58 protein-coding genes and 1 tRNA gene (2 of these 59 running past the window's edge) are annotated in these 56,165 nt (G+C 58.6%); 27 read left to right on the top strand and 32 right to left on the bottom strand.

All coding sequences use genetic code 11. The annotated features are described in order from the left end of the window. From ABTW55_RS18240 to ABTW55_RS18215, 6 genes are all read left to right on the top strand, one after another. Positions 1-851, top strand: partial view of a hypothetical protein gene (locus ABTW55_RS18240; protein ID WP_060421707.1) — the 3' portion only. It extends 55 nt beyond the left edge of the window; 851 of the gene's 906 nt are visible here — the last part of the coding sequence; its start codon lies off the left edge, out of view; it ends in the stop codon at positions 849-851. Then, complete coding sequence (locus tag ABTW55_RS18235; protein WP_072265015.1) at positions 841-1,689, top strand: hypothetical protein; 849 nt, start codon at positions 841-843, stop codon at positions 1,687-1,689. Before ABTW55_RS18240 ends, ABTW55_RS18235 begins: the two co-directional genes overlap by 11 nt. An 8-nt stretch (positions 1,690-1,697) precedes the next feature. Further along, complete coding sequence (locus ABTW55_RS18230) at positions 1,698-2,081, top strand: hypothetical protein (RefSeq protein ID WP_072265016.1); 384 nt, start codon at positions 1,698-1,700, stop codon at positions 2,079-2,081. 104 nt (positions 2,082-2,185) lie between these two features. Continuing rightward, a complete protein-coding gene (locus tag ABTW55_RS18225) occupies positions 2,186-3,379 on the top strand; it encodes an SIR2 family protein (protein ID WP_060421709.1) in 1,194 nt (397 codons plus the stop codon). 4 nt (positions 3,380-3,383) lie between these two features. Next, on the top strand, positions 3,384-5,255 hold the full coding sequence (locus ABTW55_RS18220; RefSeq protein ID WP_060421711.1) for an ATP-binding protein: 1,872 nt from the start codon (positions 3,384-3,386) through the stop codon (positions 5,253-5,255). Between the two features lie 8 nt (positions 5,256-5,263). Beyond that, a complete protein-coding gene (locus ABTW55_RS18215; protein WP_060421714.1) occupies positions 5,264-5,473 on the top strand; it encodes a KTSC domain-containing protein in 210 nt (69 codons plus the stop codon). A 301-nt stretch (positions 5,474-5,774) separates the two neighbouring features. Here the strand turns inward: ABTW55_RS18215 and ABTW55_RS18205 are convergent, their stop codons facing one another. Beyond that, complete coding sequence (locus tag ABTW55_RS18205) at positions 5,775-6,215, bottom strand: DMT family transporter (protein WP_060421716.1); 441 nt, start codon at positions 6,213-6,215, stop codon at positions 5,775-5,777. 17 nt (positions 6,216-6,232) lie between these two features. Further along, positions 6,233-6,751: a GNAT family N-acetyltransferase gene (locus ABTW55_RS18200; protein WP_060421721.1), complete on the bottom strand. Its 519-nt coding sequence runs from the start codon at positions 6,749-6,751 to the stop codon at positions 6,233-6,235. A gap of 38 nt (positions 6,752-6,789) precedes the next feature. Between ABTW55_RS18200 and ABTW55_RS18195 the strand changes: the two genes are divergently transcribed. Beyond that, positions 6,790-7,359 (top strand): XRE family transcriptional regulator, encoded by a 570-nt coding sequence (locus ABTW55_RS18195; protein ID WP_041035812.1) that lies wholly within the window; start codon positions 6,790-6,792, stop codon positions 7,357-7,359. Between the two features lie 13 nt (positions 7,360-7,372). Here ABTW55_RS18195 and ABTW55_RS18190 read toward each other — a convergent pair whose 3' ends face one another. The 3 genes from ABTW55_RS18190 to ABTW55_RS18180 form a co-directional block, all read right to left on the bottom strand. Then, the gene (locus ABTW55_RS18190; RefSeq protein ID WP_033654910.1) at positions 7,373-7,666 is read right to left on the bottom strand and encodes a DUF2623 family protein; all 294 of its coding nucleotides are present in this window, start codon (positions 7,664-7,666) and stop codon (positions 7,373-7,375) included. A gap of 130 nt (positions 7,667-7,796) precedes the next feature. Then, positions 7,797-8,384: a nitroreductase family protein gene (locus ABTW55_RS18185; RefSeq protein ID WP_033635168.1), complete on the bottom strand. Its 588-nt coding sequence runs from the start codon at positions 8,382-8,384 to the stop codon at positions 7,797-7,799. Positions 8,385-8,453: 69 nt separating this feature from the next. Continuing rightward, a complete protein-coding gene (locus tag ABTW55_RS18180; RefSeq protein WP_060421723.1) occupies positions 8,454-9,350 on the bottom strand; it encodes a LysR substrate-binding domain-containing protein in 897 nt (298 codons plus the stop codon). Positions 9,351-9,465: 115 nt separating this feature from the next. On the opposite strand from ABTW55_RS18180, the gene ABTW55_RS18175 reads away from it, so the two are divergent. Together ABTW55_RS18175 and ABTW55_RS18170 are read left to right on the top strand one after the other, a co-directional pair. Further along, entirely contained in the window at positions 9,466-10,101 is a 636-nt protein-coding gene (locus tag ABTW55_RS18175; protein ID WP_060421726.1) for a flavodoxin family protein, read from the top strand. Positions 10,102-10,244: 143 nt separating this feature from the next. Continuing rightward, positions 10,245-11,354 carry a glycosyltransferase family 9 protein gene (locus ABTW55_RS18170; RefSeq protein WP_060421730.1) on the top strand — a complete coding sequence of 370 codons (1,110 nt, stop codon included), beginning with the start codon at positions 10,245-10,247 and terminating at the stop codon, positions 11,352-11,354. Here the strand turns inward: ABTW55_RS18170 and ABTW55_RS18165 are convergent. Beyond that, entirely contained in the window at positions 11,284-12,501 is a 1,218-nt protein-coding gene (locus tag ABTW55_RS18165; RefSeq protein ID WP_060421732.1) for an O-antigen ligase, read from the bottom strand. The two genes, ABTW55_RS18170 and ABTW55_RS18165, sit on opposite strands and share 71 nt — an antisense overlap. After that, the gene (locus ABTW55_RS18160) at positions 12,479-13,387 is read right to left on the bottom strand and encodes a hypothetical protein (RefSeq protein ID WP_060421735.1); all 909 of its coding nucleotides are present in this window, start codon (positions 13,385-13,387) and stop codon (positions 12,479-12,481) included. The genes ABTW55_RS18165 and ABTW55_RS18160 overlap by 23 nt, the downstream gene beginning before the upstream one ends. Before the next feature lie 304 nt (positions 13,388-13,691). Between ABTW55_RS18160 and ABTW55_RS18155 the strand changes: the two genes are divergently transcribed. Beyond that, on the top strand, positions 13,692-13,934 hold the full coding sequence (locus ABTW55_RS18155) for a hypothetical protein (RefSeq protein ID WP_033635174.1): 243 nt from the start codon (positions 13,692-13,694) through the stop codon (positions 13,932-13,934). Between the two features lie 19 nt (positions 13,935-13,953). Here ABTW55_RS18155 and ABTW55_RS18150 read toward each other — a convergent pair whose 3' ends face one another. Beyond that, entirely contained in the window at positions 13,954-14,583 is a 630-nt protein-coding gene (locus ABTW55_RS18150; RefSeq protein WP_060421738.1) for a hypothetical protein, read from the bottom strand. Positions 14,584-14,668: 85 nt separating this feature from the next. Here ABTW55_RS18150 and ABTW55_RS18145 point away from each other — a divergent pair, with 85 nt between their 5' ends. After that, positions 14,669-15,604: a LysR family transcriptional regulator gene (locus ABTW55_RS18145; protein ID WP_060421741.1), complete on the top strand. Its 936-nt coding sequence runs from the start codon at positions 14,669-14,671 to the stop codon at positions 15,602-15,604. On the opposite strand, the gene alkB is transcribed toward ABTW55_RS18145, so the two are convergent. Beyond that, complete coding sequence (alkB, locus tag ABTW55_RS18140; protein WP_060388008.1) at positions 15,587-16,234, bottom strand: DNA oxidative demethylase AlkB; 648 nt, start codon at positions 16,232-16,234, stop codon at positions 15,587-15,589. The genes ABTW55_RS18145 and alkB overlap by 18 nt on opposite strands. A 139-nt stretch (positions 16,235-16,373) precedes the next feature. On the opposite strand from alkB, the gene rarD reads away from it, so the two are divergent. Further along, the gene (gene rarD, locus ABTW55_RS18135) at positions 16,374-17,252 is read left to right on the top strand and encodes an EamA family transporter RarD (RefSeq protein WP_060421744.1); all 879 of its coding nucleotides are present in this window, start codon (positions 16,374-16,376) and stop codon (positions 17,250-17,252) included. Between the two features lies 1 nt (position 17,253). Here the strand turns inward: rarD and dhbA are convergent, their stop codons facing one another. The 13 genes from dhbA to citC all read right to left on the bottom strand — a co-directional run bounded on the left by dhbA (position 17,254) and on the right by citC (position 29,068). Beyond that, entirely contained in the window at positions 17,254-18,012 is a 759-nt protein-coding gene (dhbA, locus tag ABTW55_RS18130; RefSeq protein ID WP_060421746.1) for a 2,3-dihydro-2,3-dihydroxybenzoate dehydrogenase, read from the bottom strand. A 100-nt stretch (positions 18,013-18,112) separates the two neighbouring features. Further along, complete coding sequence (locus ABTW55_RS18125; protein ID WP_041035836.1) at positions 18,113-19,303, bottom strand: isochorismate synthase MenF; 1,191 nt, start codon at positions 19,301-19,303, stop codon at positions 18,113-18,115. 189 nt (positions 19,304-19,492) lie between these two features. Further along, positions 19,493-20,185 (bottom strand): 4'-phosphopantetheinyl transferase, encoded by a 693-nt coding sequence (locus ABTW55_RS18120; RefSeq protein WP_080431158.1) that lies wholly within the window; start codon positions 20,183-20,185, stop codon positions 19,493-19,495. Between the two features lie 34 nt (positions 20,186-20,219). Further along, complete coding sequence (locus ABTW55_RS18115; protein ID WP_033654917.1) at positions 20,220-20,591, bottom strand: DUF86 domain-containing protein; 372 nt, start codon at positions 20,589-20,591, stop codon at positions 20,220-20,222. Next, complete coding sequence (locus ABTW55_RS18110) at positions 20,588-20,878, bottom strand: nucleotidyltransferase family protein (protein ID WP_033654918.1); 291 nt, start codon at positions 20,876-20,878, stop codon at positions 20,588-20,590. The genes ABTW55_RS18115 and ABTW55_RS18110 overlap by 4 nt, the downstream gene beginning before the upstream one ends. 120 nt (positions 20,879-20,998) lie before the next feature. After that, positions 20,999-22,228 carry a bifunctional glucose-1-phosphatase/inositol phosphatase gene (gene agp, locus ABTW55_RS18105; protein WP_060421753.1) on the bottom strand — a complete coding sequence of 410 codons (1,230 nt, stop codon included), beginning with the start codon at positions 22,226-22,228 and terminating at the stop codon, positions 20,999-21,001. Positions 22,229-22,374: 146 nt separating this feature from the next. Then, positions 22,375-23,838 carry an anion permease gene (locus tag ABTW55_RS18100; RefSeq protein WP_033647927.1) on the bottom strand — a complete coding sequence of 488 codons (1,464 nt, stop codon included), beginning with the start codon at positions 23,836-23,838 and terminating at the stop codon, positions 22,375-22,377. A 25-nt stretch (positions 23,839-23,863) separates the two neighbouring features. After that, complete coding sequence (gene citG, locus ABTW55_RS18095; RefSeq protein WP_060421755.1) at positions 23,864-24,748, bottom strand: triphosphoribosyl-dephospho-CoA synthase CitG; 885 nt, start codon at positions 24,746-24,748, stop codon at positions 23,864-23,866. Then, the gene (gene citX / locus ABTW55_RS18090) at positions 24,729-25,277 is read right to left on the bottom strand and encodes a citrate lyase holo-[acyl-carrier protein] synthase (RefSeq protein ID WP_033654921.1); all 549 of its coding nucleotides are present in this window, start codon (positions 25,275-25,277) and stop codon (positions 24,729-24,731) included. Before citX ends, citG begins: the two co-directional genes overlap by 20 nt. A gap of 3 nt (positions 25,278-25,280) precedes the next feature. Then, positions 25,281-26,786, bottom strand: a complete 1,506-nt coding sequence (citF, locus tag ABTW55_RS18085) for a citrate lyase subunit alpha (protein WP_033643714.1) — start codon at positions 26,784-26,786, stop codon at positions 25,281-25,283. Continuing rightward, entirely contained in the window at positions 26,786-27,706 is a 921-nt protein-coding gene (gene citE, locus ABTW55_RS18080; protein WP_016927085.1) for a citrate (pro-3S)-lyase subunit beta, read from the bottom strand. Before citE ends, citF begins: the two co-directional genes overlap by 1 nt. Further along, complete coding sequence (gene citD / locus ABTW55_RS18075) at positions 27,690-27,998, bottom strand: citrate lyase acyl carrier protein (protein ID WP_019452464.1); 309 nt, start codon at positions 27,996-27,998, stop codon at positions 27,690-27,692. Before citD ends, citE begins: the two co-directional genes overlap by 17 nt. Next, positions 27,998-29,068, bottom strand: coding sequence for a [citrate (pro-3S)-lyase] ligase (gene citC, locus ABTW55_RS18070; RefSeq protein ID WP_004940809.1), 1,071 nt, complete (start codon positions 29,066-29,068; stop codon positions 27,998-28,000). The genes citD and citC overlap by 1 nt, the downstream gene beginning before the upstream one ends. A gap of 313 nt (positions 29,069-29,381) precedes the next feature. Here citC and dpiA point away from each other — a divergent pair, with 313 nt between their 5' ends. The 3 genes from dpiA to ABTW55_RS18055 all read left to right on the top strand — a co-directional run bounded on the left by dpiA (position 29,382) and on the right by ABTW55_RS18055 (position 33,450). Further along, the gene (gene dpiA, locus ABTW55_RS18065; protein WP_021505854.1) at positions 29,382-30,068 is read left to right on the top strand and encodes a two-component response regulator DpiA; all 687 of its coding nucleotides are present in this window, start codon (positions 29,382-29,384) and stop codon (positions 30,066-30,068) included. Between the two features lie 102 nt (positions 30,069-30,170). Then, entirely contained in the window at positions 30,171-33,260 is a 3,090-nt protein-coding gene (locus ABTW55_RS18060; protein ID WP_060421761.1) for a beta-galactosidase, read from the top strand. Positions 33,261-33,374: 114 nt separating this feature from the next. Further along, a tRNA-Asn gene (locus ABTW55_RS18055) sits at positions 33,375-33,450 on the top strand. Positions 33,451-33,547: 97 nt separating this feature from the next. Here the strand turns inward: ABTW55_RS18055 and ABTW55_RS18050 are convergent. Beyond that, complete coding sequence (locus ABTW55_RS18050) at positions 33,548-34,381, bottom strand: oxidoreductase (protein WP_060422341.1); 834 nt, start codon at positions 34,379-34,381, stop codon at positions 33,548-33,550. A 105-nt stretch (positions 34,382-34,486) separates the two neighbouring features. Between ABTW55_RS18050 and ABTW55_RS18045 the strand changes: the two genes are divergently transcribed. Next, on the top strand, positions 34,487-35,407 hold the full coding sequence (locus ABTW55_RS18045; RefSeq protein ID WP_060421764.1) for an AraC family transcriptional regulator: 921 nt from the start codon (positions 34,487-34,489) through the stop codon (positions 35,405-35,407). A gap of 149 nt (positions 35,408-35,556) precedes the next feature. Here ABTW55_RS18045 and ABTW55_RS18040 read toward each other — a convergent pair whose 3' ends face one another. Beyond that, the gene (locus ABTW55_RS18040) at positions 35,557-36,126 is read right to left on the bottom strand and encodes a hypothetical protein (RefSeq protein ID WP_033647933.1); all 570 of its coding nucleotides are present in this window, start codon (positions 36,124-36,126) and stop codon (positions 35,557-35,559) included. 129 nt (positions 36,127-36,255) lie between these two features. Between ABTW55_RS18040 and ABTW55_RS18035 the strand changes: the two genes are divergently transcribed. Then, on the top strand, positions 36,256-37,146 hold the full coding sequence (locus ABTW55_RS18035) for a LysR substrate-binding domain-containing protein (protein ID WP_060421766.1): 891 nt from the start codon (positions 36,256-36,258) through the stop codon (positions 37,144-37,146). On the opposite strand, the gene ABTW55_RS18030 is transcribed toward ABTW55_RS18035, so the two are convergent. From ABTW55_RS18030 to ABTW55_RS18000, 7 genes are all read right to left on the bottom strand, one after another. After that, positions 37,143-37,871 carry a PA1136 family autoinducer-binding transcriptional regulator gene (locus ABTW55_RS18030; protein ID WP_060421768.1) on the bottom strand — a complete coding sequence of 243 codons (729 nt, stop codon included), beginning with the start codon at positions 37,869-37,871 and terminating at the stop codon, positions 37,143-37,145. The two genes, ABTW55_RS18035 and ABTW55_RS18030, sit on opposite strands and share 4 nt — an antisense overlap. After that, positions 37,868-38,743, bottom strand: coding sequence for a glyoxalase III HchA (hchA, locus tag ABTW55_RS18025; protein WP_319864437.1), 876 nt, complete (start codon positions 38,741-38,743; stop codon positions 37,868-37,870). The genes ABTW55_RS18030 and hchA overlap by 4 nt, the downstream gene beginning before the upstream one ends. 101 nt (positions 38,744-38,844) lie before the next feature. Further along, entirely contained in the window at positions 38,845-39,612 is a 768-nt protein-coding gene (locus ABTW55_RS18020; protein ID WP_060421773.1) for an ABC transporter ATP-binding protein, read from the bottom strand. After that, complete coding sequence (locus ABTW55_RS18015; RefSeq protein WP_230199927.1) at positions 39,599-40,588, bottom strand: iron ABC transporter permease; 990 nt, start codon at positions 40,586-40,588, stop codon at positions 39,599-39,601. The genes ABTW55_RS18020 and ABTW55_RS18015 overlap by 14 nt, the downstream gene beginning before the upstream one ends. 63 nt (positions 40,589-40,651) lie before the next feature. After that, positions 40,652-41,728: an ABC transporter substrate-binding protein gene (locus ABTW55_RS18010; RefSeq protein WP_208496078.1), complete on the bottom strand. Its 1,077-nt coding sequence runs from the start codon at positions 41,726-41,728 to the stop codon at positions 40,652-40,654. 46 nt (positions 41,729-41,774) lie between these two features. Then, on the bottom strand, positions 41,775-42,173 hold the full coding sequence (locus ABTW55_RS18005; RefSeq protein ID WP_223182167.1) for a hypothetical protein: 399 nt from the start codon (positions 42,171-42,173) through the stop codon (positions 41,775-41,777). Between the two features lie 16 nt (positions 42,174-42,189). Next, positions 42,190-43,560 carry an MFS transporter gene (locus ABTW55_RS18000; protein ID WP_033654931.1) on the bottom strand — a complete coding sequence of 457 codons (1,371 nt, stop codon included), beginning with the start codon at positions 43,558-43,560 and terminating at the stop codon, positions 42,190-42,192. A 334-nt stretch (positions 43,561-43,894) separates the two neighbouring features. On the opposite strand from ABTW55_RS18000, the gene amiA reads away from it, so the two are divergent. Both amiA and ABTW55_RS17990 read left to right on the top strand, forming a co-directional pair. Then, positions 43,895-44,725 (top strand): N-acetylmuramoyl-L-alanine amidase AmiA, encoded by an 831-nt coding sequence (amiA, locus tag ABTW55_RS17995; protein ID WP_319864462.1) that lies wholly within the window; start codon positions 43,895-43,897, stop codon positions 44,723-44,725. Between the two features lie 54 nt (positions 44,726-44,779). Then, on the top strand, positions 44,780-45,832 hold the full coding sequence (locus tag ABTW55_RS17990; protein WP_041035869.1) for a porin: 1,053 nt from the start codon (positions 44,780-44,782) through the stop codon (positions 45,830-45,832). Positions 45,833-45,899: 67 nt separating this feature from the next. Here the strand turns inward: ABTW55_RS17990 and ABTW55_RS17985 are convergent, their stop codons facing one another. Continuing rightward, positions 45,900-46,730 carry an alpha/beta fold hydrolase gene (locus ABTW55_RS17985; protein WP_060421778.1) on the bottom strand — a complete coding sequence of 277 codons (831 nt, stop codon included), beginning with the start codon at positions 46,728-46,730 and terminating at the stop codon, positions 45,900-45,902. Positions 46,731-46,950: 220 nt separating this feature from the next. Here ABTW55_RS17985 and ABTW55_RS17980 point away from each other — a divergent pair, with 220 nt between their 5' ends. The 8 genes from ABTW55_RS17980 to ABTW55_RS17945 all read left to right on the top strand — a co-directional run. Further along, on the top strand, positions 46,951-48,354 hold the full coding sequence (locus ABTW55_RS17980; protein WP_060388020.1) for a coniferyl aldehyde dehydrogenase: 1,404 nt from the start codon (positions 46,951-46,953) through the stop codon (positions 48,352-48,354). A gap of 259 nt (positions 48,355-48,613) precedes the next feature. Beyond that, a complete protein-coding gene (gene katG / locus ABTW55_RS17975) occupies positions 48,614-50,809 on the top strand; it encodes a catalase/peroxidase HPI (protein ID WP_039565197.1) in 2,196 nt (731 codons plus the stop codon). A gap of 191 nt (positions 50,810-51,000) precedes the next feature. Continuing rightward, positions 51,001-51,582, top strand: a complete 582-nt coding sequence (locus ABTW55_RS17970) for a hypothetical protein (RefSeq protein ID WP_060421782.1) — start codon at positions 51,001-51,003, stop codon at positions 51,580-51,582. Then, complete coding sequence (locus ABTW55_RS17965; RefSeq protein ID WP_060421785.1) at positions 51,579-52,028, top strand: hypothetical protein; 450 nt, start codon at positions 51,579-51,581, stop codon at positions 52,026-52,028. Before ABTW55_RS17970 ends, ABTW55_RS17965 begins: the two co-directional genes overlap by 4 nt. Beyond that, positions 52,021-52,380, top strand: coding sequence for a DUF805 domain-containing protein (locus ABTW55_RS17960; RefSeq protein WP_060421788.1), 360 nt, complete (start codon positions 52,021-52,023; stop codon positions 52,378-52,380). The genes ABTW55_RS17965 and ABTW55_RS17960 overlap by 8 nt, the downstream gene beginning before the upstream one ends. A 586-nt stretch (positions 52,381-52,966) precedes the next feature. Then, positions 52,967-53,764, top strand: coding sequence for a glyoxalase (locus tag ABTW55_RS17955; protein WP_080431157.1), 798 nt, complete (start codon positions 52,967-52,969; stop codon positions 53,762-53,764). Between the two features lie 44 nt (positions 53,765-53,808). Continuing rightward, positions 53,809-55,095 carry an alginate export family protein gene (locus ABTW55_RS17950; protein WP_230199926.1) on the top strand — a complete coding sequence of 429 codons (1,287 nt, stop codon included), beginning with the start codon at positions 53,809-53,811 and terminating at the stop codon, positions 55,093-55,095. A gap of 502 nt (positions 55,096-55,597) precedes the next feature. Next, on the top strand, positions 55,598-56,165 hold the beginning of the coding sequence (locus ABTW55_RS17945) for a serralysin family metalloprotease (RefSeq protein WP_043147680.1). Its footprint extends 815 nt past the window's final position; the window shows 568 of its 1,383 coding nt (coding positions 1-568); it begins with the start codon at positions 55,598-55,600; the stop codon falls past the right edge of the window.

Genomic DNA, 56,165 nt, shown 5'->3' with positions numbered 1-56,165 from the left:
AACAAAATGTTGATAACTTCTATGTTTTCAATATTGATAAATTTTCCGAATATCAGATCTCTTATACCAAGAATGGATTTGAAATAAGAAATCAGGATTATGGTGTTATTTTAGAAAGTAAGTGCTCGTCTATTTATTATAGAAAACCAAGTCCAGAAAACCTTGATAATATTATTAATGTAAAATACCACAATCACTGTTATAGAGAGGTTTTCTCTTTGATTGAAGGAATAGTTGAAGCTTTTGATGGAAAGTGTTTATCCCGACCATCTATTCTTAGAAAGGCAGACAATAAAATATTACAAGCAAAAATAGCCAATAAAATTGGTTTTTCAACTCCAGATTATTGTTTAACAAACAGTCCGCATCTATTAAAATCCTATTTAGATGAAGATATTATAGTCAAGCCTCTGTCTAATGGAGTCATCGAGGATGAGCATCACAAAGAGATTGTTCAAACAAATTTATTTGATAAAAACAAAAGCATCAACACCTTAAAATTCTGCCCTGCTTATTTCCAAAAATATTCAAAAAAACAATACGAAGTAAGGACTACCATTATTAATAAAGTTTTATTTTCCGTTAAAATTGAATCTGAGAATAAAATAGATTGGAGAAAAAAAGATAATAAAATTGTATATAGCAGAATCGATACTCCGCAAACGATAAAAGATAACTGCTTACTTTATATGGAATTTTTTGGAATCTATTTCGGTTGTTTTGATTTTATAGTTTTTGATGATGAATGGTTTTTTTTAGAAATGAATGCCAATGGTCAATGGGTATGGCTCGAACACGAAACTGGGCTTAACATTTCAAAGGAAATAATGAGATATTTAAATGAAAAGTAATATTGCCTATTTAATCATAAAGTTTTTAAATTATTCATTACTTTTTCATACATCGGATGATGATAATTTTGACACACTAGAAGCAAGACGACAATGTGTTCTCGAGAACCTAAGGTTATCATTAATAGCCATACCTTTTGGAAATAAGAACTATTATGTATTTACATTTAGAAAAATAGCTCCTGGTATTTTTAACAAAGAGAACTATGGTTTCCTTTTTATCCTAGATTATGATTTGAAATGGGGAAGGAAGTCACATGATTTTATAGAGAATAAAGTCAGAGAATACGTAGAAAACATTGAGTATCAATCTTTAGAAAAAACGAAAGAACAAGAAGAATTTCTAAAGCAACGGATATCAGAAAATAACGAAAGCATGTCTACTATACGTAACAAAATAACACATTACACGACTATAATTTTCGCATTTGCAAGCGCCTTAGTATATTTATTCACAAAAACATCCGTGGTATACCCATCAAATACTCTAGCTTTAATCTATTACTATATACTTTTAACCATAACAGTTCAGGTAATTAACTCAGCCTTATTCTTAAGAAAAGGCATGTTGATAAGCTCATTTTATCAATCTTCATTTAAAGAGTTGAGAAGATCAGCTTATAGACATGAACTAACAAAATCATTTTATAGGGATTGGTTTGCCAAAAATGATGATGTTAGATATTTTGCTGGCATCGTAAAAAATGCCGAAAAATATTTATACCGTGCCATTTGTATCGGATTTATATTTTTCATATTGATAACATTATCATCTGATGTAGATAACCAAACTGAAAAGCATCATTTTTCTAGCGTTTATATCATTCAATATTTATAGGACTCGTAATGAAACCATATGTAATGCTTTATAGTGAAACCTATAGAAAACCAACCCAGTCATTAGAGCATTTAATTGATTCTACGGTAAGAACTTTCACAATTGAATCTGATGATAATGATTCAATTAATGCAGGAACAATGATAACGAAAGTAAATGAAAATGGAGATGACGATTTTATCCATATGTCTACTTTTGAAACAAGAGAGATAGAAAATAGTGATCAGAATTTCTATTACCAAAGCACTGTTGTAACAGAGTCGATTGAAAATGATGATAATGATTACCTGTCATGCGCAACTTTGGTTACAAATGTGGTAGAATCGAATGATAATGATTTTCATTCGATATACAATGACAAAATAGTGAGCTATGATCATTTAATAAATTGACCAAGCTCTTGAAAATCATAATGTACTATAGATGATTATTTGAGATGATGTTACCCTGAAAGTCTCATCATATAGTACTCGAAACATACGGTTGAAGGTGTTCTATGAATACTACACACGATCCTATCCGCCATATAAAATACTTAAGACAATCCTTATCTCAAGATAACGAGGCTATCGGTTTTTTCCTATCCGCAGGATGCCCGCTGTCAGTTGATATGCCCGAAGGCCAGTGGCCATTAATACCAGATGTAGTCAATCTTACGAAGTATATTCATACTGAATTAAGTGATCATGAACAATATGAAAAACTTATATCAGAATTGGAGAAAGCGGAGAAAAATAAAAATAATATAGAAGATATCCTTAGCTTTTTGCGAGCACTTGTATCAGTGTCTAAAGGTGGCGAAGTTAGAGGGTTAACTGAAGAACAGCTTTCGATTCTGGAAATAACAATATGTGAAAAAATAGCAAAAAAAATCAACGTGAGTCTACCAAATTCCGAAACACCATATCATAACTTGGCTAAATGGATACGCTCAATAGATCGCAAGATTGCTGTGGAAATTTTCACAACAAATTACGATCTTTTAATGGAACAATCACTTGAAGAAATGGAAATACCATACTTTGATGGTTTCGTTGGTGCTAACAACCCATTCTTTGACCTTAGAGCGTTGGAAGATAACCTCATCCCTAAACATTGGTCAAGGCTTTGGAAGATACATGGTTCAATCAATTGGTGTCAAAAACATGTGGGTAATCAAAAAAGAGTATATCGGACTCATCCCAACCATAAAGAGTCATCACACTTAATATATCCCTCACATCTGAAATATGAAGAAAGTAGGAAAATGCCATATCTAGCCCTACTGGATCAATTAAATAGATTTATCAGAAAAAAATCATCATTTCTCGTATTATCAGGCTATTCCTTTAACGATGGTCATTTAAATGATGTTATCGTTAGTGCACTAAAGTCAAATCCAACAGCCATGGTTTTAGGATTAATGTATGGCGATTATTATATTGATGGTAACGAAAAATACCCAGAAGCTTACCGATTAGCTAAAAATCAACATAATTTGAATATATGGACTAACGATGCTGCTATTATTGGAACTAACTATGGAAAATGGTTTTATAATGAAAATAATGATGATGACAAAGAAATATTTAGATTTATAAAAAAAATCAAAACAGGAGATAGCATTTATTGTAATTCCAATGTTAACTTCGGTGACTTCAAGGACTTTTCCGGTTTCTTACAAAAAATTATTGGCTCTATGAAGGATTAATTTTATGTCTGATAAAGAATCATATTTAGGAAAAGTTCAAGATGTAAATGGCACCACAGTTAGCGTCTCATTATCCAAGGATTCCTTAAGTGGATTCATCTATATTGATGGTCAAGGCTATAGGGCTGGGCAAATAGGTAGTTTTGTTAGAATACCAATTGGATTTAATAACTTATATGGAATAATCAGTCAAGTTGGAGCAAGTGCATCACCATTAGAGCCTGACGAAAATACACCAGTGGATAACAGATGGCTCCGCATACAACTTATAGGAGAAGCACAAAGAAATGGAAAATTTCAAAGAGGGTTATCACAATATCCAACGATCGGTGATAACGTTCATTTAGTATCGGAAAAAGAATTAAAGCAAATATATGGGCAACCTAACGAAGGATATTTTGTTAAAGTAGGACATATATCAAATGCAGATTCAATACCTGCTCTTATTGATATTAATAAGCTTATAACTAGACATTCTGCTGTAGTAGGTACTACTGGATCGGGAAAGTCTACAACTGTAGCAAGTTTGATAACAGCTTTATCTGAAAATAATAAATATCCTTCCGCTAGAATAATTATGCTCGATCTGCATGGTGAATATGGTAGGTGCTTAAAAGACAGAGCAAATATATTTAAAGTCAATGCAGATCCTAACCCTATTGTGGGTGAAAATGAATTATATATACCCTATTGGGCGCTTAATTTTGATGAACTTTCAGAAGTATGTTTTGGTGGGATAGACTCAGAAAAAGAACGTAATATCTTACTTGAGAAAATACAAAAAGTAAAAAGTGAGTCGCTTAAAAGAACACCTCGCGATGGATCAAATCAGGATACTTTAAGCGCAGATTCACCTATACCTTTCAATTTACACAGTTTATGGCATCAATTGTATACAGAAACCTTTGGGACATACATTAAAACCCAAGGAAAACAACCAATTGACACATTAGCTTATGAAACATTAGATGATGGATCTGAGTTGAAGGGTAATGCACTATCGGGTATACCTCCCATTTTCAAGAATGTATCAAATGAAGCCGGTTCCACAAAGATAAACTACCTCCCATCCCCTCTTCCTTTAGGTAAGCAACTACAAGCATTAGGTTCAAAGCTCAGAATTCCAAGATATGACTTCATTTTCAAACCAGGCGAATGGACACCATCAATAGATGGTGATATTAGTAAAGATTTAGATCAGCTACTTAAAGGCTGGATTGGAGATAAACCTGTAACTATTTTAGATTTATCTGGTGTTCCATCTGATATATTGAAAACCATCATAGGTGCTGTATTAAGAATATTATATGAAGCTCTATTCTGGGCAAGGAATTTATCTCAAGGTGGTAGGCACCGACCATTATTAATAGTCATGGAAGAAGCTCATAATTATTTGAATAGTCAAGACAATAGTATCGCATCACGTATGGTGCAAAGGATTGTAAAAGAAGGAAGAAAGTATGGGATAGGAACAATGGTTGTAACTCAGCGTCCATCAGAAATTGATCCAACCATACTTTCGCAATGTGGCACTTTTTTTGCTCTTCGCCTTAACAATGCCTCTGATCGAAGCCATATAACTTCAGCAATGTCAGATAATCTTGATGGATTGACAAGTATGCTTCCTATTCTTAGAACAGGAGAATGCATTGTATTAGGTGAGGCCGTAAAGTTACCGATGAGGACATTAGTAATACCTCCACCAAAGGACCGTAGACCTGATAGTCAAGACCCTGTTGTATATGATACCCTCCCACAGGATGAATCAATGACCCCCGGTGGCTGGAATATATTACCAGAAAAACAACCAAATTATGCCGAAATCATCGAGGCTTGGAGATCGCAAAGCCCACGAATAAGTAAAGTAAAATTATAGAGGAAATTATGGATCGACAACCAGTAGTTTCAAGTAACATTCGCAGCGTTGGTTATGATGTTAATGATTCCATCCTTGAGATTGAATTTAACAATGGTGCGATATATCAATATTTTGATATCCCTGAAAATATATACTTTGACTTGATTTCTTCAGACTCGATCGGAGGATATCTTGCTCGCCATATAAAAGGGAATTTTAGATACTCTCGCGTTTAGAAAAAATAATAAAAGGGTCTTGCTGGCCCTTTTTTATCGCAAAATGATTATTGATAATAGAGTAATAATAATTCCCACCCTGTTTTTTTCGTACAATCATATTCTCACCTCGTATTTTTAACCTTGCCTTATCTTCAATACTAATATTCGATGATTCTAATACCGCTCCTGATATTAACTCTTTATCTACGTCCTCCACTTTTCAACCAACAGCTTTAGCCACTTCAGCACCCAGAATGCTCTTTAATTTAGAGAAGCCCGCTCAGGGAAACCCGAGCGGGCTTTTTGCTTTCTGCCGCCGTCAAAAGCTGCGTTTCGCCACCAGATAGGCGCCCGCCACCAGCAGCAGAGCGCCGAACAGCGCCGGCAGATTCTCTCGCAGCGCCGCCGGGCCGGCGCGGTAGACGTCCACCAGCAGCCCCATGCACAGCTGGCTGGCGACCAGGATCGAGATGGTGGCCGCCGCGCCCAGTTTTTGGTAGCCCAGAATGCCGGCGAACACGAACAGCGATCCCAGCAGCCCCGGCAACAGCATCCACAGCCTGGCGGCGCCGGTCACTTCCGCCACCGCGCCGAAGCCGTTTTTGGCCAGCAGCAACCCCACCAGCAGCAGCAAACCGACGCTGGAGTTGATCACCTGCGTGATAAGGATGGTCGAGACGCTTTCGGTAATGCGCACCATCAGCAGATTCTGCACCACCAGCCCCATTCCCGCCGCGATCAGCAGCAACAGCATATTCATCGCCCTGCCTCCCGAGATCAGCGCGCTGGCGGCGTCGCCCGCTCGTCGAGCCTCAGCTGCAGGAAAGTCAGATCCAGCCATTGGCCAAATTTGGCGCCCACCTGCTCCATGCGCCCCACCTCGCGGAACCCGAGCGCCAGATGCAGCTTAATCGAGGCCTGATTGCCGGATTCGATACCGGCCACCATCACGTGCTTGCCGATCTCCCGCGCCCGTGCGATCAGGGCTATCAACAGCGCTTTGCCAATCCCTTCACCGCGATGCGCCTGATGGACATACACCGAGTGTTCTACGGTATGGTGATAGCCGTCCCAGGCGCGCCAGTCGCCGAACGACGCGTAGCCGATCGCCTCGTCCGCGCCGTTCACCGCCACCAGCACCGGGTAGCCCGCCGCCTGCCGTTCGCCGATCCACGCCGCGCGGTTGGCCGCATCCACGGTTTGTTCATTCCAGATGGCGGTGCTGTTCAACACCGCGTCGTTATAGATGGCGGCAATCGCCGCGCTATCGTTGAGCGTCGCATTTCGTATAATCATGGTTTACCCCGGCCAATTGTCCACTATAATACTACGATATGAATATTAAATTAGACAATCTAAATCAGCTGATCGGCGCACGCATTCGCCTTGAACGCGAGGCGCGCCACTGGTCGCTGTCCGATCTGGCCGAGCAGGCAGGCGTCTCACGGGCGATGGTTCATAAGATCGAGCGCGGCGAGAGCAGCCCGACGGCGATGCTGCTGGCCAGGCTGGCGGGGGCGTTCGGCCTCAGCATGTCCAAGCTGATCGCCCGGGCGGAAACGCAGGAAGGCCGGCTGCTGCGCCGGGAAGATCAACCGGTCTGGGTCGATCCGGAGAGCGGCTACGTGCGGCGCCACGTGTCGCCGCGCACCGATCTGCCGCTCGATCTGGTGCGTATCGAACTGCCGGCCGGCGCGACGATCCCGATGCCGGCTTCGGTGTATGCCTTCAAGCGTCAGCTGATCTGGGTTTTATCCGGCGAGTTGGTCTTTGTGGAAGGTGACGCGCGCCATGACATGGCCGAGGGAGACTGCCTGGAGCTCGGCCCACCGGCGGACTGCCGCTTTGAAAACCAGAGCGATCAACCGTGCGTGTATATGGTGGCGGTGCTGAGCGCCGCCTGATGCCCCGCCCGCGCTAACCCTGCGTCGGCCGGTTATAGCCGGCGCGGAAAAACTTCTCCGCCAGCCGGCTGTCGCCGCCGGAAAAAAACTCGCTCATCGGCTCGCTGCCGAGGCCATAGGCGCGGCTCAGCTGCCCGGCTTCGAACGCCGCCCGATTCTCGTCGCCGCAGCGCTGCGCCAAATGGTGCGCATAGCCGAGCACAAAGCCGCGCTTATAGTCGGAGCAAAAGCGCGACAGCTCCGTCTCCGGCTTCAGACTCTCCGCCTTTAACCCCGCCAACAGCCCTTTGCCAAAATGGTCACCCACGGTTTCCTCCTCATTACGCCATCGCTATATAACAAAATATACAGCGAATGAGCGAACGAGAACATACTCCCTAAGTTTTACTCGCCGCATAAAAAAGGCCCGCCAAGCGTGCCTGAGGGTAAGCGGGCAATCACAGCGTGAAATTCAGCCCTTCGCTGACGGTCTTGCCCAGCGGCAGGCGGCCCGACGGCGCCTCTTTTTCCTGCAGGAAATCTGGCAGGCGGGCCTTGTCGCCCGGTTTGCCGATCGCCACCATGGCGTGCACCGCATAGTCGTCCGGCAGCTGCAGCGCCGCTTTGATCTTGTCGTGGTGAATGCCGCTCATGCAGTGGGTCAGCCAGCCTTTCAGGTGCGCCTGATGCGCCAGGCTGGCCCAGGCGGCGCCGGTATCGAACGCGTGGGTCGGGTTGTCCACCAGCCGTTCGCCGTTCAGGCTGGTGGTTTTGGAGACGATCACCACCAGCGCCGAGGCATGCTGCGCCCAGCCGCGGTTGAAGTCGATCAGGAATTCCAAGTAGTTCTCCCAGCTGTCGGAACCGTGCTTGCTGTAGGCAAAGCGCCATGGCTGAATGTTGTAGGCCGAAGGCGACCAGCGCGCCGCTTCAAAAAAGCTCAGCAGCGTTTGATCGTCGATGGCGTCGTTGGCCATCGCGCGCGGCGACCAGCGTTCGATAAATTGCGCATCAATCGGGTAATCGGAGGTTCTTGGCTGGCTCATGATAGGTTCTCGCAGTGAAGTAAAAACAAAAGTTCGCTGATATTCCCACAGCTTAGGACGATAAAACTTTTATTTCGTGCCATTGCCCTGCGGCAGTTCCTGCTGCAGCCAGGCGAGAAACGCCCTGACCGGCGGATGCCGTTCGCGCCCCGGCGCGCACAGCACGCTGTATGCGGCGCCCGGTACGCGCACCTCCGGCCGGTACGCCACCAACAGACCGTTGTCCACCATATCGGACACCATCACCGAGCTGGCGAGCACCATCCCCTGCCCGGCCACCGCCGCCTGCAGGGCGTAATGCTCCTCGTGATAGCTGCGCATCGCCGCATGGCGCTGCCACCAGTCCACGCCGGCGACCAGGCACCAGTCGCGCCAGCCGCTGTCGTACAGCGCCGAATCCCCCCATTTGACGGTGATCAGCACCGGGTTTTCCGGTTCGGCGGCGGCCAGCCCCGGCGCCGCGTAGACGCCAAAGCTTTCCTCCAGCCGCGCCGTCTGATGCAGCGCAGGATAGTGCGCGCGGCTGTAGCGCACCGCCACGTCCACGCTGGCGTCCTGCTGCAGATCGATCACCTCGGCGCAGGCCTCCAACCGCACCAGATAGTGCGGGTAGGCCTGGTAGAAACGCCCCAGGCGCGGCACCAGCCACAGCGCCGCGAAAGAGTGCGTGACCGAGACGCACAGCGATCCGGTGCTGGGCTGCGGCCGCAGGCCCTCGAGCGTAGCGGCAACGTCCAGCAGCGCGCCGTGCACCCCGGCAAACAGCGTTTCGCCTTTCGGCGTCAGCCGCACGCCGCGCGGCACCCGCTCGAACAGCGCAAACCCCAACTGCTGTTCCAGCGCTTTGATCTGGTGCGAAATCGCCGTCGGCGTCACCGCCAGCTCGGCCGCCGCCAGCTTGAAGCTGCGCAGGCGAGCGGCAGATTCAAAGGTGCGTAATGCGTTGACGGGCAGCGTGGCGAACATGGCGAAACCTCTAGAGATGAGTTGATCTCATCCTGGCAGAAAAGCCGTCATTTGTCGCCTGCCACTACTTGTTTCTAGAGTAGGGCTGAATCCACTTCATACCGAGGAACATGACATGAATAAAACTCATCAATCCAAACGTCTGGTGGTGCTGGTCGGCAGCCCGCGCCGCGACGGCAACAGCGCCACGCTGGCGCAGGCGATCCTGGCGGGCGCCGCCGAAGCCGGCACGTCCGCCAGCCTGCATTTTCTCGATGATTACCTGAGCGGTTTTCTGAGCGATGAACGCCACACGCCGCCGCCGGCCGATCGCTACGCCGAGCTGTTTCTGGAGCACTTCCTGCCGGCCAACGGCGCGGTATTCTGCACGCCGATTTACTGGTACGGCATGTCGGCGCAAACCAAGGCCTTTTTCGATCGCTCGTTCAGCTTCTATTCCAATGCCTACCCTCAGGCGGAACAGGTGCACCAGCGCATGAGCGGCAAACGGATCGGGCTGGCGGTGGCGTCGGAAGAGACCTACCCCGGCGCGGCGCTGGGCATCGTGCATCAACTCCAGGAATTCAGCCGCTACACCCATTCCGCCTTCGTTGGGCTGGTGCACGGCGCCGGCAATCAGCGCGGCGAGATCGCCCGCGATCCACGCAATCCGCTGCAGGCCGCCCGCGAGCTGGGGCGCGAGTTTTTCACTCGCCCCTATTCGGATTATCAGATGGACAGCCCGCGCAGCACGCAGGTGTGGGAGGAGTAAGCGCGGCGCCCGGAGGCAATTGCAAGCATAACGTTAGCATCTGTCGCAATCTGTTGCGGGCCATTGGCCCGCCGTTGCCGCGCTTGTATGATACGACGCGGCGCCAGACGGTGGCCGCCGATCTCAAGCGGAAGCGAACTGCAATGTCTAAACAGTGGAAAATAACGGCGGCCAACGCCGGGCTGCGTCTCTATACCCGCATCGCGGGCAATTTCCGGCCCGTAGCAAGCTTCGATCCGCAGCAATCCTTTGAGCGCATCGTGATTTTCTCCACCAGCGCCCTCGGCGATCTGATGTTCAACACGCCCGCCATTCGCGCACTGTGCGAACGCTATCCCGACGCGCAAATCACGCTGGTCTCCAGCCATAAAAACCGGCAGCTGGTCGAAGGCAGCCCCTGCTTTCATGACGTGATTTACTGGGACCACAAGGCCAAAGACATGTTGGGCGTTATCCGGCGCCTGCGAAAAAACCGGCCTCAGCTGGCGGTCATCCTGCACTCGAAGGCGCCTTACGATGTGCTGGTCGCCATCGCCGCCGGCTGCCAATACCTGTTCAAAGACATTTATGGCAACAAACCGAGCGGCATGGAGCGCTGGCTGACCGGCGTCAGCCGCAGCACCGGCGGCCATTTGATTCAGCGCAAGCTGGATATGATGGGGCAATTGGGCTGCCGCACCGATAACCCGGCGATGTTCATTCCCGTCACTTTCCCTGCGCGCGCCAAACCGGCGGGCAAGATCCTGATCGGCTTTCAGATGGGCGCTTCCGAAACGCTGCGCCGCTGGCCGGTCGACCACTTTGTTCAGCTGGCGCAACGGCTGCTGGCGCACTCTCCCGACTGTCAGATCGAGTTGATTGGCAGCAAGGCGGAGCACAGCCTCGAGCGGGAGTTTATGGCGGGTTTGAGCGAGGCGCAGCAACAGCGGGTAGTAAGCCATATCGGCGCGACCACGCTACCGCAACTGCTGGCGACGATCGCCAATCTGCAGGTGCTGGTGACCGGCGATACCGGCCCGCTCCACCTCGCCGTGGCGTTGAAAACCGCCACCGTCAGCCTGTTCGTCACCGCTAACCCGCGGCATACCGGCCCCTATCAGGACAGCGAACGGCATCAGGTGATGCACGTGCCGGTTGACAGCGCCGCGCTGAGTGCCGCTGAGCGACGCCAACCGCTCAGCATCATCGCGGCGGAACAGGTGCTGGAGAAGACGCTGGCGGCGCTGCCGTCCGCACAGTCCCGATCCGTTTAGGCTGCGACAGCAGCAACGCCAGCGGCAGCCAAAACAGGTACCAAAACTCCGCCGGATTGGCGATCACAAACATGCCCTGCGAACTGTAAAATACCAGCATAAACAGAAACAGGCCCGCCTCCCAACGCCGCCCTGCGCGCCAGTGCGCGATGGCGAGCCGCGCGCCGTATCCCAACAGCGCCAGCAACAACAGGAAACCCACGCAGCCGCCCTTCAGCAACGCGCCAAGGTACAGGCTGTGCGTGGTGTGGTTCAGCTCGCCGGTGTAATTGAGAAAGTTAAGCTGCTTATCAAAGCCGTAGCCGAAGAACGGCGCCTGTTCGATCAGCGCCAGGCTGTGGCGCCAGATGCTGATGCGAACAAAGCTCTGTTGATACAGCTCGCCAAAACGCGTAAGCAACATTTCGCCGATCGCGCTGTAAACGACGGCGAGAACCACAGCCAGCGCGCCGGGCAACAGAAACCACAGCCATCGTCCCGGCCGGTGTCGATAAGGCATCGCCACCACCACCGCGAACGCCAGCGCGATCAGCGGGCCGCGGCTTTGCGTCAGCACCATGAACGCCAGCAGCGGCGGGATAAAGCACAGCGCCGCTTTTTGCCCGGTATCGCGGAAGATCATCAGGCTCAACAAAATGGCGATGGCGGCGTAACCGGCCAGATCGATCACGTTGCTCGGCCCCGGATTGCGGGCGGTGGTTTCCCGCAGATGATAAATCGACGGGGCGTCGACCAGCGTCAGATACAGGCACAGCGACGTTATGCCGGCCAGCATCGCCCACTGCAGTTGATGACGCCGCTCACCGTCTAGCAGCGTCACCAGCCAGGCGAGATAGAGCAGGATATAGGCGCTGTGGGTCAGGGCCGACTGCATGTCACCCGGCGTCTCGCCCCACAGCGCGCTGAGGGAATAATAAAGCAAAAACATCAGCGCCAGCCCGCCGCCCCAACGCGCCTGACGATTGATCCACAGCTGCCGCCGCAGCGGCGGCCAGGTGAACACGGCAGCCAGCCACAGCAGCGCTGCCAGATGAAACAGGTTGTTGACGCGGGTCTGCCCGCAAAAGATCGCGCTTAAAAATGCGAAGGCTAAAAACAGCGCGCTGCCGAGGCGATAACACCGCTCAGGCTTGCTGAAAGTAAACATTGCCGTCCACCTTCTCGAAGATATCGCTGCCGATAGCGCTGTGCGGGGAAAGGTTTTTTATCGCGATCTGCTGTTTTTGCATGACCGCGCCGGCATGCCGAAAAGCGGGGATCACCAGCGACTCCACTTTGTCCGACAGGAACGTCGGTAACCGATCCTGCTCCGTTTCGTAAAAGCGCGGCTGGTGGAAGTTGTTCATGTCCAACCCGGCGATAAACAGCTGCCTGAAGCCGAGATAGGCGATGATTTGCAGCGCCCAATAGGCCACGGTGCCGGCATCGAAAATGCCACAGCGGATATCCTGGCTGAAGCCGAGCGTGCGGTTCGCGATGCAAAACTCCACCCCGTTTTCCCGGCAGTAGTGATCCCACAGCGCGCCGCTGTCGATCCGGGGACGGTAAATCTTGCAGGCCGCGTCTTCGACAATCGCCAATCGGCAGCCGATCGCCGCCTGTCCAAAACGATCGAGAATGCGCGCCACGCCGTGCACGGTGGTGAACAGCGTCAGCGCCGGCCGTTGAATGACATCGCGCACGATCTCCGGGCGGTTATCGATAAACCCCATGTCTACGATGACGTAGAAGTGAAAATCCACCTGCCGATGCAGGCAATAGGCGCCGTTGACCCCGATCGCGGGCATGGCGGGAATATTTTCGAAGCGCAGCGCCTTCACCGACGGGCCGGTAGCCGTCAACAACGCCGGCCCCCGGCAACTGTTGCGCAGTTCGCTCAGCGGGACGATCGGCACCGGCCGGTGCTTGTACCATAAGGCGGCGATTTCACCGCCCTCGCCGCGCGCAATCTTCACGTAGGGCCAGAGGTTTTCGTTATGCCGATAAGGGCGCGCGTGGGAATAGCGGTAGATCTGCTTAAAAAAAGAGCCCATGGTGGCGATGTCCTGTCCAGAGTGCGTGACGATACCTACAGAGGCATCTTTCTGTATGCTCAGAATTTAAAAACGTGTCAGCACTGGCCAGGCCGCACAGCGAGTATCTAAATATTCGTTTAGTGAGGCAATTTTTGTAATTTGAATTATTAGTCAGCGTATCGGCAAGAAATGTGTCGAAGTGTTATTTGAATGAGGAACTGTTGCCGTGCGTAAAAATACCGTGAATGGCGGCAGCGCCGCCGCTTGGCATTGATGGGGTTTTGTTATAACGTATCACAACTTCAGCCAAAGGAAGACGACGATGAAAATCCAGCTGTCGCTGCTGTTTCTCTGCCTGCTGGCCGGCAAGGCCGCGGCGTTTCAGTCGAAAGTGCCCGAACCGCGCCCGGAACAGGCGCGCGCGGCGGAACAAAACATCGAAAATCTGTTTTACGGCTTTCACGCCATGGACGCCCAGCCGGTGAACATCGGCAGCTGCGCGGCGGTGCCGGTGGCGGGATGCCAATGCGCGTTCTGCACCCAGCTGCGGCAGGCCGGGCGCTGAGCCGCCCCCCTTATTCAATTCAACTCAGCGCATACTGCACGATCAGCTGCCCCTTCTTCATCTTTACGCCGGTGATAGCGATCGCGCCCACCTCGCCCAGCGTGGCGACATGGGTGCCGCCGCAGCCGTAAGCGGGCAGTTCGCCGAAACCGACCTGGCGCATCCCGTCCACCGCCTGTTGGCGGCGTGGCAGATCGGCGGCGATCAAGCGCGCCAGCTCCACCTGCAAAAAGTCCGCTTCTATCGTCTGCGCATCCGGCCCTGGCGCGAACGTGATGCGCCCCTCCCCCGGCCAATGATGCGCCTTGACCGGCCGCCACCCCCGGGTTTCGCCCAGCCAGCCGATCAGATGCCCGCCGGAGTGCCAGCGGGCGTGCAGGCGGCGCTGCGCCTCATCGATTTGCAGCGTAACCGGCCCGAGCGGCAGCGGCGCGGCGGTAAAGTGCAGCACGGTATCCCCCTGCTGCTGCACCCGCAGCACGGCGACGCCGCCTAACGTCCCCACGTCGGACGGCTGGCCGCCGCCCTGTGGGTGGAACAGCGTGGCGTCCAGCTCTACGGCGTAGGCGCCCGCCTCGGCCGGCGTACAGCTCAACACCTGCGCCTGGCCCTGTACATCGTCGCTGTAGTAATAACGTCGTTCGGTCATCATTTTTCTCCTCGGTTCGAAGAGCCATTATATTCATGTCATAATCGATGGATAATCCGCCGCCATCACAATGGACCTTTGCGTCATGAGCACAAATCTTTCTTACGCGCTGTTGCCTGAAATGGCCGTTTTCGTTCAGGTGGTAGAGAGCGGCAGCTTTTCCGCCGCCGCCCGCAAGCTGGATACTTCGCCTTCCGCCGTCAGCCGCAGCGTGGCAAGGCTCGAGCAGGCGCTGGCGCTGCAGCTGTTGCACCGCACCACCCGCAAACTGCGGCTGAGCGAAAGCGGCGAAGAGGCGTTTGCGCACTGCCGCACCCTGCTGGCGGCGGCCGACGCGGTTATGGCGATCGGCGGGCGCGGCGCCGCGGCGCCCGAAGGATTGGTCAGCGTCAGCGTGCCCAAGGCGGTGGGGCGCTTAGTGCTGCATCCGCACATGCCGGAGTTCCTGCGCCGCTACCCGAAGGTGGACGTGCGGCTGCGGCTGGAAGATCGCTACATGGATCTGATAGACGATCGGGTCGATCTGGCGCTGCGCATTACCGATCGCCCATCGCCCGGGTTGATCGGCCGCCAGTTGATGAGAATAGACCATCTGCTGTGCGCCACGCCGCACTACCTGGCGCAGCACGGCACGCCGCAGCACCCGCACGATCTGGCGGCGCACAGCTGCATCTATCTGGGCGAAACGCCGAGCGACGCGCAATGGAAGTTCCGTCGCAGCGGCAAAACGGTGACGGTCAACGTGCGCGGCCGCTACGCCGCCAACCACACCGGCGTGCGGCTGGACGCGGTGAAACAGCATATCGGCATCGGCAGCCTGCCGTATTTTACCGCCCGCCAGGCGCTCGACGACGGCGAGATCGTGCAGGTGTTGCCGGAGTGGGATTTCCTCAGCAGCTATCACGGCGGCCTGTGGTTGCTTTACGCGCCTAACCAGTATCTGCCGCCCAAACTGCGGGTGTTTATCGACTATCTCGTCGCCTGCATGGCGCAAGAGCCGCAGCTAAAGCGCCTTGCGTAGCGTGATGTTGATGCGGTGCGGCCCCACCAACGAGTGATAGCCTTCCTTGACCGGCAGGATGCCGTGAAAACAGAGCCGCGATGGGCCGCCCCACACCACCACGTCGCCGTGCGCCAGCGGGATGCGCCGCGCCCGGTCGCTGCGTTGCAGCCCGCCGAACTGAAATACCGCCGGCAGCCCGAGCGACACCGAGACGATGGGGGCGCCGAAGTCGTGCTCGTCTTTATCCTGATGCAGCGACAGCTTGCTGCCCGGATCGTAGCGGTTCATCAGGCAGGAATCCGGCACGAAGCGGCCGAAGCCCGCCTGCTGCGCGGCTTCGTCCGCCAGCGCCATCAGGATGGGGGGAATGGCCGGCCAGCGTTTGCCGCTGCGCGCGTCGCGTTCCGAATAGCGGTAACCGCGGCTGTCGCTGGTCCAGCCGTTGCCGCACCAGCTCATCGCCACCGACATCACGTGCCCGCCGGGGGTGGTCAAATGCCGCCACGGCACCTGGGCGACGACGCCCTGCACCGCCGCGAGCAGTTCCGGCCCGTGATCGCGCACGAAGCCGTGCATCACCACCGCGCCGGGGGCGATTTCTTCGCGCCACGGCGGCGGCAGCGCGTCTTCAAAAAGATCGATTGTCATCGCCAAAGCCTGTATGAATACACAGTAATCATTGTAACCCGCCGCCGCCGATTGTCCAGCGCCCGGCAACGCCATTGTCGTTGGCGGCAAATTTCTCTACAGTAGCCGCCATAAAATCAATCACTCACCAGGAATGCGTGTGATTAAAGGCATTACTCTTTCGGTCGTCGCCTCTATCTTGTTCGGCGCGATGTATTACTTCACCTCTACCCTCACCCCGCTGAACGGCGAGCAGGTCTACGGCTGGCGCACGCTGCTGACGCTGCCGTTCCTGACGCTGTTCATGGCGCTGTCCGGCGATTGGCGCAAAGTGGGCGACACGCTGGGCTGGATCGGCCAACGGCCGCAGCGTCTGCTGGGCCTGCTGCTCACCTCGGCGCTGCTGGGGGTGCAGCTGTGGTTATTCCTGTGGGCGCCGCTGCACGGCAAGGCGCTCGACGTGTCGCTCGGCTATTTTCTGCTGCCGCTGACCATGGTGCTGGCGGGCCGTTTGATCTACCGCGATCGGCTGTCGCTGCTGCAAAAGCTGGCGGTGGCGTGCGCCATGGTGGGGGTAGGCAATGAGCTGTATCAGGCGGGCGGCGTCTCGTGGCCGACGCTGGTGGTGGCGCTGGGCTATCCGCTCTACTTTATTTTGCGGCGGCGTTTCGGCACCGACAATCTCGGCGGGCTGTGGTGCGAGCTGGCGCTGATGCTGCCGGCGGCGGCCTGGTTCGCCTTCGGCGACGGCGGCGCAGCGGCGTTGCCGATCAATACCGAGCTGTATTGGCGCATTCCGCTGCTCGGCGTCATCAGCGCCGTGGCGCTGGTGTGTTACATCCTCGCCAGCCGCCTGCTGCCGTTCAGCCTGTTCGGCCTGCTGAGCTATGTGGAACCGGTGCTGCTGGTGATCGTCGCGCTGCTGCTCGGCGAGAGCATCGGCCAAAGCGAATGGCCAACCTATCTGGCGATCTGGCTGGCGGTGCTGCTGCTGGCGGCGGAAGGTGCGCAGCACCTGCTGCGCCGCCAGCGGGTCTGACTCAGGCGGCCAGCGTGGCGCCGCCGTCGATCACGATATCCTGCATAGTGATGTGGCTGGCCAAATCGGAGGCCAGGAACAACACCGCATTGGCGATTTCGTCCGGGCGGGCGATTTTGCCGAGCGGGATCCCCAGCTTGAACATCTCGGGGAAACCGGCGATGGTGCGTTGCTGCGCATCGTCGGTCTGCCACATGCCGCGCTGCATCGGCGTGTCGGTCGAGCCCGGCGACACCAGATTGCAGCGCACGCCGAACGGCGCCATCTCCAGCCCCACGCAGTGGTTCAGGCTGGTCAGCGCCGCCTTGGAGGCGCAGTAGGCCGCCATCTGCGTGCGCGGCACGTGCGCGGCGTTGGAGCCGATGCTGACGATCGCCCCGCTGCGCTGCGCCTTGAAGTGCGGCAGCACGGCGCGGAACAGGTAAAACGCCCCCGAGGCGTTGACGTTGATGCACTGATGCCAGTCATCCACGCTCAAATCTTCGGTATTGCCCATGCGCAGAATGCCGGCGGCGTTGACCAACACGTCCAGTTTGGGGTTCTCCTCCAGCTGTTGGCGGCACACCGCCTCCACCTGCTCCGGCCGGCTGATGTCCAGCGTCACGCAGGGGTAAGGCAGATCCGGGTTGGCGAACTCGCGGTCAAATCCCACCACCTCGGCGCCCTGCGTCAAAAAATGCCGGGCGATCTGCTCGCCGATGCCGCGCGCCGCGCCGGTCACCCACACGCGTTTGCCGGTGAAATCCATCTGAATGCTCATGGGCGCACCGCCATCCTGGCGCACAGCCGGGTCATTTTGTTGTTCATCGTTGTCTCCTGCGAAAGCGTATGACGCGGCGCGCACTGCGCCGCAAAGAGGCCTACAGCGCGCCGCTGTTCAGGCCGAAAGCGTTGAGCATGGTGCCCAGTTTGGCGGCGGTTTCCATCCACTCGGCCTGCGGCGTCGAGGCGGCGACGATGCCCGCGCCGGCGAACAGCCGCACCCGGTTGCCGCGCAGCAGGCCGCTGCGGATGACGATCGCCCACTCGCCGTCGCCGTTGGCGTCGCACCAGCCGACAATGCCGCTGAACAGGCCGCGATCGTGCGGTTCCAGATCGGCGATCAGTTGGCGGGCGCTCTCGGTCGGGAAGCCGCACAGCGCCGGCGTCGGATGCAGCAGGCAGGCCAGCTGCATCACATTGAGATTCGGGTTCAGCAACTCGCCGCGAATGCGGGTGGACAGGTGCCACATGGTGCCGGTGCTGAGCAGCGACGGGCCGCTGGGCACGCTCAGGCTGGCGCACAGCGGCGCCAGGTGGCGGCGAATGTCGTCGATCACCAGCTTGTGTTCGTATTTGTCTTTGGTCGAGCGCATCAGGCGCTCGCTGCCGAGGCGATCCTGCTGCGGATCGTCCTGACGGCGCGCCGAGCCCGCCAGCGGATTGGTGTGGATCTCGCCGCCCTGCTTGCGGATCAGCAGCTCCGGGCTGGCGCCGATCAGCACGCCGCCATCGGCCAGCGGCAGGGAAAAGTGGTAACCGGTCGGGTTCTGCACCATCAGGTTATTGAGGATCTGGTGGCCCGCCACCGGCTGCTCCAGCTCGATGTCGAGGATGCGCGACAGCACCGCCTTGTCCAGCTTGCCTTGTTTAAAGCGGCTGACCGCTTCCGCCACCGCGTGCTTGAAGCGCGGCTCGTCCGGAATGCTGGTGCAGGCGGCCAGGCGATGCGGCTGTTGCAGCATCGGGCGCGCGGCGCGGGTAAAGCTGTCGTTGGCGACAAACTGTAAACTTTCAGGCACGTACAGGCTGGAAGGCCGGCGCGTATCGAACGGAATGGCGCCCACCACCACCGGCGTCTCCTGGCCGGCGGCTTTGGCGCGCGCCAGCGCCTGGCGGATATGCTGCGCCAGCGCGCTGCCTTCCTGCTCGCCGCCGAACGCCGGCGTCTCGATACGCTCGAACACGCCATCGGCGGAGAGGGAACGGAATTCGGACCGGTACAAAAAGGTCGATTGTTCGGCGTACACAAACCCGGGGAAGGTTTGGTTTTCTGTCGTCAGTGTCGCCACAAGACCACTCCTTTGTTGCGCCTTACCAATGATAATGTTTATGCGAATAATTATCATTAGCTGTAAAAGGAGGATAAATTACACCGGATCCCCAGCGTGGGTCAATCTCCGATGAATGAATCTTTCCGCCCGCCGCGGCAAACCTGCGTTACGGCAAATAAAGAAATAACACACTGTTATTATTGGGTTTTAACAAAAGATAAAAGTCGTGACATCGTCACCTTTACGCCAAAAAAGTCCGCTAAACCGGCGGCCGGCGGGGCAATTTGGCGTCAGCGTCTTAAGCAGCGCTAATACAAACGACTGCCGCTGTATATCCACGGCGACCATGCGCGCATCGAGAAAATCGAAGTAACAGCGCACCTGCGGATACAGCGCCTTGAACAGGCTCTCTTTGGCGGAAAACGTCAGCGTCAGCAGTTCGTTGAACGGCAGCGTATCACGCAGCAACGCCTCGCGCTCCGCCGGGGAAACGATCGCCCCCCACAGCTCCTCCGCCCGCACGTCGGAGAGCAGCGTCTCCACATCCAACCCAACGCCGCCCAGCCCGCGCTCGCGGTGCACGGCGCACAGCGCGGTATCCGAATTATGGCTCAGCGCCCCGGCGATGCCCGGCGGCCACTGCGGCGCGCGATCTTCGCCGCGCGCCAGGGTGAAGTCGGCAAAACCGAGCGGCGCCAACAGTTGCCGCGCCAGAACACGCCCGGCCAGATACTCCGCGCGGCGCTTCGGCACCGCGCGCGCCAGATGATCCGGCAGTGCAAAACCCGCCTCGGGAAAACTGTCGTCGCGATACTCCGCCAGCGTAAAATGGCAGCGCGCCACCTGGCCCGGATAGCCGTCCGGCGTGAAAAATTCGATATTGCGGATAAAAGTGGGCAACCGGCAGGAACCAGAGTCACTGTCCAAAGAGAGTTTAATCACCGTCGTTTAACTTCTCGGCATCCTGGCGTACCGCCACCAGCTGTGTCAGCAGTTCCGGCAACGCCGTTTGCACCGTCGCCCAGACCACTTCAAGGTTGATATCAAAATAACCGTGCGCAATGCGATTACGCATGCCGCGCATGTTGCGCCAGGGGATTTCAGGATGACGTTGCGTAAACGCGGGGCTGCCATCCATGATTTTCGTCACGGCTTCACCGATGATAATCAGGCTCATAATGACGGCCTGCTGAGTGCGTTTATCTTCGATAAAATCTGCCGCCGCCAGGCCATCAACGAAATCGCAGGCATCCTGCGCCGCCTGTTGCATATGGCTCAGATAATCGACCAACCGCGCATCTTTCATACCGGCTGGGCCTCCGCCAAAACCTGCTGGCGAAAGGTCGGCGGCAAATCGAGCGGCGTCAGCAGATCCACCTGAATGCCCAGCAGCGCTTCCAGTTCCGACTGCAGCCCTCCCAGATCAAACAACGTGGCGCCCGGCAACGCATCGACCAACAGATCCAAATCACTGCCCTCCCGATCGGTGCCATGCAGCACCGAGCCGAAAATACGCGGATTAGCCGCAGGGAACAGCCCAACCGTTTCTCGGATCGCCTGGCGATGCTCTGCAAGAACAATGGATGGTCGCATGGTTTTCTCTCCCCGTTACACCTAACGAAATGCTAGGTGATCGGTTGAGGGGATTCAAGCACAATCCCCCCGGCAGCTGCGCCTTTGCCTCTCCCCCACGGTCGGGAGAGAGGCTGGGCATTACAAGATGCCTTTCATGGTCTTTTCGAAATCGCTCCAGGCGCAGAAGCCGTCCTTGTCGATCGGGCAGCCTTTCAGCGCCAGCGTCACGCGCTGCGGCGGGGTTTGCAGCGTCAACGGCGTCGCCTTGCGAAGCTGTTCGGTGGACTGATAGACGTACTCGATCTTCAGCAATTCACGGTCGTTCTGCGCGTCGCGCCAGCGCTGGAACACCAGTTTGCCGCCGATCGGCGTTTTCTCGTATTGCTGCGGCAGCTGATACGGCTGGAACTGCATGGCCGACAGCAGCGAGGCAATATTGGAATCGTGGCCGACCAGCACCGTCAGCTTCGGCGCGTCCGGTTTGCGCTCGCCGAGCAGCGCGTTGTTGATGTAGGTCAGCAGCGGCTTGGCGACGTTCTGCGCCACCACCGGCGAGGTGAACAGCGAGTCCTGATAGCCGTCTTTCAGCTGCGCCAACTGCTGCCACTGGTGCGGGGTGGCGATTTTGCCCCAGGCCACCTCTTTCATCGGGAATCCTTCGTAATACTGCAGCATAAAGGCGTCCACCAGCGAGTTGCCCACCCGCAGCGGGCCGGAGACGCCCGGCTCTTTGCCCGGCACCGCGCTCATCACGCTGGTTTCTTTGCTCAGGTCGCAGTGTTTGTCGGTCTTGCAGGCGGCGGAATCCTTGTAGTCGATGATCTTCGCCAGCTGTTGGTAAGAGGCGTCCAGCTTCAGCGATCCCAGCGCGGCGTTCATCGCCGTCAGCGCCTGCTGGTTGAAGGCTTCGCTGGTGTCGGTGATGATCGGGTTGAAGGTCGGATCCATCTCGCCCATCTTGTCCTGATGGTGCACGCTGACGTCGCAGCCGGGGAACGCGCCGTTGCTGAAGAACTGCGCGGTGGCGACCGTGCGCTGCAGGCTGTTGGCATAGACGTACACGCTGCCGGCGGTCGGGCAGCCCTCTTGCGGCAACAGGCCGGTCTGCTTCAGCCAGGCGTTGAAGTAGTGCCCCATATACACTTCCAGCACCCCGCCCTTGGTGGTCAGTTGGCCGCCCGGCGTTTCCCAGGCCGGCCAGGCCTTCGGCGTAGACTGCGCCAGCACGCTGCCGTTGTTGGCCAGCGGCGCGCGCAGGTTATGGCGGCTCATCACCAGCACCTGTTCCAGCTGATAACCGCCGGCTTCCGCCAGCACGTTCCCGGTGAATAACAAAGGCAGGCACAGCAATAGCGTTTTTTTTCTCATCCGCAGAGGCTCCCGGAAAATGATTATTTTTAAGGTGTTAGCGTTTGCCTGCGTATGATGGCGGGGTTAGTGTGACAAGTGTGTGACAGGGTTCACGGGAAAGGATCGTAACCGCGGCCACCGGGCGGTGGCCGCGTGGCTTCAACTCAGTACCACAGGCTCATGATCGGCCAGCCAATCAGCAGCAGCGCGGCAATGTACACCACGCCGAGAATGCCGCCCAGGCGCCAGTAGTCTTTCGACTTCACGTAGCCGCAGCCGTAGATGATCACCCCCGGCCCGGTGGCGTACGGCGTCAGCACACCCATGATACCGATCGACAGCACCAGCAGCATCGACAGCTGCTCCATCGGCACGCCCGGCAGCCCTTTGCCGACCGCCAGGATCACCGGCAGCATGGTGGCGGTGTGCGCCGACAGGCTGGCGAACAGGTAGTGGGCGAAGTAGAACACCAGCACCAGCGCCACCACCGTCATGTTCGGCGAGAAGCCGTCCAGGTGGGTGCTCATGGTCTGGGCGAACCAGTCGATAAAGCCGGAGCGCGTCAGGCCGTTGGCCATCACCACCAGCGTCGCCAGGTTAACCAGCGTGTTCCAGGCGCTGGAATATTTGGTGATCTCTTTCCACGACACCACGTGCAGCGCCAGCATCAGCGACACCGCCAGCAGGCACACCGCGGTGGCGTCCAGCATTTTGCCGCCGAACACCCACAGGCACAGGCTGAGCAGCACCAGGCCGATCAGGGTGTATTCCTTGCGCGTCAGCTTGCCCATTTCCCCCAGCGCGGTATCCGCCCAAGCGGCCACTTCGCTGCTGTGGGTCACGCCCGGTTTGTACAGGTAGTAGGAGATCAGCGGCGCAACGATCAGCAGCAGCAGGCCGACCGGCAGGAACGCCAGGAACCACTGCATCCAGCTGATGTGCACCCCGGCGATCTTGCCGACGAACTCGATGCCCAGCACGTTCGGCGCGGCGCCGGTGACGAACATCGAGGAGCTGATGCTGGTGCCGACCACCATCATCCACATCAGGTAACCGCCGATGCGGCGTGAAGAGGGATCGTTGGGGAAGGAATCGAACAGCGGCGGCAGGTTTTTCACCACCGGGAACACCGTGCCGCCGGTGCGCGCGGTGTTGGACGGCGTGAACGGCGCCAGCAGGATATCGATGATCACCACCGCATAGCCCAGCGTCAGCGTGCGCTTGCCCATGAACTTCACCAGGAACAGCGCGATGCGCCGCCCCAGACCGGTGGCCTCGTAGCCCAGCGCGAAGATAAAGGCGCCGAACACCAGCCAGACGGTGGTGCTGGAGAAGCCCGCCAGCCCCCATTTCAGCGCCTCTTTACCGGCCTTGAAGCCCGGCTCCGCCAGTTCCTGCGCGCCGAACAGCACCCAGTTGGCGCTGAGCACGCTGACGGTCACCGCGATAAAGCTGATGGCGGTGGCCGGGATCGGCTCCAGAATCATGCCGACGATCATCGCCACAAAGATGGCGAAGTAGTGCCAGGCCTGCGGCGGCATGCCGTCGGGCACCGGTATCAATAACAGGATCGCGAGCACCGCCAGCGGCGCTATCGCTTTCCAGATCTTTTCCTGGGTTTGGGACATAGGGACTCTCCTGAAGGCTTGGTTATTATTCTTGGGCACCCAGCTGCGCCAGCAGCCAGGTCACTATCAACAGGTCGGCGCTGCCGCCGGGGCTGAGGTTGCGGGCGATGCAGTCGGCATCGAAGCGCCGCAGGCGCGCCAGACCCGCCTCCCCCGCCGAGCCGCCCTGCGCCAGCAGCAATGCCGCCCGGCGCCGCAGCCAGCGCAGCCCTTGCAGGCCGCCGCGCGAGGCGACGTTGGTGTCGTCGTTGTGAGCCATCAGCCACAGCAGGCTGTCCAGCAGCGCCCGCTGTTCGTCGCCGCCGGCGGCCAGCCGTTGCCGATACAGGGGCAGCGCGCCGTCAATGACCAGCCGGAAACCGGCCTCCGCCTCGCCGCGCGCGCCGCTCAGCCCGTGCGCGGCGAACAGCCGCTGGCCGGCGGTCTGCCCAGCGTTGTTGCGCCGCAGCTCGCGATCCACCAGCCCCCGGCACATCGCCGCCACCTCGGCGCACAGCGCCTCTGCGCCGATGGCGCGGCCCTGCTGCTGCAGGCGGCCGAAGGCGGTGCACAGCAACCCGAGCGAGAACACGCTGCCCTTGTGGGTGTTAATGCCGCCAGTAGCGCGAAACATCTGGTTTTCGCAGGCCAGGCCGAGCGGCCGCAGCCGCGCCAGCTGCTGCTCTGCCGGCAAAGCGGCGTCTTCGCGCCCGCGTTGGATAAAGCGCGGCAGCCACACGCCGATGGCGCGGGCGCTGCGGTAGAAATGCCCGAGATCCATATCGCGGTGGGCGCCGGTGTTATGGCGATCCACCAGCCCCGGTTTGGGCGTAAGGTTGACCTCCACCAGCAGCGCGCGGAAAGCGGCGCGGGCGAAGTCGCAGGCCGGTTCGGCACGGTGGGCGGGCAGGTTAATCGGCAGAGATCGCATCGTTGAACATCCTTTCCATTTCATGCAGCAGCTGCTCGCTGCTGTGCCGCCGCTGGCGGGCGCAGATCTTGGCCGGTTGGCCGCACAGCAGGCAGCGCCGTTCCGGCAGGCCGATGTCGCGGCGCGACAAAATGCGCCCCTGCGTATCCAGCACGTCGATATCCCACAGCCGGCCGATCGGGCGGCTCACCTCCAGCTGCATGGCGCAGTCCTTCACCCGCTGGGCATCGGCGCGCAGCGCGACAAACCCTTCGCAGCCGGTGGAGAGCGCCAGCGCCTCGGCCTGCGGGCTGGGCCAGCCCTGTTCGGCGCACAGCCGCAGCAGCGCCGCCCACCCGAGGTTAAATATGCCGCGCGTCAGCGCGCTGTCCTTCACCGGGCCGGGCACCACCAGCGTCAGCACCAGCAGCGTGCACTCGTGCTGCGCCAGCCACGCCTGCTGGCGCGCCTGGCGGCATTCGCGGCTGGTGAGCAACTCCGGCAGGCTGACCGCGCGTTCGGCGGCCAGTTGGGGATCGACGGCGGCCATCGGCTACTCCGCCACCTGATGCACCACGTCAATCACCGAGCCGTCGCGGTAGCGCACCACCGCCACCACCTTGTCGGTAAAGGCGATCGGCTGCGGTTCGCCGGTCAGCTGCAGCGCGCGGGCGCGCAGCCAGTCGATGCTCACCACCTCGAGGCCGGCCTCCCGCAGGCGCTGCGCCAGCTCCGGCCGCGCCGGGTTGACGGCGATGCCGTGGTCGGTCACCAGAATGTCGATGCTGGAGCCCGGCGTGACGCAGGTGGTCACCTGCTCCACCAGCGTCGGGATGCGCCCGCGCACCAACGGCGCAACGATGATCGCCAGCCGCGCGGCAGCGGCGGTGTCGCAGTGGCCGCCGGACGCGCCGCGCAGCACGCCGTCGGAGCCGGTCAGCACGTTAACGTTGAAGCCGGTGTCGATTTCCAGCGCGCTCAGCACCACCACGTCGAGCCGATCGACCGACGCGCCCTTGGAGCTGAAGTTGGCGTACTGGTTGGCGCTGATTTCGATATGGCGCGGGTTGCGCGCCAGCGAAGTCGCCGCCGCCCGATCGAAGCTCTGCACGTCCAGCAGCTTGCCGATCAGCCCTTTCTCGTGCAGATCCACCATGGTCGAAGTGATGCCGCCGAGGGCGAACGCGGCGCGAATGCCGCGGGCGCGCATCTTGTCCTCCAGGAACCGGGTCACCGCCAGCGAGGCGCCGCCGGTGCCGGTTTGCAGCGAGAAGCCTTCGGTGAAGTAGCCGGAACCGGCGATCACCTCGGCGGCGCGGCGGGCGATCAGCAGCTCGCGCGGGTTCGAGGTCATGCGCGTGGCGTCGGCGCCGATCTTGTCGGCGTCGCCCACCCGCTCCAGCTGCACGATCAGATCCACCCGATCCTGCGCCAGGCTGGCGGGATGATGCGGATACGGCACCAGCTGCTCGGTCAACAGCACCACGGTGCCCGCCGCCTCGGCGTCCACCCGCGCATAGCCGAGCGAGCCGCAGCAGGCTTCACCGCTGTAACCGTTGGCGTTGCCGAACTCATCGCAGGCCGGCACGCCGAGGAAGGCCACGTCTATCTTCAGCTCGCCGGATTCGATCAGGTTGACCCGGCCGCCGTGCGAGTGAATTTGCACCGGCTCCGCCAGCAGGCCGCGCGAAACCGCGTCCGCCAGCGGGCCGCGCAGCCCGGAGGTGTAAATGCGGCTCACCACGCCGTGGCGGATATGCTCAACCAGCGGCGCATGGCAGTCGGTCAGCGAGCTGGACGCCAGCGTCAGGTTGCGGAACCCCATCGCCGCCAGCGTCTCCATCACCTGATTGAGCGTCAAATCACCGCCGCGAAACGCATGGTGGAAGGAAATGGTCATGCCGTCCTGCAGTCCGCTGCGGCGCACCGCTTCCTGCAAGGAGTCGCACAGCTTGAGATCGCGCGGTTTGCGCGCCTGCAGATTGGCTTTGGAGACGTCCTGATAGCCCGGCAGATCCGTCGGGTTGGCGAAGGTCATCAATCGTTGTTGGCGGTTCATCATGCTTCCTCCCCGTGCTGCGCCGGTTCTTCCCGTAAGCCGGACAGCGCGGCGCGCTCCAGCACCAGCCGGGCGCGTTCAATCACCGGGCTGTCGACCATTTTTCCGTTGAGCGACACCACGCCGCGCCCTTCCCGCTCCGCCGCTTCGGCGGCGTCCACCACCCGCTGCGCGTGCGCCACCTCTTTGGCGGTCGGCGCGTACAGGTTGTGCAGCAGCTCAATCTGGCGCGGGTTGATCAGCGATTTGCCGTCGAAGCCGAGCTGTTTGATCAGCGCCGCTTCCTGCAGGAAGCCGGCCTCGTTATTAGCGTCGGAATAGACGGTGTCGAACGCCTGAATGCCAGCGGCGCGCGCCGCCTGCAGCAGCGAACAACGGGCGAACAGCAGCTCGATGCCCTCCGGCGAGCGTTCGGTGCGCAGGTTGCGCACGTAGTCTTCCGCCCCCAGCGCGATGCCGATAAGCCGCGGCGAAGCGTGCGCGATCGCCACCGCGTTGGTGATGCCCTGCGCCGATTCGATCGCCGCCAGCAGCCCGGTGCTGCCGACCGGCCGGCCGCAGGCCGCTTCGATGGCGGCAATCTCGCGCTCCATGTCGACAACGTCCTGCGCGCTGTCGGTCTTCGGCAGGCGCACGATGTCCGCGCCGCCGCGCACCACCGCCTGCAGGTCCGCCAGGCCGTAGGCAGAGTCGAGCGCATTGACGCGCACGATGGTTTCCACCTCCTGGTACAGCGGGTGCTGCAGCGCGTGGTACACCAGCCGGCGCGCCGCGTCTTTTTCACGCAGGATCACCGAGTCTTCCAGATCGAACATCAGCGCATCGGCCTGGTAGATAAAGGCGTTGCTGACCATCGCCGCGTTGGCGCCGGGGACGAACAACATGCTGCGGCGCAGCCGGGTTTTATTCAGCGTTTTCATCTTTCGCCTCCCACGGCAGCTGGCCGCCCTCGCAGGCGCGCATCAGCGCGGTTTCCAGCCGGGCGCGCAGCACGCAGTCCAGCGCCCCCTTGTCGTCGACGATCACCTGCACCGGCTCCACCTCATAGCGCTGCAGCACCTCCAGCAGGGTGTGGCGGATCGCCGCGCCGAACTGTTTTTCCACGCTGCTGGCGATCAACAGATCGTGCTGCGGCCCCTCGGCGGGCGCGATGCGCACCATGACATCGCTGGATTCCAGCGTGCCGGCCATTGCTTCTCGGATAATTTTCATCATTCACCTGATTGTGCGGACTCAAAAGGATGCGGGGCCGCCTTGGCCCGGCGCTGCGTTTGCAGATCCTGCAGGTAGTACAGGGTGTCCGGCGGCACCAGCGGCGCGGCGGCGTGGAAGTCCCCCGCCGCCAGCAGCTTGCGCACCCAGGAGGCGGAGATCGCCGTGCCCTGATATTGCAAACGCTCGATTTCCACCAGCGCGATCGGCGGGCTGGGCAGCGCCGGCGTTTCCAGCCAGTAACGCATGTCGCGGTTGTATTTCGCGGTCACCGCGCAGAACGGCTCGTTGCCGACGAAGCGGTGGGTAATGCCCAGCGCGGGCGCCAGATACTGGCGGAAGATCTTCAGATCGATTTCGGTGTAACAGTCGTCGGCCACGCCCTGATCCTTGATGAAGTAACAGGGGAAGGTGGCGCGCGAGATCACGTACTGCGAGCCTTCGTGTACCGTGAGGTTGGGGATATCGGCGGTGCCGGCCAGCACCAACCGGCGGCGGTCTTCATAGCTGAAGCGCGAGGTGTTTTCCTTCACTAAAAACAGGTGCAGCCAGTCGCAGCGTTTGGCCGCCTGACGCACCAGATACTGATGCCCGCGGGTGAAGGGGTTGGCGTTCATCACGATGCTGCCGATGGTGTCGCCCGGCCGGCGCTGGCTCGCCAGCTGGGCGGCGTAGCGCTTCAGGCGGCACGGGCTGTTTTCCATCAGCACCACGATGCCCGGCACGGTGGCGATCGGGTAGAAACCGCACTGGCGGAACAGCGGCTCGTTCTGCACCTTGGTGTAGATAAACAACTGGGTGTGGTGGCGCTCGTAGGCCAGGTTCACCAGCTCGGTCGCCAGCGCCAGCGCCAACCCTTCGCCGCGCATCAGCGGGCTGATGGCGACGCATTTGATAATATTGTCGGCGATGCCGCCGCAGGCGACCAATTTGTCGTGCTGGGTAACGGTAATAAATATTTCAACCGTGGTGTCGATATTCAGATCGTTACTGCGCAAGAAGGCGCTTATTTCCGAAATCGCTTTATGATCCGATCGCTTTACCCGATTAAATACGGCATCGCCTAACATAACACGCTCTCTGGGTTAACTGGCAAACAACAAATTAAATACAAAAAGGCATTTTAATTAACATCAACAAGGGTAATTAAAACCTTAAAAACCATGCAGATAAACGCGACTGCACGTTCGATAAATTAATGGTAAACAGAAAAAAAACGCCGATTATTGACCTATTTCACAAACCGATTCCCGTTAATAAGTTATTTAATGCTCTTTATTTGCTTAATTAATCTTATGGTGTTTATTATTGAGATAATCTTTATTTGGCGCCGCAATTTACTTACATTCATTTAGCATCTTGATTGCAATAGTAGGTTTCATTATGGAATGGCTGAACATCCTGATCGTTGAAGACGAAACGCCGCTGGCGGAGATGCACGCGGAGTTTATCCGCCAGAACGGCGGCTGCCGCCAGATTTGGCTGGCCGGCACGCTGGCGCAGGCGCGCGCCATGACCGAGCGCTTCAAGCCGGACCTGATCCTGCTGGACAACTTTCTGCCCGACGGCCAGGGCATCACCCTGCTGCGCGAACTGACGCTGAGCGGGTATCGCGGCGGCATCGTGTTCATCACCGCCGCCAGCGACATGGCCACCGTGGCCGAGGCGTTGCGTTACGGCGTATTCGACTACCTGATCAAACCGCTGGCCTATGACCGGCTGAGCCAGACCCTGCAGCGCTTCAGCCAGCGCCGCGAAGCGCTGAAAGACAAAGCGCGCCTCAACCAGCGCCGCATCGACGAGATGTTCAACACCTACGCCCGCGGCGAACAGCAGGCAGCGCTGCCCGCCGGCATCGACGAGCTGACGCTGGGCAAGGTCCGCGCGCTATTTGCCGAACCCGCCGCGCGCCACACCGCTGAAAGCGTTGCGCAAAAAATGGGGCTCAGCCGCACCACCGCGCGCCGTTATCTGGAGTTTTGCACCGCCGCGCAGCAGCTGCGCGCCGAGATCATTTACGGCAAGGTCGGCCGCCCGCAGCGGATCTACCGCGCCGGCGAACCGCATTAGCGGTTATTTGATCGCCCTTGCAAGGTTGCGTGTAACCGCTTTACTTTTTATGCGCCGGTCAGCATCTTGGTGAGCATCACCTAGCCGACTGGACGATCGCCGATGCCCGCTGCGCCCCTTGCTTCCCTGACCGAGATCCTCGCCCGCCGTGACTGGCAAAACCCGGCCTGCACCCACTACCGCCGGCTGGACGCCCACCCGCCGTTCGCCAGCTGGCGCACGGTGGAAGACGCGCGCAACGATGCCCCCAGCGCCAGCCGCCGCTCGCTGAACGGCGAGTGGCGCTTCAGCTATTTCCCGCGCCCAGAGGCGGCGCCGGAAGGCTGGCTGCAGCAGGATCTGCCGGATGCCGCCCCGCTGGCGGTGCCGAGCAACTGGCAGCTCGCCGGCTACGATGCGCCGATTTACACCAACGTGCGCTACCCGTTCCCGGTCGATCCGCCTCGCGTGCCGGAAGACAACCCGACCGGCTGCTACTCGCGCACCTTCAGCGTCGATCCGGCTTGGCTGGCCACCGGCCAGACGCGCATCATCTTCGACGGCGTCAACTCGGCGTTCTATTTGTGGTGCAACGGCCACTGGGTCGGCTATTCGCAGGACAGCCGCCTGCCGGCGGAGTTCGATCTCAGCCCGTGGCTGCAGCCGGGTGAAAACCGGCTGGCGGTGATGGTGCTGCGCTGGTGCGACGGCAGCTATCTGGAAGATCAGGACATGTGGCGCATGAGCGGCATCTTCCGCGACGTCAGCCTGCTGCACAAACCCGCCACGCACCTGAGCGATGTGCGCATCACCACGCCGCTGCATGACAGCTTTACCCGCGGCGAACTGGTGGTGGCGGCGCGCGCCAGCCGGCCCGGCCCGCTGCAGGTGCAGATTCAGCTGTGGCGCGATGGCGCGCGGGTGGCCGAACGCACCCAGCCGCTCGGCAGCGAGATCGTGGACGAGCGCGGCGCCTATGACGATCGTGTCACGCTGCGCCTGCCGGTAGAACGCCCGGCGCTGTGGAGCGCCGAAACGCCCGCGCTGTATCGCGCCACCGTCGCCCTGCTCTCGCCCGAGGGGGAGATTATCGAGGTGGAGGCCTATGACGTCGGCTTCCGCCAGGTGGACATCAGCGGCGGGTTGCTGAAGCTCAACGGGCAGCCGCTGCTGATCCGCGGCGTTAACCGCCACGAGCATCATCCGCGCCACGGCCAGGTGATGGACGAGGCGACGATGCGCCACGACATCCTGCTGATGAAGCAGCACAACTTCAACGCGGTGCGCTGCTCGCACTATCCCAACCACCCGCTGTGGTATCGGCTGTGCGACCGCTATGGGCTGTACGTGGTGGACGAAGCCAATATCGAGACCCACGGCATGCAGCCGATGAACCGCCTGGCTGACGATCCGCTGTGGCTGCCGGCGATGAGCGAGCGCGTTACCCGCATGGTGCAGCGCGATCGCAACCACCCCTGCATCATTATCTGGTCGCTGGGCAACGAGTCCGGCCACGGCGTGAACCACGACGCGCTGTACCGCTGGGTGAAAAGCCAGGATCCGACCCGCCCGGTGCAATATGAAGGCGGCGGCGCCGACACCGCCGCCACCGACATCATCTGCCCGATGTATGCGCGGGTGGATCAGGATCAGCCGTTCCCGGCGGTGCCCAAATGGGCGATCGGCAAGTGGATCGGCCTGCCGGAGGAACAGCGGCCGCTGATCCTGTGCGAATACGCCCATGCGATGGGCAACAGCTTCGGCGGCTTTGAGCGTTACTGGCGCGCGTTCCACGAACATCCGCGCCTGCAGGGCGGCTTTGTCTGGGACTGGGTCGATCAGGCGCTGATCAAGCGCGACGCACAGGGCGAAGAGTTCTGGGCCTACGGCGGCGACTTCGGCGATACCCCCAACGATCGCCAGTTCTGCCTGAACGGGCTGGTGTTCGCGGATCGCACCCCACACCCGGCGCTGTTCGAAGCGCAGCGGGCGCAGCAGCTGTTCCGCTTCGCCTTCGACGCCGCCTCGCTGACGCTGACCGTCACCAGCGATTACCTGTTCCGCCAGACCGACAACGAGCAGCTCAACTGGCGGCTGGAGCTGGACGGCGTGGAGCGCGCCAGCGGCAGCTTCGATCTGGCGCTGCCGCCGCAGGGCAGCCATAGCTTCACCCTGCTCGACCGCCTGCCGATGCTGCATCAGCCCGGCGAGCTGTGGCTGAACGTGGAGGTGGTGCAGCCGCAGGCCACCGACTGGTCCGAAGCGCATCACCGCTGCGCCTGGGATCAATGGCGGGTGCCGCGCGCGCTGCATCCCGCGCCGCCGCCGGCGCAGGGCGTGCCGCCAACGCTGATTGAAGACGATCAGGGGCTGACCCTCACCCACGGCGACCAGCGCTGGCGCTTCGAGCGCAGCAGCGGCCATCTGACGCAGTGGTGGCAGAATGAGCAGCCGCAGCTGCTGACGCCTCTGCGCGACGGCTTTGCGCGCGCGCCGATCGATAACGACATCGGCGTCAGCGAGGCGGACCGTATCGATCCCAACGCCTGGATCGAACGCTGGAAGCTGGCGGGCCTGTACCGGCTGGAGGAACGCTGCACGCGGCTGCAGGCCGATGCGCTGCAAAACGGCGTGCAGGTGGTGAGCGAACATCAGTTCGGCGTGGACGGGCAGATTTTGCTGATCGGCCGCAAACAGTGGCTGTTCGATGCGCTGGGCGCAGTGAACGTGAGCGTGGAGGTCGAGGTGGCCGACGCCCTGCCGCCGCCGGCGCGCATCGGCCTGCACTGCCAACTGGCGACGGTGCAGCCGCACGCGGAATGGCTGGGCCTGGGCCCGCACGAGAATTACCCGGATCGCCGCCTGGCCGCGCAGCACGGGCGCTGGCGCCTGCCGCTGGCAGATCTGCACACGCCGTATATTTTCCCCGGCGAGAACGGCCTGCGCTGCGACACCCGTAGCCTGCGCTACGGCGGCTGGCGCATCGACGGCCGCTTCCATTTCTCGCTCAGCCGCTACGGCCTGCAACAGCTGATGACCTGCAGCCACCAGCATCTGCTGCAGCCGGAAGCCGGCACCTGGCTGCATCTGGACGGTTTCCATATGGGGGTGGGCGGCGACGACTCCTGGAGCCCGAGCGTGCACCGGGATTACCTGCTCACCGCCGGCGTTTACCGCTATCAGCTGCGCCTGCAACTGGCGCCCGAGGGCTAAATCTGCCAAAAAACTCAACGGGTTGCGCATTCTGTAAGCAAACAGTCACAGAATGTGTAATCCGCCTTTGACATGCCGACGGCGCCTCGCTATTATTCGCCCCGTTCCAACGATTCCTCTGTAGTTCAGTCGGTAGAACGGCGGACTGTTAATCCGTATGTCACTGGTTCGAGTCCAGTCAGAGGAGCCATATTTAGAGAAGCCCGCTCAGGGAAACCCGAGCGGGCTTTTTGCTGTTGGAAGGATCATCATCGATGATCCCCTGCACTCTCCCTACCCGAAACCGGTCAGCCATCCGTTGAACGGGTAAGTTTCTCCCATTGTTCAATTTCCTTGCCTAACGCCTCGAGCTTTTGCCGCACCAAACTTAATGCGTCACTGCCTAACAACAGATGCGTGGGTGGGGTCTGGCTCTCGATCAATGCCAGCATGGCGTGAGCCGCCTTCACCGGATCGCCGAGTTGCTTGCCGCTTTTTTCCTGGCGCGCCTGACGAACAGGTTCAAATAACGCGTCATAGTCCGGGAGACGGCGAGGGCTGCGTACCATTGAACGCCCGGCCCAGTCCGTTCGAAACGAACCGGGCGCCACTGCGGTCACGTGTATGTTGAACGGGGTAAGCTCCTGACTTAACGCTTCTGATATCCCTTCCAGTGCAAATTTGCTGCCGCAGTAATAGCTGATACCGGGCAAGGTAATGAAACTGCCCATTGAGGTGATATTGATAATGTGGCCGCGACGGCGCTGGCGCATGCCCGGCAGCGCGGCTTTGATCATCGCCACCGCGCCAAACACATTGACGTCAAACTGGCGGCGCAGTTCTGCGAGCGGAGATTCTTCCAGAATGCCTTCATGACCGTAACCGGCATTGTTCACCAGCACATCTATCGGACCGACGGCGGACTCTATCTCTCCAACCACCTCATCAATACGCTCAACATCCGTGACATCAAGCAGATAGCCAAAAGCCCGCTGCGTATCGAGCGCGCCGAAAGCCTGCAGCGCTTCGCTGTTGCGCACCGTCCCTACAACCCGATGCCCTACGGCGAGGGCTTCCCGCGCCAGCGCCTGGCCAAAGCCACTGCTGACGCCAGTGATTAAAATCGTTTTTGCAGATGCCATAAAAAGAACTCCCATGAACCAAGAAGGTTGCATGGTATTCTCTGCTCTGCCGCATTTTTAGGCCGTATCTTCTCTTTTTCTTGCCTGATTTTATGAGGTGGTGGGATGCCCAAAATGATTGCCCTGATGAATAGACTTGCGGTGCAAGAGGGATACAACCTCACTGCCCTACCTGATGTGCGAATTTTGCGTTCCGATCGCCCGCTTGCCAGAACGCCGGTGCTGTACGATCCGGGGATCGTGATTGTCTGCCAGGGCAGCAAACGCGGTTATTTCGGTCAACAGACCTATTTATATGATGAGCAGCACTACCTGGCGGTTTCGGTGCCGGTGCCGTTTGTGATGGAAACCGACGCGTCGGCAGCGCATCCGCTGCTGGCGATTTATATACATCTGGATTTTCAGCTTGCCGCTGAACTGATGTTGCAGATTGAACAGCATGGCGCCCCGTATCCTCCCGTCGCGCCGCAAAGCATGATGTCGAGCCCCATGGACGGCGCGGTAAAAATGGCCGTACTTCGCCTACTTGACGTCCTGGACAACCCGCTTGAGGCGGCGATCCTCGGTCCGGCGCGGGTGCGTGAACTCTATTTCCGCGTGCTGACAGGCGCACAGGGCAACGCGATGCGTGCCGCGCTGGCCTTGCAAGGCCAGTTTGGCAAAATCGGTAAAGCGTTGCAGCACATCCACGCCACTTACGCGGAGCCGTTAACGCTGACGCAGCTGGCGATGCTGGCCGGCATGAGCGTGCCGACCTTTCATAGCCATTTCAAAGCGATAACGCAGATGCCGCCGATGCAGTATGTGAAATCGGTACGCCTGCACCAGGCACGGATGCTGATGGTGCGCCAACAAATCACCGCCGCCGCCGCGAGTTACGCCGTTGGCTATGAAAGCCCATCGCAATTTAATCGCGAATTCAAACGTCTGTTTGGCCTGCCACCGGCAGAGGAGATAAAACGCATGCAGCGTCACTTCGCCATTCCGCCCGCGCAGCCTGCCTCGGTATTTGTTTCGTCGCACTGAGGCTTGTTCGGTATGGCAAACGCTACCTTGAGGTAGGTAGCGTCCGTTTATGCCACAAAACCAACCGTCGGGTCATCTACTCAACAATCTCCGCAAACACCAAAAAGCCCGCCCCGCCCCCACGCAGGCCTTTGGCCCTCCGCACTGTCTCAGGCGCCATCCCGCTCCGCAACCCGCGCCATCAACGCCCCCAACAGCGCCAGATCGACCAGCAACGCCAGCGCGAAACAGCCTCCTCTCGCGCCCGGCGCGGCGTAGGTTTGAATCAGCAACGCGGCAACCAACACGGCCACGATGGTCACCACCGTCGCCAGCCTGCACGCCACAGCGAACGCCCCTTCCCCTACCGCCGTGCGGTAGGCCACGCCCTGCCCCAGGCCGCCGAGGGCGATGCCCGCCAGCAGGGCCGGCCAATCATGGCCGCCGAACAGCATCAGCAGCGTCAATAGCCACCCCGCCGCCGCCAGCAAAAAACCGTAGCGGAGCATAGCCAGCGCAGGCCGCTTCCTCAGCGGCTGCCAGCGGGCCAGCGCGGCGCCGCCGAGAAACGCCAGCGCCAATGCCGTTAGCAGCATCAGCGTTGCGCCGATGCCCAGCAGGCTTTCGGTCTTCAGCAGCAAGGCGCCCGCCGCGACCGGCACGCTGAGCGCCAGACCGCTCGCCGCCGTTCCCGTGTGTTCCATGGCGCCCAGGGCGCCGTTGTTGACATATATGCTCATCGTTAACTCCCGACATGGTGGAAATGATGAAATAAATTCACTTCCCTGTTCACATGTCAGTAGCCTATCTCTTGTATAATCGGTCAGACAAACTCATAGTTTTCAGCCTTAGATGAGAATAACTCAGCCATGAGAAAACCCCGTTTGCCGCCGCTGGGCGCGCTGCGCGCCTTCCACGCCGTGGCCGGCTGCCGCAGCTTCAAACTGGCCGCCGAGGCGCTGGGCGTCAGCGCGACGGCGGTCAGCCATCAGATCAAGCTGCTGGAGTCGGTGCTGGCATGCCGGGTGTGCGAGCGCAGCGCGCAGGGCGTCAGCCTGACCGAGACCGGCGAGATCCTGTATGCCGGCACCCAGCGCGCCTTTGCCGCGCTGGAGCAGTCCGTCGCCCAAATCACCCGCGCCCAACAGCCGCCGGCGCTGACCGTCACCACCACCTCCAATTTTCTCACCCACTGGCTGGTGCCGCGCCTGGCGGATTTCAAGGCGGAGTTTCCCGCCATCGATCTGCGCCTGCACACCAGCGTCGAGCGCGTCGATCTCAACCAGCGCACCGTAGACGTCGCCATCCGCTACCGCGAAACGCCGGAAACCGATCTGCACTGCACCCTGCTGCATGAGGATCGCTTTATCGTGGTGGCCAGCCCGGCGCTGGCGCTGAAGCGCAGCGAGGATTTGCGGCGGGTAACGCTGTTTCACGTGGAACATCGGCAGGTGCCCGCCGACGCGCCGACCTGGGAAAACTGGCGGCGGCGCTACGGGCCGGAAGGGTTGAACGTGGAAGCCGGGCTGACCTTCAGCGACGAGACGCATGCGCTGCAGGCGGCGGTGGCGGGCCAGGGGGTGGTGATCGCCAGCCGGCTGCTGGCGCGCGATTTGTTGCAGCGCGGCGTGCTGGCCGCGCCGTTCGAGATGTCGTTACCCGGCGCCAACTATTACCTGGTAGCCACCGAAGAAACCGCGCAGCGCCCCGATATTATTGCGCTGCGCGAGTGGCTGCTGCGGCAAATGGCGGCGGGCTAACGGCGCTCGGGGGCGATCTCCCCCAGGCGGATCGCCACGCTGATGGCCTGCGCGGTGGTGGCGGCACCAAGGCGTTGGCGAATGCGCCGCAGGTGGTTTTCCACCGTGCGTTCAGACAGGCCGAGCATCGCGGCGATATCCGCCTGCCGCCGGCCGATGGCAGTCCAGCTCAGCACCTCGCGCTCACGCGCCGACAGCCTGCTCTCCCCCTCGCCGGCCGCCGGTGCGAACAGCCGCCGCGCCGCCTGAAAGGCCGCCGTGCCCACCAGCGCCAGCGCCAGCCGCGCCGGCGGCGAGGCGTCGATGCGATCGCCCCCCAGGCTGACGGCGCCCTCCAAACCGGCCGGGCCGAACACCGGGATCTGCACGCCGTGCAGGCCGGCGCCGCGCGGTGTGCGTACAATCCGGTAGCGCTCGCCCTGCTGCGCCCGGTTCTTGGTCCAGAAAAACGGCTCGCTGACCCGCAGCATATGCCGGGTCACCGGGCAGTGCCGCACGTAGGTCAGCGCATCGACGGCCTCGCCGTCGCCGAACCAGTCGCCCTCGACCCAATAGATATGCTCGATCCCCGCCTCCGCCGCGGCGGAGGCGGAAAACAGCACAAAGCGATCGAAGCCGAACGGCGCGGCGAAGGCGCGAACCCGCCCCTGAATGGCGGACAGGGTTCGCTCGTGGTCCATCGCCAGCGCCGTCTGGAAAGCGCGCTGCGCGATCTCGTCACTCATCGCGCGGCGACGTCGGCCAGCAGCGTCTCCGCCGCCAGCTTGCCGAGGTTGTTGGAAGCCAGCGGGCTGTCGCCGGTCAGCAGGCGCCGATCTTTATGCACCTTGCCGGTGATGTCGGCGTTAACGATCTTAACGCCCCGCTCGCGCAAGCGCTCGCCCACCAGCCAGGGCATCGGGCCGGGGATGTAGCCGATGTCGATGTTGGCGCCGGTATCGAGCGAGTCCGGGAACACGCACATTTCATAGCCGCGATAGAGGAAATCCTCTTTGCTCTCGCCGATGCCCGCCGCCAGCAAACCGGCCGGCCCGTGGCACAGCGAAATCACGTAGCGATCGTTGTCGTGCGCCCAGTGCAGGGTCTTTTTCACCTCTTCGCTGAACGGGATATCATTCAGCACGCCGTGGCCGCCGGGGATGAAAACGCCGAGGTAGTTGCCGCCATCCAGATCCTTCACCACTTCCGTCAGCTTTTTCGGCTGCTTGAGCTGGCTGCGGTACTTCTCGTAGGTGGCCTTGACCGCGTCGTCTTCCTGCGGGAACGCCCACATCTCCAGCTTCACCGGATCGCCGGACGGCGCGACGATGTCGATCTCGAAACCGGCCAGATCCAGGTGATGCATCGGCAACAGCATTTCGACCGGGTGATTGCCGGTGGAGAAGAACTTGCCGTTTTGCATCAGCAGGTAGCGCTCCTGCGAGGCGATCATCAGCACCTTCCACTTGCCGCCGCGATAGGCGTCCGGGTAGCTGGCGCCCGCGAAGTCGGTTTTGGACGAGGTGTACTGACTGAGGGAGTAAGGTGATGGGAAGAACGCGTTGTCTTCCGCCACATCCGGGGTGGGATTACGATCGTTGGACACTGAATCAGTCATGATTATCTCCATATTCACCGTTACGTTGCCCTTTCAGCTTAAATAACCGCCGGCGGGGCCGCAATGAGGGATATCCCTCAAGCAATCCTTGCAGCCGAAACTCAGGCGAGATTGCGTAGAGCGATAATAAAGGTTTCTTCGCTGGCGCCCTGGTGTTCATAGCGGCATTTTCTGACCGGCACCCGGAAATAGCGCTCCAGGATATCTTCCTGCAGCACTGCGCTTTTAACGCCAAACAGCGACTGCCGTTTTGCCATCAGTAAACACTTGTCGGAGATGCGTTCGGCGTAATTGAGGAAATGCGTATTCAGCACGATCGTCATCTGCCGCTCTTTGGCGAGGCGCCACAGCATCTCGATCATTTTGGCCTGATTGTAAAAATCCAGATTCGATTCCGGTTCGTCGAGGATCATGACGTCGGGATCTGCCACCAGCGCCTTGGCGAAATAACACATCTGCAGTTCACCGCCGCTGATCTGGTTGATATTTTTCTGCGCCAGCGGCGCGATCTCCAACGCGTGCAACACCGCCTGCGCCCTGGTGAAATCTTGCCGCCGCGGCCCGGCGAACCATCCCGCATGGCGGGCGCAGCCGAAAGTGACAAAATCGAGTACGCCATAGGAAAAATGTGGCGCCTTCGCCTGCGGCACGTAGGCCAGGCGCGCCTCTCGATTATCGACGCGGCCGATCTCGCACCTGCCGGCGCTGGGTCGACACAGGCCCGCAATATTTCTCAGCAGCGTCGTTTTGCCGGCGCCGTTCGGGCCCAGCACGCTGAGGATCTCGCCGCGCTTAAGCTCGAAGCTGACGTTGTCGAAAATGGGCTCCCGCCCCTTGAAACCAAAGGCTAGCCGGCTAGCGGTGATCATATCGATTCCCCAGAATAAAAAGCACCGCGAAAAGCGGCGCGCCGATCAGCGCGGTCAGGATGCCGATTGGAATTTCCGTATAGGTGGCGCCTCTCGCAATATTGTCGATAACCAGCAAAAACAACGCGCCGCCGAGCGCCGATGCTGGGATCAGGCGGCCGTGGTTATATCCCAGCACGCTTCGCACCAAATGGGGGATCACCAAGCCAACCCACCCCACCACGCCGGCCAAGCTCACCGAGGCGGAAACCAGCAGAGAGGCGGCGATCAGCAATAGGATCTTCAGCCGGGGCGGATTCAGGCCGGCAATGCGCGCCTCGTCGTCCCCCAGCGAGAGAATGTTCATGTTCCACCTGAGCCGGTAGATAGTCAGGTAACACGCCGCAAACAGCGGGATCAGCCAATAGACCTGCGCTTTCGCCACCGAAGCGAAGCTGCCCATCAGCCAGAAGACGATGGCAGGCAAGGTATCCTGCGGATCGGCGACATATTTGATGGCCGAGACAAACGCGATAAACACCGACGCAGTAATCATGCCGGACAGGATCGTCGTCAGCGCATCCTGCCGGCGTTTCAGGCGGCAAATGCCAAGCACCAGCAACAAACTCACCACGCCGAAAAGAAACGACAGCAGGGAACTCAGGGCAAAAGGCAAACTCAATAAAATGCCCAGCGCAGCGCCAAAGGCGGAGGCGGAAGACGTGCCCAGCACGTCCGGGCTGGCTAACGCGTTTTTCAGCACCGCCTGAAAGGTCGCGCCGGCGACCGCCAACCCGCCGCCCACCAGCATCACCGCCACCACCCGCGGCGCACGCAGGTTAAAAATCACCGAATAGTGGGCCTGGTTTTCCCCCGGCATGTTCCCCTGCCATAAAATCTGCAGCACGTCATGGGCCGACAAGGCGTAACGGCCGGCAAACAGTGATGCGACGGCAACCACACACAAGGCTAAAAACAGCCCTACCATGATCGCCATATATTTTCCTCTGCCCGGCATCCCCAAGCTCCTCCAACCCACTAACGCAATTCAACCGTGGTGCTAGCGCTGTGCCAGCACCTCATCCAACAAACGGTCCGGGATCGCATAGGAGAACATCGTCTGATAATAGCGGCGCGTCTCCTCCCGCAGCGTCTTGTCGCTAATATCTTCAGGGGCATAGCGGTTGATCATAAACAGCGGCAGCAGTGACGTTTCCGCCGACAGGCCCCCCCAGTTATGAATGCCCACCGGCGTCGAGAAAACCTTGCCGTTTTTTACCGCCCTGAGCGTCTCCCAGGCCTGGCCGGGGATCCCCCCGTGCAGCAGCGCTTTGGCGCTGCCGAAAACCACGAAAATCACATCCGGATCCCAGGCCATGATCTGCTCCATCGAAACGTTGATGTACCTGCCGGCATCCCCTTTCACCGGCAAATCCCCGGCGACGTTGTCCATACCGGCCATTTTCAGGTAGGTGTCGCCGTAGGTATGCGGGCCGCTCACCTTCAGCTGCCTGCCGTCGCTTTCTTCGAGATACAACGCCCTGACGTGCTGCGCGCGGATGGCTGCGGCATAGGGGCGGATCTGCTTCAGGGTCTTTTCCCAGGCGTCTTTGAATTTGTGCGTGCGCGGCAGGCCGAGCGTGTCGGCGAAGGTATTTTCCCAATACATCTGGGTGACCATCGGTAGGTACTTTGTCTTCCCGCCGGCATCCAGATCGACGGTCATCACGCCCGCCCTTTCCAGCCGATCGTCCTGGCTTTTGCCGTAGTAATAAATAATGTCGGGCCGTAGATTCATTAACGACTCCATGTTGACCCGGTAGTCCTTATTGATGAAGGCGGAGGTGATCCTGCCGATGTCAGGCTTCATGTCCTTCAACACATGCATATCGGCATGCATGAACGCCCAGGGCCCCACGCCGACGACGTGCCGGTAGGCCGCCTCGTTCGCCAGGATCACGCCGAAGGGGCAGTTGCCGGTGATGACGATCCGCTGATAGTGGCCAGGCAACTTTTGCACCGCTGCGCTCTGCGGACGTTCGGCCGCCGCCGGCTGACTACCGCTGGCGCAAGGCGCCGTCGGCAAGGCGAATATTGCCAGCAGCGCGGTGGCGATAAATTTCACTGTGACGCACATGGTGCCTCCTGTGCGCACGCTCGGCGGCGTGCGGCGATGGGCTGCGTTAGGCCGACGCGGCGATGCCGGCGGCCATGATGGTTATCCCGGCCACAAAGACGATTGCCGTGGTGGCGACCGCGCCGCCGCCGACCAACGCGGCGGTTTTTCCTGTGGAAAGGTCTTTTCGTTGCAGGAAAGAGAGCTGCGACAGGGGAATGATTTTTCCGCTGTCGGCGACCAGGTCTTTTGGTTCAACCTTAGCCACCGTCAACTCGCCGCCGCTGCCGTCCTTCAGACCATATTTCAGCTGGTCGCCGACATAGACCGGCGGCTGCAGCAGGTAATATTGGCTATTGAGCCCCGTCTCTTTTTGTTGCAACGCCACGTCGTGGTAGGTCGTGCAGCCGGCAAGGGAAAACGCCGCCATGCCGATAACCAACGGCACTAATGGGATAAATCGCATGGGAAACCTCGTGCTTCTATTTACTGGTTTTTAACGTAACGGCGGACTTGAAGCGCATATAGCTCACGACCAGAGAAAGAAACGAGAATGCCGCCCCCGCCATTAAACTGATATTCGTCGCTTGCGCGCCCCGCATGTTGAAGAAAATCGCCACCAACGCCGAACCGACGATTTGCCCAATCAGCCGGGAACTGCCCAACAGGCCGCTGGCGATGCTGCTGTTTTCATGGGAGACCGACGTCATGATCAACAGGTTGTTCGGTGATTGAAACAGGCCGAAACCGATGCCGCACAGCGCCACGCGCCATACGATCGCCCCATTCGACGGATCGCTCGGCAGATTGGCCATCAGCAGCATGCCTGCCAGCAGACAGGCAAGGCCCGAGAGGGCAACAAGATTGGGATCGTACTTCTTGGCCAAATCGCCGGAAATCAGCGAAGACGCCATGGTGGCCAGCGGCCAGGCGGTCAGCAACAGACCGATTTCCACCACGTTTCTTTGCAGAACGTTGTGAAAATAAAAAGGCAGCGAAACATAGGCCAAAAGCTGGGTGCTGTAGGACAGCATCGACATCAGCAAAGACAATGACAGCGTCGGGTTATGCAGCATCGCGATCGGGATCAGCGCGGCGTCAGCCTTTCTTTTTTGATTGATGTACAGCAACCCGGCCAGCCCGGCGAATACCGCAAAGCTCAGCGCCGCCGCCGGCAGATGGTGAGTGGTCATGCTCATGGTGCTGAGCGAGAAAGCGATAAACAGCACAAACACCAACAGGGCGCCCCCGCTGTCGAACCCAACGCTGCGCCGCTCGCGGGAACCCAGGAATATCACGCTCAGCAGCAGCGACAGGCAGGCGATGGGAACATTAATGGTAAACAGCCAGTTCCAGCTCGTTTGAGAAAGTATCGCCGAGGCGATGGATGGCCCGGCGGCGGCGGAAACCGACACCACCATCACGTTTATGCCCAGGCCGCGCCCAAGCAGCCTTTCCGGGTATATCTCCTTGATCAGCGCCGCATTGACGCTGAGCACCGCCGCCGCGCCGAAGCCCTGTATCACCCTGAATGCCGTCAGCATCTCCAGCGTCGTGGACAGCGCGCAGCCCAATGATGAAAAAGCGAACAGCACCACCCCGGCCATAAAGATTTTTTTATTGCCCACCGCGCGACCCAGCGCCGCGAAGGGCATCAAAGAGGCGACGACGGCAAACTGGTAGGCATTAATAATCATGATGGAGGCCGATTCGGAAACGCCGAAATCTTTGGCGATCACCGGCAGCGCCACGTTGGCGATGGTACTGTCGAGCATGGCGATAACCGTGCTTAACGAGACGGCGAGAACGGCGAATATATTTAATGTCTCTTTTTCCTGGTGTTTAAAAGTCATGTTAACGCTCCAAAAACGTGAGTGACTTCATGCCGGCGGCAAAGACCCCATTTTTTATCCGTTTTAGTAATTACGTTATAACATATCAATTAAAGAGGAGAATAAATCTCATTTGAAATATTAGATTAAATAGTGTGTCAAAATAAGAATTAACAAATACAAAACAAATTAATAGCAATACGAATATTCAATAAACAAAATAAATGCAGTATAAAAAACCAGTGAATTTAAGGAATGACATTAAAAGTAACAGCCGCTAACAGACAACCCCGCTGGTGCGTGAAATTGTTATGTTATAACAAAAACACCCTTTCCTTTTATGCTGGTTAACCTTATGGCTAAGACGGACCTTTTGAACACCCGGTTATCTCGCCGCAGAATGATGTTAGCAGGGCTGGCGGCCCTGGCGCTGAACGGCACCGTTTCCCCGCTGGCTCACGCCCACGGCCTGCCGCGCCCCAAACCTCAGGGGGCGCGAAAAAGATTCCTGGTCATGTTGGATCCCGGTCATGGCGGCATCGACTCCGGCGCCATTGGCCACACCGGTTCGCTGGAAAAACATGTCGTTCTGGCGATCGCCAAAAATGTGCGTGCACAGCTCGACCGACACGGCATCGATGCCCGCCTGACGCGCGACAGCGACGTTTTTATTCCGCTTTACGATCGGGTGGAGATCGCGCATCGGCACGGTGCGGATCTTTTCATGTCCATCCACGCCGACGGTTTTACCTGCCCCAGCGCCTGCGGTGCTTCGGTCTTTGCGCTTTCCAATAAAGGCGCCAGCAGCGCGATGGCGAAATACTTATCGAACAGTGAAAACGCGGCGGACGATCTCGCCGGCCCTAACGTCATCAAGAAAGACCGCTATTTGCAGAAGATACTGTTTGATTTGGAGCAGACGGAAACGATCAAAGAAAGCCTGACGCTGGGCTCGCACCTGATTCAACATATTGCGCCCATTCATCATCTGCATGCCAAAAATACCGAACAGGCGGCCTTCGTGGTCTTAAAATCCCCGTATATTCCTTCCGTGTTGGTGGAAACCTCTTTCATCACCAACCCTGAGGAAGAAAGGCTGCTCGGCACCCCCGCATTCCGCAATAAAATTGCCACGGCGATCGCTCAGGGGATCGTCAGCTACTTTAAACGCGAAACGCACGCTTAAGCTTCGCCGAGGCGGCAAGCTCACGGGCTTGCCGCGCACAGGGACGGTGTCATCATGATAAAATGCAATCCGCGTTATTTTTCGGCGGGCATGCTTTTCCCCCTGCTGGCCCTATTACCACGCGGCGCCTTCGCCGTGTCGTTGACGGGGTCGCAGCAAAACAGCCTGAATTTCTACGGCACGATTATCGCCAGACGCTACAGCGGCCAAAACGCGCGCGACGACGGCGACCGCAGCTACCTCTATTTCGGCCTGATAGGCAAAAAAAAGATCGCGCCGCGCTGGCGGGCCTACGCCCACTGGGAATATACCGTCAGCTTCGCCGACGCGACTCGCAACAGCACCCGACTCGCCTATATTGGGGTGCAAAACGCAACCTTCGGCAGCCTCGATATCGGCCGCAATTGGGGCGTGCTCTATGATGTGACCGCCCTGACCGATCGCTCTCCGCTGTTTAGAGAGATGGCCTACAACTACATCGACAATTTTATGCGCGGCCGGGCGCGTAACCTGCTCACTTACCGCCGCCCCTTCAGCCTGTTTCAGCGGCGCGCCGCACTCGCGTTGCAATATCAGTTCAAAGACGGCGACGACCGGCAAACGCCGGGCAAACAAAACGGCAACGGATTCGGCCTCTCCTTCCGTTATGCGCTGACGCCGACGCTCAGCCTCATCGCCGCCGCCTCGGCGTCTCAAACCACGCAGCGGCAACAACGCGCCGCCGGCTATCGCCGGCGCATCGATACGCTGGCCGAAGGGGTTCTCTATGCGTCGAAAAAAATCTACCTTGCGGCCGTGTTCACCCAAAGCGACAACGCCATCAGCCCGCAACAAACCGCTAACCGCGGTTCGGCGTCAAGTTATGAAGCGCTCGCCAAATACCGGCTGACGGACCACATCCAACCCAACATCGGCTATACCCGTTTGATACAGACCCGGGCAGGCCGGAACATGGACTTATTGAACTATGAGGAGCTGGGGGTCACCTGGTTACTCAACAGCAATATGCAGGTGTTTATTAACTATGAATTCAATAACCTTTCGCAGCACACGCCCGGCGTCGATGCCTCGGACAAGCTCGATATGGGCATCAGCTATCACTGGTGATCCGCTCTCCCTCAGCCAATAAAAAGCCCCGCCCGGTGAAGGGCGAGGCTCGCGACGCGTTGAGTCTTTAGCTGTTCACGAACGCCAGCAGATCGGCGTTGACCTTATCGGCATGGGTGGTCGGGATGCCGTGCGGCGCGCCCTTATAGGTATTGAGCGTGCCGTTCTGCACCAGCTTGGCCGACAGCACGCCGGAGTCCTGATAAGGCACTACCTGATCGTCGTCGCCGTGGATCACCAGCACCGGAATGGCGATCTTCTTGAGATCTTCGGTGAAATCGGTCTGCGAGAAGGCGACGATGCCGTCGTAGTGCGCCTTGGCGCCACCCATCATGCCCTGGCGCCACCAGTTCCAGATAATCGCCTCCGACGGTTTGGCGCCCGGGCGGTTATAGCCGTAGAACGGGCCGGCGGGCACGTCGTAATAGAACTGCGCCCGGTTGGCGGCCAGCTGCGCCTGGAAATCATCGAACACCGATTTTGGGGTGCCCTGCGGATTGGCGTCGGTTTTTACCATCAGCGGCGGCACCGCGCTGATCAGCACCGCTTTGGATACCTTGTCCTCGCCGTGGCGCACGATATAGCGCACCACCTCGCCGCCGCCCGTCGAGTGGCCCACGTGCATCGCGCCCTGCACGCCCAGGTGTTTTACCACCGCGGCGACGTCATCGGCGTAGTGGTCCATGTCGTGCCCTTCCCACACCTGGCTGGAGCGGCCGTGGCCGCGGCGATCGTGCGCAACCACGCGGAACCCTTTGTTCACGAAGAACAGCATCTGGGCATCCCAGTCATCGCTGGACAGCGGCCAGCCGTGGTGAAAATAGATAACCTTGCCGTTTTTGGGGCCCCAATCCTTGTAGAAAATCTCGACGCCATCGCTGGTCGTTACGTAACCCATGTCGTTTCTCCCATTTACACTTTGGTTAAAAAAGAAGGTTTATACTGCGCGCGGCGCCGGGATCTCTGGCTCCCTCATCCCGGTTGGCCGACGATCTTGCGTTGATCGTTTAACGAGTATAGGTTTAAAGTTCACTTTAAGGTCAAACACGATTCGGCAAACCGCATTCCCGCTTTAACTCGGCATCAGGAGAATTCAAGTGCAGGGAGATGACATCCTCATGACGATGGAGCAACGGCTTGCCGCCCAACGTCATGCCTTCCTGCGCGACGGCGCACCGACGATCGCTCAGCGCAAGGCCGCCCTGCGCCGCCTGCGGAGCGCCATTTTGGCCCAGCGCGACGCGCTGACGGCGGCCGTCAGCGCAGACTTCGGCCACCGCTCGCCTTACGAAACCGACATCCTGGAGATCCTGGTCACCGTGCAGGCGATCGATTACCTGCTGCGCAATCTGAAGCGCTTCATGCAGCCGGAACGCCGCCACGTCGCCCTGCCGTATCAGGCCGGGCGCGCCTACGTGCAGTATCAACCCAAGGGCGTGATTGGCGTCATGGCGCCGTGGAACTATCCGTTTTCGTTGACCTTCATCCCGCTGGCCACCGCCCTGGCCGCCGGCAACCGCGTGATGCTGAAACCTTCGGAGCTCACGCCGCGCACCAGCCAGCTTATCGAAACGATGCTGGCAGCGCTGTTTCCCGCCGATGAGGTCGCCGTGGTGACCGGCGGGCCGGACGTCGGGGCCGGGTTCAGTGAGCTGGCGTTCGATCACCTGGTGTTCACCGGCAGCACGGCGATCGGCCGTCAGGTCATGCAGGCGGCCGGTAAAAATCTGGTGCCCTTGACGCTCGAGCTGGGCGGCAAAAGCCCCGCCGTCGTGGCGCCCGGCGCGCTCACCGCCAGAACCGTTAACAGCCTGGCGTTCGGCAAGCTGTCGAACGCGGGCCAAACCTGCATCGCGCCCGATTTCCTGCTGATCCATCAGGACGATGTGGAAAACTTCATCGCGCTCTACGACGCGGCGGTCAAAGCGTTTTACCCCGACGGGCCGACGAGCCATGACTACGGCGCCATCATCAACGACAGGCACTACCACCGTTTGCAGGATCTGCTCACCGACGCCCAGGCGCGGGGCGCGCGGATCGTTCCGGTGGGCCACCGCCCGGACTCGGCGGTGGAACGGCCGAAAACCCTCGCCCCCACGCTGATCGTCGGCGCCCCCGACGACAGCCGGATCATGCAAGAGGAAATCTTCGGGCCGCTGCTGCCGGTGCGCACCTACGCCGCCTTTGATGAAACGATCGACGTTATCAACGCCGGGCCGCGCCCGCTGGCGCTGTACTACTTTGGCCCAGGCGGCACGCTGCAGGACAGGCTGCTGGCGGGCACCACCTCCGGCAACGTCAGCGTCAACGCCACCCTGCTGCACTTTGCCCAGGACGATCTGCCGTTCGGCGGCATCGGCCCCAGCGGCATGGGGGCCTGTCACGGCATCGAAGGATTCCGGGCGCTGAGCCATGCCAAGGGCGTCTTTATCCAAAGCCGCTGGCGCTTCACCGATCTGCTGCGCGCGCCGTTCGGCAGGCTGGCGGACGCGGTACTCAAGGTGATGCTGCGGCGCCGATAGAGCGCCGCGCTGACTATCAATAACACAGCCATGAATCGCCGCAAGCTATCACAGTATTCAATCATTCCTATTTTATCTCTCCGCCGCCGCTGACTAAGCTTAGCCATGAGTCGCCCTTTGCCCGTTAGCGGCCGGGGCGATGTGATTCCATTGAGTTCAGTTATTTAGCGCAACACCCGACGCAAGCCTTACCCGCATGCCTTGTTAACCGCTCCACGCCCGGCGGCTGGAGCACCCTTACGGAAGCAGAGAGCGCATTATGACAACTGAAAGCAAATGCCCGTTTTCGGGCGGCAAACAGCCCGCACCGCAGAACGGCCCCACCAATCAGGATTGGTGGCCCAATCAGCTCAGCCTGAAACCGCTGCATCAGCACTCCCCCCTGTCCGATCCGATGGATAAAGACTTCAACTACGCCGACGCCTTCAACAGTCTCGATCTGGCGGCGGTCAAACAGGATCTGCACGCCCTGATGACCGACTCGCAGGAATGGTGGCCGGCGGACTTCGGCCACTACGGCGGCCTGTTCATCCGCATGGCCTGGCACAGCGCCGGCACCTACCGCATCGGCGACGGCCGCGGCGGCGCGGGCGAAGGCCAGCAGCGCTTCGCCCCGCTCAACAGCTGGCCGGACAACGTCAGCCTCGACAAGGCGCGCCGCCTGCTGTGGCCGATCAAACAGAAATACGGCCGCAACATCTCCTGGGCCGACCTGATTATCCTGACCGGCAACGTGGCGCTGGAATCGATGGGCTTCAAAACCTTCGGCTACGCCGGCGGCCGTGCCGACACCTGGGAGCCGGACGACGTCTACTGGGGCTCGGAGAAGATCTGGCTGGAGCTGAGCGGCGGGCCAAACAGCCGCTACTCGGGCGACCGCGATCTGGAGAACCCGCTGGCGGCGGTGCAGATGGGCCTGATCTACGTCAACCCGGAAGGCCCGGACGGCAACCCCGATCCGGTGGCCGCCGCGCGCGACATCCGTGAAACCTTCGCCCGCATGGCGATGAACGACGAAGAAACCGTGGCGCTGATCGCCGGCGGCCACACCTTCGGCAAGACCCACGGCGCCGGCCCGGCGTCTAACGTCGGCGCCGATCCGGAAGCGGCCGGGCTGGAGTCGCAGGGCCTCGGCTGGCACAGCACCTTCGGCACCGGCGTCGGCAAAGACGCCATCACCAGCGGCCTGGAAGTCACCTGGACCACCACCCCAACCCAGTGGAACCACGATTTCTTCCGCCATCTGTTCGAATACGAATGGGAGCTAAGCCAAAGCCCGGCCGGCGCGCACCAGTGGGTGGCGAAAGACATCGGTGAAACCATTCCCGACGCCTTCGATCCGAACAAGAAACGCCGCCCGACCATGCTGACCACCGACCTGTCGCTGCGCTTCGATCCGGCCTACGAGAAGATTTCGCGCCGCTTCTATGAGCATCCGGAAGAGTTGGCCGACGCCTTCGCCCGCGCCTGGTTCAAGCTGACCCACCGCGATATGGGGCCGCGCCCTCGCTACCTCGGCCCGGAAGTGCCGCAGGAAGAGCTGATTTGGCAGGATCCGATCCCGGCGGTCGATCATCCGCTGATCGACGAGCAGGACATCGCCGCGCTGAAAAACGCCGTGCTGGCTTCCGGCCTGCCGGTATCGGCGCTGGTCTCCACCGCCTGGGCTTCCGCTTCGAGCTTCCGCGGTTCCGACAAACGCGGCGGCGCCAACGGCGCGCGCATTCGCCTGGCGCCGCAAAAAGACTGGGCGGTCAACCAACCTGCGCAGCTCGCCGCGACGCTGGCCAAGCTGGAGAGCATCCAACGCGCCTTCAATGATGCGCAGGCCGGCGGCAAGCGCGTCTCGCTGGCGGATCTGATCGTGCTGGCCGGCGCGGCGGGCGTGGAACAGGCGGCGAAGAACGCCGGTTTGGCCCTGACGGTGCCGTTCGCGCCGGGCCGCATGGACGCTTCGCAGGAGCAGACCGACGTGGACTCCTTCGAGGCGATGGAGCCGCTCGCCGACGGTTTCCGCAACTTCCTGAAGGGCAAATACCGCGTGCCGGCCGAGACGCTGCTGGTCGACAAGGCGCAGCTGCTGACCCTGACCGCGCCGGAAATGACGGTGCTGGTCGGCGGGCTGCGGGTACTCGGTGCCAACGTCGGCGGCACGCCGCACGGCGTATTCACCCAGCGGCCGCAGGCGCTGACCAACGACTTCTTCGTCAACCTGCTCGACATGGGCACCACCTGGCACCCGGTGGGTGAGGACGGCCTGTTCGAAGGGCGCGATCGCCGCAGCGGCGCGGTCAAATGGACCGGCACCCGCGTCGATCTGGTGTTCGGTTCACACGCGCAGCTGCGCGCGCTGGCCGAAGTCTACGGCAGCGCCGACGCGCAGGAGAAGTTCGCCCACGACTTCGTCGCCGCCTGGAACAAAGTGATGAACCTCGATCGTTTCGATCTGGCGTAACTAAGCGACAGCACAAAGCCCGCCACGGTAAACCTGGCGGGCTTTTTTTATTTAAGAGTAAAAAACCGACGACACAACACATAAAAATGACTAACTGATTGATAAATTTTATAACCCCATGATAGGTTAGGCGATTAAATGCATACAAAGACAATTTAAAAATATTAAAAATCAATAAAATAGGATTAATCATGGACGATATTAATGTTTACGGAGAAACAGGAATATTTATCATTAAAGAACAAATTTTCAGCAAGAATGGACTCCCGTCCATAGGACACTTCTCTCCTTCTGCTGTACAAATCCAGCGCTACGTCTACCAATTGCGTAAGGAACAAGAGGTTTTTTGGGAGGGGCGAAAGATCGACTATACACAGCTCGGCATTTGGGAAAAATTTAAATTACTGATGGGCAACGACTTGGTCAGTAGAGACAAACAAGGAGGTAACACCCTCTATTCTCTGGAGTTCGCCGGATTTGAAACAAGAGTAACACCTCTGGATGGAGCAAAAGCACCTCTCCCCGACTTTTTAGGGAAATCCTATAAGATTAACGTACCCACACCATACATTTATGGCCAAGATCCTATCTCAGAGATGAAGCTCTATGGCAGGAAAGACGTCTCATTCATTATGAGCAACGGTGGACAATCAGCCCCTACTGCAATGGCAAAATACAACAAGACGACCAAGAATCTGATAATGATCCGTACTGAACTAGAAATGAAAAATTTGATGTTATCCTTGAGCAGCGCCAAGGAGCTGAAAAAATGAAGAAAATGATGCTGTTCATTAGTCTGATAGTCATTTATGGTTTTATTGGTTATTTTCTGCACCTCCCTATGGCAAAGCTCTACTTTTCCGGGAAAACATTGTTTGTTTCTGACGTTACAGCAACGGTTGTTACCCAGTTCAAGGTTGCCGGGATTTTCATTTTATGCGGCGTCATCATCCTGACGCAGATCGTACTGACAAAAAAATCAAAATCTCTTAGACGATATGCCGTTATCTATAGCATTTGGGTGGGTATCCACTTCGTCTACCTTCTCTTCATCTTGATGCTTAAGAGCAAGTTCCTGGAACCTCTTAACAAAATCCCGATGGATGCAATTGCTCTTGAACAGTTTAACTTTGCTGGCCCGGCGCTTATTTCTCTGGCTCTAACCTGTTTGTCGCTATGGCTCGTCAACAAGTCGGGACAATCAGAACGCAATGTCTAAACAATCGAGAATCCTGAATAGTCTACTCAACTGTTACAAAAAGACCTTCACCTACTCAGGCCGCGAAAGCCGTGGGCCTTACTCAATGCTGCTTTTGTGCCAGCACGTTTGGTTTCTGTTTTATCTCGCCGTTATCGCCAGCAAGGTGAATGAAATTTCCATTTTCGCGCTTGCGGCGTTTTTACTCCCCATGCTAGCAGCCAATGTGCGCCGTTTGCATGATGCGGGTTACTCCGGTGGTTGGTGCCTGACATGGTTCTGCTTCACACCCTATGTAATGCTGATCTTCGCGCTGCTCCTTCCCGCTAAGAACATCAATAACCCTTACGACGATCGCCCAAACCTGGCGTAAGCCCCCTCAACGGCCTGCTTCGGCGAGCCATAGCTGGCGCCGCGATATTCTCTTTACCCGCTTATTCGTATTTACTCAACAAGTCATATAAAAATTTGATGGGCGGCAATTCTTTTAATGCTGTATTTATATTTAGACGGCAATGAAGACCGTAAACTCAGCTGGCTAATGCGATATATCCCATCCAGGAGAACACCGTTATGGATTATCTTCGATTCGCCTCAGCGCGCGGCGAGGCGGGCCTTATGACCCTCGCCGTTCCTTAGCGACAGCGGGCTTAGCCGGCAAAGGCACCCCACCGTTTTTATGCCAATAAAAAGAGAGGTTCTGCACCTGCGCGATATTCGCTTAGGCGCCAGAATTTCGCCCTTATTTAATGTTTCACGACGCGCATTGCGTTTTTAGTTTTTATTTTTCAGCCGACGGGAAAGCTCACAGGAAATCACGCTTCACTCAGGAAAATAACCGCTACCTGGAGGTCATCATGCAAAATATTATCGGTATTTCTTCTCGTCGGCTGAGGATATCAGCCCTTGCGCTGCTGGTCCCTGCCGTATCATGGGCGGCCGATACGGCGTCTCTCGCCGTGGGGCCGCAATATGACACCACCCATGTCTACGTCGAACGCGGCAAAATGGATGCCTTTGTCGACAGCATCCTGAAAACCTTCGGCGGCACCAGCACCGAACGCGTGCTGGTCAACGTCACGCCCACGCCGAGCAAAACCTACTCCCAGCTGATACTGACGCCGGCCGGCAGCTTCTCGGTGTTCGATTTCAAAACGCCGATCCCGCACCCATTCGGCGCCGAGCGCAACGGTTTTCTGGTCAGGGATATGGATGCCGCCATCCGCCAGGCCAGGGCCGCCGGCGCCGATGTGCAGGTTGCGCCTTTCGACGATCCGATCGGCCGCGACGCGGTGATCCAGTGGCCCGGCGGCGTCAACATGCAGCTCTATTGGCACACCAAGGCGCCCAACTACAAGCCGCTGCTGAGCGTGCCGGAAAACCGCCTGTATCTCTCCGCCTACCGCGTCGACGATTTCCTGAAAAGCTACCAGGCGTTCTCGCACGCCACGGTGATGAGCGACGAACAGGTCAGCGATACGACGATCGGCCGCAGCGACAACGGCAAGATCCGCCAGATCGAACTGGACTCGCGCTTCGGCAAAACGCGCATTTTCGTCACCGACGGGCATCTGCCTTATCCGTTCGGCCATGAGCGCACCGGCTATGGCGTCGACGATCTGCCGGCCACGCTGGCCAAAGCGACGGCCAGCGGCGCGCAGGTGCTGTGGCGTTCGACGGCGGCGGAACGCCGCGCCTCGGCGCTGGTGCGTTTCCCCGGCGGCTACATCGCCGAAATTCACCAGACGGCTAAATAAACCCAAGGCGCGCTGCGGCGCGCTTTTTTCTTCGGATATCCATGATGAAACGCACGCTTCCCGCACTGTTGCTGTTCTCCACGCTCCCCACTCTGGCGGCGGAACCCGTCACTTCACCCTGGAAAAACATTCCGTTGGGTGATGCGGCCACCCTGTCTTTCGACGGTTCACTGCGCGAGCGCTATGAATGGACGGATCAACGCGATCTGAGCGGCGGACGCGACGACACCTTCATGCAGCGCCTGCTGATTGGCGCGCGCCTCGACTATGGCGACGACTTTGGCGCCTATGTGCAGTTGGGATCGTCGCTGGCCACGCCGCGCGATCGCGGGCGCAAGCCGACCGACGAAGATCATGCCTATCTCGGCCAGGGCTATGTGGACTTAAAACTACCCACCGCCTACGGCCTCGGCACCCTGCGGGCCGGCCGCCAGGAGATTGCGCTGGGTTCGCTGCACCTGATGGGCACCCGCGACGGCCCCAACGTGCGCCGTTCTTTCGACGCCATCCGCGCCAGCTGGGCCAAGGATAAAAACCGCCTCGACGCCTTTATCGGCCACCCCGTCACCCTCAAAACCGGCAGTTTCGACGACGATACCGACAACAGCCAAAAGGTGTGGGGGCTGTACGGCACCACGCCGCTGGCAGCGCTGGCATCCTCGCTCGATCTCTACACCTTCGGCTTTGAGGATAGCGATGCCCACTACGCGCAGCTCAGCGGGCAAGAGCGGCGCTATACCGTCGGCGCGCGCATTTTCGGCGCGGCGCAGGGATTCGACTGGGACAACGAGGCCGCCTGGCAGTTCGGCAGCGCAGAACAGCGCGACATCCGCGCCTGGTCGGCGTCGGCGCACGCCGGGTATAGGATGAGCGACTGGCGCTGGCAGCCGCGCTTTGGCGGCAAGATTGGCATCGCCAGCGGCGATAAAAACGGTCACGATGGGCAGCTCAATACCTTTAACGCCATGTACCCCAAGCTGCCCTACCTGACCGAAAACGGGCTGGTGGCGCCGGCTAACCTGATCGCCATTCATCCTTCGGTCACGATTACGCCGTGGCAAACCCTGGCCATCGACTTCAGCTGGGACGCGTTGTGGCGGCAACGCCGCGAGGATGCCTTCTACCTCGGGCCGATGCGCCCGGTGAAGGGCAGCGCGCAGGGCTCGCGCTTTATCGGCAATCAGTATCAGGTCGAAACCATCTGGACGCCGCGCAGCGATCTCCAGTTCAAGGTGGCCTATGTCTACTTCGACGTCGGCCACAGCCTGCAGCAGCATGCCGGGCTGAAAAACATGAACTTCATCCTGGCGCAGGGCACCTACAGTTTTTAATTATCAGGCAAGTTAATCGGTGTACGCGGGCGCCCTTAATAATCCCTTACTCAATTAATGACGTTCGCCGGCGTGTAGCCGCCTATATGCATTGCGGCAATGGTGGCTACTCGCCGCTATTCACAGATGAAAATTAATGAAAAGCAAAAAGATAAATCAGTTACGTAAACTCCACGAGCCAATTACAGAGTAATATTAAATAAAGATTTAATTCCACCTGGTTATTGAAGTGCGCCTTTTACATATATCTTATGTAAAAGATTCATATAAGAATAACTCATTAATAAAATAATTATGCCTATACTGCTTTCAGCCAACCATTGCGCGCCATTAATTCCTCACCGTGATTAATGATAAGGACATATCCCGCTTGAGTGCGATATTCAAGCCAGACCAAGGAGGCAAGGCCAATGATAACCCAATAACCCCCCCTATTTTCAAACCTGTGTACGAGCATATAGAGCGTTAAGTGCAATATTGTCAACGTCCAAAGGAGTTTGATATGTCATTAGCTACCGATAAAATCTCAGATTATTTAACCGATTATGAAAGAGGCGATCGCGAGGGAAGCAGCAAGCCTTCATACGCCACGGAAGACGTTTCAGATCTGTTGCTGAGGAGCCATTATTCCGCCAATGGCAAAGGCGTGACTGACCATGCGGCAACAATAACCTACTCTTTCCCCGTGTATACCGACAGCGATAAGCCAGGATCCGCACAACTTACCGCCGCCCAACAGGCCCAAACCAAGCTTTCATTGCAGTCCTGGTCAGACGTGGCCAATATCACCTTCACCGAGGTCAAAGGCACCGATGCCAAAAGTGCTGATATAAAGTTTGGTTTTTATAAGGCGGCCAGCGGAGGCAATTACACCTCCTATGAAAGTACGCAAAACGACCTGAAAAGCACCATCTGGATCAGCGGCAACAAAGGCTACGACGCTTCGAATCCGCAGACCAATAACTATGCCAGGGATACGCTGACCCACGAAATAGGGCATGCGCTCGGGCTCTCCCACCCCGGAAACTATGATGCCTCCAACGCGACCTACCCCACCTACACCAACTCGG

The organism is Serratia sp. SM04, assembly GCF_040280225.1.
Lineage (GTDB): Bacteria > Pseudomonadota > Gammaproteobacteria > Enterobacterales > Enterobacteriaceae > Serratia > Serratia sarumanii.
The sequence above is the reverse complement of the archived record's forward strand: the minus strand, read 5'-3'. Positions and strand labels throughout refer to the sequence as shown.

Excerpts from the sequence above, each read along its gene's own strand:
- ABTW55_RS18235 (WP_072265015.1), top strand. The coding sequence starts at position 841 with ATGAAAAGTAATATTGCCTATTTAATCATAAAGTTTTTAAATTATTCA.
- ABTW55_RS18230 (WP_072265016.1), top strand. The coding sequence starts at position 1,698 with ATGAAACCATATGTAATGCTTTATAGTGAAACCTATAGAAAACCAACC.
- ABTW55_RS18225 (WP_060421709.1), top strand. The coding sequence starts at position 2,186 with ATGAATACTACACACGATCCTATCCGCCATATAAAATACTTAAGACAA.
- ABTW55_RS18220 (WP_060421711.1), top strand. The coding sequence starts at position 3,384 with ATGTCTGATAAAGAATCATATTTAGGAAAAGTTCAAGATGTAAATGGC.
- ABTW55_RS18215 (WP_060421714.1), top strand. The coding sequence starts at position 5,264 with ATGGATCGACAACCAGTAGTTTCAAGTAACATTCGCAGCGTTGGTTAT.
- ABTW55_RS18205 (WP_060421716.1), bottom strand. The coding sequence starts at position 6,215 with ATGAATATGCTGTTGCTGCTGATCGCGGCGGGAATGGGGCTGGTGGTG.
- ABTW55_RS18200 (WP_060421721.1), bottom strand. The coding sequence starts at position 6,751 with ATGATTATACGAAATGCGACGCTCAACGATAGCGCGGCGATTGCCGCC.
- ABTW55_RS18195 (WP_041035812.1), top strand. The coding sequence starts at position 6,790 with ATGAATATTAAATTAGACAATCTAAATCAGCTGATCGGCGCACGCATT.
- ABTW55_RS18185 (WP_033635168.1), bottom strand. The coding sequence starts at position 8,384 with ATGAGCCAGCCAAGAACCTCCGATTACCCGATTGATGCGCAATTTATC.
- ABTW55_RS18180 (WP_060421723.1), bottom strand. The coding sequence starts at position 9,350 with ATGTTCGCCACGCTGCCCGTCAACGCATTACGCACCTTTGAATCTGCC.
- ABTW55_RS18175 (WP_060421726.1), top strand. The coding sequence starts at position 9,466 with ATGAATAAAACTCATCAATCCAAACGTCTGGTGGTGCTGGTCGGCAGC.
- ABTW55_RS18170 (WP_060421730.1), top strand. The coding sequence starts at position 10,245 with ATGTCTAAACAGTGGAAAATAACGGCGGCCAACGCCGGGCTGCGTCTC.
- ABTW55_RS18165 (WP_060421732.1), bottom strand. The coding sequence starts at position 12,501 with ATGTTTACTTTCAGCAAGCCTGAGCGGTGTTATCGCCTCGGCAGCGCG.
- ABTW55_RS18160 (WP_060421735.1), bottom strand. The coding sequence starts at position 13,387 with ATGGGCTCTTTTTTTAAGCAGATCTACCGCTATTCCCACGCGCGCCCT.
- ABTW55_RS18155 (WP_033635174.1), top strand. The coding sequence starts at position 13,692 with ATGAAAATCCAGCTGTCGCTGCTGTTTCTCTGCCTGCTGGCCGGCAAG.
- ABTW55_RS18150 (WP_060421738.1), bottom strand. The coding sequence starts at position 14,583 with ATGACCGAACGACGTTATTACTACAGCGACGATGTACAGGGCCAGGCG.
- ABTW55_RS18145 (WP_060421741.1), top strand. The coding sequence starts at position 14,669 with ATGAGCACAAATCTTTCTTACGCGCTGTTGCCTGAAATGGCCGTTTTC.
- alkB (WP_060388008.1), bottom strand. The coding sequence starts at position 16,234 with ATGACAATCGATCTTTTTGAAGACGCGCTGCCGCCGCCGTGGCGCGAA.
- dhbA (WP_060421746.1), bottom strand. The coding sequence starts at position 18,012 with ATGAGCATTCAGATGGATTTCACCGGCAAACGCGTGTGGGTGACCGGC.
- ABTW55_RS18115 (WP_033654917.1), bottom strand. The coding sequence starts at position 20,591 with ATGAAAGATGCGCGGTTGGTCGATTATCTGAGCCATATGCAACAGGCG.
- ABTW55_RS18110 (WP_033654918.1), bottom strand. The coding sequence starts at position 20,878 with ATGCGACCATCCATTGTTCTTGCAGAGCATCGCCAGGCGATCCGAGAA.
- agp (WP_060421753.1), bottom strand. The coding sequence starts at position 22,228 with ATGAGAAAAAAAACGCTATTGCTGTGCCTGCCTTTGTTATTCACCGGG.
- ABTW55_RS18100 (WP_033647927.1), bottom strand. The coding sequence starts at position 23,838 with ATGTCCCAAACCCAGGAAAAGATCTGGAAAGCGATAGCGCCGCTGGCG.
- citG (WP_060421755.1), bottom strand. The coding sequence starts at position 24,748 with ATGCGATCTCTGCCGATTAACCTGCCCGCCCACCGTGCCGAACCGGCC.
- citX (WP_033654921.1), bottom strand. The coding sequence starts at position 25,277 with ATGGCCGCCGTCGATCCCCAACTGGCCGCCGAACGCGCGGTCAGCCTG.
- citF (WP_033643714.1), bottom strand. The coding sequence starts at position 26,786 with ATGAACCGCCAACAACGATTGATGACCTTCGCCAACCCGACGGATCTG.
- citE (WP_016927085.1), bottom strand. The coding sequence starts at position 27,706 with ATGAAAACGCTGAATAAAACCCGGCTGCGCCGCAGCATGTTGTTCGTC.
- citD (WP_019452464.1), bottom strand. The coding sequence starts at position 27,998 with ATGAAAATTATCCGAGAAGCAATGGCCGGCACGCTGGAATCCAGCGAT.
- citC (WP_004940809.1), bottom strand. The coding sequence starts at position 29,068 with ATGTTAGGCGATGCCGTATTTAATCGGGTAAAGCGATCGGATCATAAA.
- dpiA (WP_021505854.1), top strand. The coding sequence starts at position 29,382 with ATGGAATGGCTGAACATCCTGATCGTTGAAGACGAAACGCCGCTGGCG.
- ABTW55_RS18060 (WP_060421761.1), top strand. The coding sequence starts at position 30,171 with ATGCCCGCTGCGCCCCTTGCTTCCCTGACCGAGATCCTCGCCCGCCGT.
- ABTW55_RS18050 (WP_060422341.1), bottom strand. The coding sequence starts at position 34,381 with ATGGCATCTGCAAAAACGATTTTAATCACTGGCGTCAGCAGTGGCTTT.
- ABTW55_RS18045 (WP_060421764.1), top strand. The coding sequence starts at position 34,487 with ATGCCCAAAATGATTGCCCTGATGAATAGACTTGCGGTGCAAGAGGGA.
- ABTW55_RS18040 (WP_033647933.1), bottom strand. The coding sequence starts at position 36,126 with ATGAGCATATATGTCAACAACGGCGCCCTGGGCGCCATGGAACACACG.
- ABTW55_RS18035 (WP_060421766.1), top strand. The coding sequence starts at position 36,256 with ATGAGAAAACCCCGTTTGCCGCCGCTGGGCGCGCTGCGCGCCTTCCAC.
- ABTW55_RS18030 (WP_060421768.1), bottom strand. The coding sequence starts at position 37,871 with ATGAGTGACGAGATCGCGCAGCGCGCTTTCCAGACGGCGCTGGCGATG.
- hchA (WP_319864437.1), bottom strand. The coding sequence starts at position 38,743 with ATGACTGATTCAGTGTCCAACGATCGTAATCCCACCCCGGATGTGGCG.
- ABTW55_RS18020 (WP_060421773.1), bottom strand. The coding sequence starts at position 39,612 with ATGATCACCGCTAGCCGGCTAGCCTTTGGTTTCAAGGGGCGGGAGCCC.
- ABTW55_RS18015 (WP_230199927.1), bottom strand. The coding sequence starts at position 40,588 with ATGGCGATCATGGTAGGGCTGTTTTTAGCCTTGTGTGTGGTTGCCGTC.
- ABTW55_RS18010 (WP_208496078.1), bottom strand. The coding sequence starts at position 41,728 with ATGTGCGTCACAGTGAAATTTATCGCCACCGCGCTGCTGGCAATATTC.
- ABTW55_RS18005 (WP_223182167.1), bottom strand. The coding sequence starts at position 42,173 with ATGCGATTTATCCCATTAGTGCCGTTGGTTATCGGCATGGCGGCGTTT.
- ABTW55_RS18000 (WP_033654931.1), bottom strand. The coding sequence starts at position 43,560 with ATGACTTTTAAACACCAGGAAAAAGAGACATTAAATATATTCGCCGTT.
- amiA (WP_319864462.1), top strand. The coding sequence starts at position 43,895 with ATGGCTAAGACGGACCTTTTGAACACCCGGTTATCTCGCCGCAGAATG.
- ABTW55_RS17990 (WP_041035869.1), top strand. The coding sequence starts at position 44,780 with ATGATAAAATGCAATCCGCGTTATTTTTCGGCGGGCATGCTTTTCCCC.
- ABTW55_RS17985 (WP_060421778.1), bottom strand. The coding sequence starts at position 46,730 with ATGGGTTACGTAACGACCAGCGATGGCGTCGAGATTTTCTACAAGGAT.
- ABTW55_RS17980 (WP_060388020.1), top strand. The coding sequence starts at position 46,951 with ATGACGATGGAGCAACGGCTTGCCGCCCAACGTCATGCCTTCCTGCGC.
- katG (WP_039565197.1), top strand. The coding sequence starts at position 48,614 with ATGACAACTGAAAGCAAATGCCCGTTTTCGGGCGGCAAACAGCCCGCA.
- ABTW55_RS17970 (WP_060421782.1), top strand. The coding sequence starts at position 51,001 with ATGGACGATATTAATGTTTACGGAGAAACAGGAATATTTATCATTAAA.
- ABTW55_RS17965 (WP_060421785.1), top strand. The coding sequence starts at position 51,579 with ATGAAGAAAATGATGCTGTTCATTAGTCTGATAGTCATTTATGGTTTT.
- ABTW55_RS17960 (WP_060421788.1), top strand. The coding sequence starts at position 52,021 with ATGTCTAAACAATCGAGAATCCTGAATAGTCTACTCAACTGTTACAAA.
- ABTW55_RS17950 (WP_230199926.1), top strand. The coding sequence starts at position 53,809 with ATGAAACGCACGCTTCCCGCACTGTTGCTGTTCTCCACGCTCCCCACT.